The following is a 55206-nucleotide window of genomic DNA, read 5'->3' on the forward strand; positions in this document are numbered from 1 at the left end:
CTCGCTCCACGTCATAGCTACCCAATAGGGCGGCCCCCTCAATAGGGTGGCTTGTCGAACCCGCCGGGGCTGAGCGTGAAGATCTCGCAGCCGGTTTCGGTAATGCCGATCGAATGTTCGAACTGCGCCGAGAGCGAGCGATCGCGCGTGACGGCGGTCCAGCCGTCGTCGAGCAGCTTCACGTCGGCGCGGCCGGTGTTGATCATCGGCTCGATCGTGAAGATCATGCCGGGCTTCAACTCGGGCCCGGTGCCGGGCTTGCCGACATGGACGACCTCGGGCGCGTCGTGGAACAGCTGCCCCAGGCCATGCCCGCAGAAATCGCGGACGATGCCGTAGCGGTGCTTCTCGGCATGGCGCTGGATCGCGTGGCCGATGTCGCCGAGATGGTTGCCGGGTTTCGCCTGCTCGATGCCGAGCATCAGGCATTCGTAGGTCACCTCGACGAGCCGCTTCGCCTTGATCGGCACGTCGCCGATCAGATACATCCGGCTGCTGTCGCCGTGCCAGCCGCCGAGGATCGGCGTTACGTCGACATTGACGATGTCGCCGCTTTTCAGCGTCTTCTCGCTCGGGATGCCGTGGCACACGACATGGTTGAGCGAGATGCAGCTCGAATGCGTATAGCCGCGATAGCCGAGCGTCGCGGGAATCCCGCCGCGCTCGACGATGAAGCGGCGGACCATGTCGTCGATCTCGGCGGTCGAGGTGCCGGGCACCATGTGCGGCACGATCATGTCGAGCGTTTCGGCGGCGAGCTTGCCCGCGGCGTGCATTCCGTCGAACGCATCGCGGCCATAGAGCTTGATCGCGCCGGTGCGGCCGGTGGGGGCGTCGGCGGTTACGGTTACATAATCGGTCATGCCCGACGATATAGCGAAATCGCTTTCGCTTTGCGAGGGGGCGGTGGCGGGGCTATGGCTGTTGGCATGACCACACGCATCTGGACGGCCGCGCTCGCGGTGATCGGCGACGAAATCCTGTCGGGCCGAACGCAGGACAAGAATGTCGCGCAGATCGCGACCTGGCTTAACGTCCAGGGGATCCGCCTCGCCGAGGTGCGGATCGTCGCGGACAAGCCCGAGGCGATCGTCGAGGCGGTCAATATCTTGCGGGAACGCAACGATTATCTGTTCACGACCGGCGGGATCGGGCCGACGCATGACGACATCACCGTCGATGCGATCGCCGAGGCGCTCGGCGTGCCGGTGGTGTTCCATCCGCAGGCCGTCGCTGTGCTCGACGCGTATTACGCGAGCCGCGGCGGGCTGACCGAGACGCGCAAGCGGATGGCGCGCGTGCCCGAGGGCGCCGATTTGATCGAGAACCGCATGTCGGGCGCGCCGGGGATACGCATCGGCAATATCTTCATCATGGCGGGGGTACCGCACATCACCGCCGGGATGCTCGATGCGTTGACCGGTACGCTCGAGGGCGGGCTGCCGGTGCTGTCGCGCACGATCGGCTGCTGGGTTGCCGAGAGCGAGGTCGCCGACGTGTTGCGCCAGGCCGAGAAGAGCCATGAAGGCGTCGCGATCGGCAGTTACCCCTTCTTTCGCGACGGGCGCACCGGCGCCAACTTCGTCGTGCGCGCGACCGATGCGGCACTCGCCGATCGCTGCATCGCCGATCTGACGCAGGCGTTGGAGGCGACCGGCCGCAGCGTCGTCGCCGGCGGGATTTGAAAGTTGGGAGCGAACCGATGAAGCGCATCTATCTCGCGGCACTGCTCGCGGTGAGCTTGGCGGCGTGCGATGGCAGCCCGACGGGCAGCAGCGCGCCCGCGGCCGTCGCGACGCATGATCCGATGGAGGCCAAGATCGACGCCCTCTCGCCGTCGCTCCAGCAAACGACGATGTTCCGCGCGATTCGGGACGGCGGCTATACCTGCCAGAAGATCGTGCGGATGGAGAAGCACGCGCCGATCGAGGGCAAGGCGGTGTGGATCGCCGAGTGCGACGACAAGGGGCAATATGTCATCACGCTCCAGCCCGGTGGGATCTTCTGGGTGAGCGGCGTGCCGCAGCCGAAGAAGCCGCGCTGACGCGCACCAAGCTCAGCGTCTGCCAGCGCAAGCGACGGTTTGCGGACGAGGCGGCGGCGGTGGAGGCGATCGCGGCGTCGCGGCTCGTGTTGCGGAGCTATCGGTGCGATCGGTGCCGGCAGTTTCATCTGACCAGCCGGACCAAGGGCAAGCGCGTGGTGGGGATCGGTACCGTCCGCGGCTCTCCCCATCCCTCCGTCATCCCCGCAAAGGCGGGGATCCCGCAGTCTGGGCCGGGCCGGGAAGAAGAAGCGCGACCCTCGCTTTCGCGAGGGTGACGGGGTGGGGGCGAGGGTGCCGAGTAGGGCGCGCGAAGGCAGGCGGCTCGCATCGATACCGGATCAAGTCCGGTATGACGGGCGTTCGAATGGCGGAGCGGGCCTTGTCCCGCCTCACATCGCCGTTGCAGCAACGCGCAGCGAAGCCCACATAGCCGCTTCCGCCAATCACCCGATCAGCCGATCAAGCGCTGGCATTGGAGCGCCCATCCATCCGGTTCAGCCACCCCGCGGCGGTGCTGATCCAAAACCTTCGGACATCCCATGAGAGTGCGCCGCCGGGGCCTCGCCTCGATCAACAGCGAAATCCGCGACGGCATTTTGCCCGCCGCAGGCGACATCGCGCAGGTCGCGCGCGAGGACAACGCGGTCGATCATACGCCCAAGAATTACCGGCTGGTCGCGCTGATCATCGCCTGCGCGCTGTTCATGGAGCAGATGGACGCGACGATCCTCGCCACCGCACTGCCGACGATGGCGCGCGATTTCCACGTTCCCGCGACCAATATGAGCTCGGCGCTGACCTCCTATTTGCTCGCGCTCGCGATCTTCATCCCGGCGAGCGGGCGGCTGGCGGATCGTTTCGGGTCGCGCACCGTGTTCCGCGCGGCGATCCTGATCTTCGTCGCGGGATCGGCCTTGTGCGGGGTCGCGCCGAGCCTGCCGTTCATCATGGGCGCGCGCTTCCTGCAGGGGCTGGGGGGCGCGATGATGATCCCGATCGGGCGGCTCGTCCTGCTGCGCAGCGTCGCCAAGGAGGACATGGTCTCGGCGATGTCGTGGCTGATCATGCCCGCGCTGATCGGGCCGATCTTGGGACCCCCGGTCGGGGGTGCGATCGTCACCTATCTCGACTGGCGCTGGATCTTCTATCTCAATTTGCCGATCGGGCTGCTCGGCGTGTTCCTGGTGACGCGCTATATCGGCGAGGTGCGCGCCGAGACGCCGGTGCGGGCGGACCCGTGGGGGTTCGTGCTGTCGGGCGTGGCGCTCGGCTGCCTGCTGTTCGGGTTCGAGATGACGAGTCGGACGGGCGAACTGCCGCTCGCGCTCGGCCTGGTCGGGATCGGCTGTGTCGCGGGCGCGCTCTACATCCGCCATGCGCGGCACCGCGCCGATCCGATCCTCGACCTGTCGCTGATGCGCGTGCCGACCTTCCGCCTGTCGCTGATCGGCGGATCGCTGACGCGCATCACCCAAGGCGCGCAGCCCTTCCTGTTGCCGATGATGCTGCAATTGGGCTTCGGCATGACTGCGGCGGCGAGCGGGGCGATTACCGTCGCGGGGGCGATCGGGTCGCTCGCGATGAAGGGGCTCGCGCCGCGCATCCTGCGGCGGTGGGGGTTCCGGCGGAGTCTGATCATCGGCGGGCTCGGCGCGAGCGCGGGCTATGCGGTGTGCGGGTTGTTCCGGCCTGATTGGCCGGTGCCGCTGATCTTCGGGGTGCTGATGGTGTCGGGCTTCTTCATGTCGTTCCAATTCTCGGCGTACAACACGATCGCCTATGACGAGATCCCGAGCGACCGGATGAGCTCGGCGACGAGCTTCTACGCGACCTTCCAGCAATTGATGCTGTCGCTCGGGATCTGCGTCGGGGCTGCATCGCTGCATGTCGGGATGCTGGGGGGCGGGCATACGCTGCCGCGGCTGGGGGATTTCACGCTGGCGTTTTGGGTGGTGACCGCGGTCTCGGCGAGCGCGACGATCTGGAACGCGCGGTTTGCTGCCGATGCGGGGGCGGGGATGAGCGGGCATCGGGGGTGAGGGGGGGTGGGGCGTGAGGGTGGATGGCGGGTTTCGCCTAGTTGCGGTTTTTGTGTTTCAGATGCATTCTGAGCTCGTGACAAACAGAAATCGCACCCCGCAAGAAAAAAAGACGCTGAGCCTTAAGAAGGATCGGCGGCAATCCTATTTTGCGAGCGGTCAGAAGGGTGCGCGCAAAGCAATACCGTTGCGCAAAAGGTTAGAGAACCGGCGTAACCGTCACAAAAACGATCAAGCGATTGCGATTGCCGTTGAAGGCGACGAATTGGCACTCGATTTGGCAGAGAGTTCGGCTCGCAACGATGTGCATCGTGCTGGGGGATGGAAAAAGGGCGCGGACCGACCGTTAGGCGAAGCCATTGCGCTACAGCAGGCCAAGCGTGGATATCGGATCGGTCGCAAAGAGCGCTCCCGGACAGATCATTATTAGGTCAGCTCACCACTAGAGGCGGACATAGCCACTCCAGTCGCCCCGGCGGAGGCCGCGGACTTTCGATGGCTTGGCGGGCGGCCGGAGGCAAATGGGGAGGCCCCGGCCTCCGCCGGGGCGACGGTCGTAGGTGTGGGCCGCACTCCGCCAAATCCTGAAGTGCGGACCTTCAGACTTCGGGGTTTTGGCCGCCCTCATGGGAACGAGTGACCTAGGCTCGTAGTTCGCTTCAGCCCGCAAAGGCGCTCTCGAAGACGTAGTGTGAGGGGTGCGAGTTCGAGTCTTCCACGAGACGAAGAGTCCTGCGTTGGGCGAAGCGGCGCGTGAACGAGACCACACGGCGGGGACCAACCCATCCGTCATCCCCGCGAAAGCGGGGATCGCGCTGCCTGGCCCGCAGTCTCAAGCAGAAGCGGGACCCTCGCTTTCGCGAGGGTGACGGGTCTACAAAATGTCGGGGATTAGTTGCCCGTCAGCCGACGAACGCGCGCTCGATCACATATTGGCCGGGCTGCGAGTTCGAGCCCTCGACGAAGCCCATCGTCTCGAGCTTGGCGGCGAGGTCCTTGATCATCGCCATGCTGCCGCACAGCATGATCCGGTCGGTCTCCGGGTCGAGATGCTTCTCGCCGGGCATGTCGGCGAACAGCGTGCCGTCGTCGATCAGCTTGTCGATCCGCCCGCTGGTGTGGAACGGCTCGCGCGTCACGGTCGGCACGTAGGAGAATTGCGTCGCCGCCTGCTCGTCGACCAGCGGATCGTCCGCCAGCTTCGCCTCGAGCGGCTCGCGATAGGCGAGGTCGGTCACGCGGCGGACGCTGTGGACGATCTGGATCTGGTCGAAGCGATCGTAAATCTCGGGATCGCGCGCGACGCTGAGGAACGGCGCGAGGCCGGTGCCGGTCGACAGCATGAACAGCCGCTTGCCCGGCAGCAGCGCGTCGGCGACGAGCGTGCCGGTCGGCTTGCGGCCGAGATAGACCTGATCGCCCGGCTGGATCTGCGACAGGCGCGAAGTGAGCGGGCCATCGGGCACGCGGATCGAGAGGAATTCCAATTCCTCGGCATAGGCCGGGCTGGCGATCGAGTAAGCGCGCAGCAGCGGGCGCTGCTCGCCGGCCAGGCCGAGCATCACGAACTCGCCCGAGCGGAAGCGGAAGCTCGCGGGGCGCGTGATCGTGAAGCTGAACAGATGCTCGTTCCACATCCGCACGCTGAGCACGGTCTCGACGCTCAGCGCCGAAGTCGGTTCGAGCGAGGTTGGTTCGCTACTGGGCATGCTCGTCACCACATCACTCATCGATAGATCGTCCTTCAATGCAAGTTCGCCGCCACGCCATGCCACCGGGTATGCTCCCGATCTTGGCGCGGCTGCCCATCGCACCTCTTCCTGCAGAATGAACGCCTGACCGCGCGAGTCGGTGCCGTTGCGGGCCCGACCAGCACGACATGGGGCCGCATACAGCACGGCGCCCGGGCGATCGACATAATCGCGCACCCGTTACTCCGGTCGGGCGGCATAATTCAACGTGTAACTTTATCGCGATCGCGCGGGCGGGTCAGTCGGGCAGCTTCTCGACCAGGGCGGCGATGCTGTTCCCGGTAAAGGTGGTCAGCGACACGCCGTCGAGCTGGATCGCGCGCTCGAGCGTCAGGGTCGCTGCGGATTGGTGCGCGGGGTCGAGCGCGCGCCACGCGCGCACCGCGCCTTCGAGGCTGGTGACTTCGGCCACGTCCTCCGCGCCGCGCGGCACGTCTTCGAGCGACGCGCTCATCCGCCATTCGATGGGGGGCGTCTTGGTGTCTTTGCCCCAGGTCGCTTCAACCATGATCGTTCGCCTTTTCGCTAGGAATGCCCGCAGGCTCGAGACGTACAGCGTCGGGAGGCCCCGGTATGTTCCCCCGCACGCGCCCGCGCGACCGCAAATCGCGGTGCACGCGCAGGCGCAAGATACCGCATAGCGGCGGATATTCCGTGAAAATTCGATCGCGTTCGGCGTGCAGCCGTGCGCAACGCGCCGGGGGGTCGCGTTAGCGGTTGGCGATTCGCGCCGGACACGGCAAAGGTCGGGGATGCCTGTGACCACGACCGTGACGACCCTGGCCGAACTTGCCGAACTGGCGGGCGTTTCCGTCGCCACGGTTTCGCGATCGCTCGCGGGGAACCCCGTGATCGCCAAGGCGACGCGCGATCGGATCGTCGGCTTGGCGAGCGAGCATGGCTTCAAGGTCAACCAGGCCGCGCGCAACCTCCGCCTCGGGCGAACGGGGGCGATCGGCGTGGTGCTGCCGCTCGGCCACGAAGCCGAGCAGCATCTGTCGGATCCGTTCTTCATGAGCTTGCTCGGGCCGCTGGCAGACGCGATCGCCGATCGCGGGCACGATTTGCTGCTGTCGCGGGTGATCCCGGCGAACGATCGCTGGCTCGACGCGATCGTCGATGCCGGGCGCGTCGACGGCGTCGTCGTCGTCGGCCAGTCGAACCAGATCGACGCGATCGAGCGCGTCGCCGCGCGCTACCGCCCGATTGTCGTGTGGGGCGCGGACGTGCCCGACAAGACGCAGACCACCGTCGGGACCGACAATGTCGCGGGCGGGCGACTCGCCGCCGAGCATTTGCTCGCGCAAGGGCGCCGGCGGCTGGCGTTCTTCGGCAATATCGAAGTGCCCGAATTCGCCGCGCGCTATGTCGGGTTCCAGCAAGCGCTCGCCGCGTCGGGGAGCGGGCAGGCGACGCTGCTGCCGATGCATTTGACGAGCGAGGCGTCGTACGCCGCGATCGAAGCCTATCTCGCGGGGCATTCGTCGCCCGACGGCATCGTCGCCGCGTCGGACGTCATCGCGATGAGCGCGCTGCGGGCACTCGCGGCGCACGGCAAGCGCGTGCCGCAGGACGTCAGCGTGGTCGGCTATGACGACGTCGTGATCGCGATGCACACGACGCCGCCGCTCACCACGGTGCGGCAGGATGTCGCGCGCGGGGCGGGGGTGCTCGTCGATCTGCTGTTCCGCCGGATCGAGGGCGCCGACGTCGAGTCGGTGACGATGGCGCCCGAACTGATCCTGCGCGGCTCGGCCTGATCAGGCGCCCGCGGGGCGGGCCGGCGTGCGGATCCGCCACGTCGCCACGGCGGCTGCAAGCATCATCGCGCCGCCCAGCATGAGCACGTGGCGCGGATCGCCGCCGAGCAGCGGGCGGTAGGCGAGCCACACGAACAGGATCTCGACCATCATCGGGATGACGATGAACATGTTGAAGATGCCCATATAGACCCCGGTCCGCTCGGGCGGGATCGCGTTGGCGAGCATCAGATAGGGGTTGCCCATCAAGCTGCCCCAGCCGATGCCGATGCCGACCATCGCGACGATCAGCAGCGGGATCGACCCGGTCGACGCGATCGTCAGCATGGCCGCGCCCGATGCCACCATCGCGACCGCATGGATCGGCTTGGCGCCGAAGCGCCGCGCGAACGGCACCATCGCAAAGGCCGAGACGCACGCGACGAAATTGTAGAACGCGCCGAGCTGCCCGTTGAGCAGCCCCGCATCGCGGAAGCCGACGCTCGCCGGGTCGCTGGTGTGGAACACCCCGCGGGCAAGCGCGAGCACGATATATTGCCAGTAGCAGAACATCCCGAACCACTGGAACAGCATCGCCACCGCAAGCTGGCGCATCGTCGGCGGCATGTCGCGGATCGCGTCGACCAGCCCGGTGATCGTCGAGCGGACCGACAGCGGATCGGCGGTGATCGCGGCGTCCTCCTCCGGCGTCAGCGGCAATTCGGGGACGCGCCATACCGACCACAGGATCGTCGTGATCGACAGGATCGCCCCGATCAGGAAGCTGATTCGCGTGATTTCGGGAATGCCGTTGCTGTCGAGCGCATCCTTGTTGATCCCCCACCACACCAGCAACGAGGGCGCGAGATACGACAGCGTCTGTGCGAGCCCGGTGAAGGCGCTCTGCGTCAGGAAGCCGAGCGGGCGCTGCTGCTCGACGAGCCGGTCGCTGACATAGGCGCGGTACGGCTCCATCGTCACGTTGTTGGCCGCGTCGAGCACCCATAACAGGCTCGCCGCCATCCACAGCGTCCGGCTGTACGGCATCGCGAACAGCGACAGGCTGCACAGGATCGCGCCGATCAGGAAATACGGGGTGCGGCGCCCGAGCCGGGTGCGGGTGCGGTCGCTCATCGATCCGATCAGCGGCTGGATGATGAGCCCGGTCATCGGGCCCGCCAGCCACAGCAGCGGCATGCTGCCCTCGTCGGCGCCGAGATAGCTGTAGATCGGCCCCATATTGCTTTGTTGCAGGCCGAAGCTGAATTGCAGCCCGAGGAACCCGAGGTTCATCTGCAGGATGCGCGCGAACGACAAATGCACCTTGCCGACCGATCCTCTCGTCACATTCTCTCTCCCCGTGGGCGGACTGTTGCCGCCCTGCAACGCGCTGTAGCCGTTCGCGCAATCGTTTGCAATTTCCGCTTGCAATCGTTTGCGCGAAAAGTTTAGGGCCGTTGCGAGCCGAATAAACGGCCTTACCGTTTCAGGAGAGTGATATGTTGAAAGGGCGCACCCTTTTTCTCGCCACCACCGCAATGATGATCGGCACCCCGGCATTCGCGCAGCAGGCGGCGCCAGCGGCTGATGCACCGGCCCCCGTCCAGAGCGACGCCGAAGCGTCGAACAAGGACGACATCATCGTCACCGCCGTGGCGCGCGGGCAGAATCGCCTCAACAGCTCGGTCTCGGTCAGCTCGCTCAATGCCGACGCGATCGCCAACGCCGCACCGCGCTCCGCCGCCGAACTGTTCCGCAGCCTGCCGGGCATCCGCTCGGAATCGTCGGGCGGCGAGGGCAATGCCAACATCGCCGTGCGCGGCCTGCCCGTCGCATCGGGCGGCGCCAAGTTCCTGCAGCTGCAGGAAGACGGCCTGCCGATCCTCGAATATGGCGACATCGCCTTTGCCAACACCGACATCTTCCTGCGCACCGACTTCAACGTCGCGCGCGTCGAGGCGGTTCGCGGCGGTTCGGCCTCGACCTTCGCGTCGAACTCGCCCGGCGGCGTCATCAACCTCATCTCCAAGACCGGCGAGCAGGAGGGCGGCTCGATCCAGGGCACCGTCGGGCTCGATTACGGCGAATATCGCCTCGATGCCGATTACGGCGGCAAGCTGAGCGACACGCTGCGCTTCAACGTCGGCGGCTTCTACCGCGTTGGTGAAGGCCCGCGTCGCGCCGGCTATGACGGCAACAAGGGCGGGCAGATCCGCGGCAACATCACCAAGACCTTCGATCGCGGCTTCTTCCGCCTCAACGTCAAATATCTCGACGACCGCGCGATCGCCTATCTGCCGAGCCCGGTCCGCGTGAGCGGCACCAACAGCGACCCGAAATATAGCTCGCTGCCCGGTCTCAGCGCCAACAATGACACGATCCACAGCATCTATTTCACGCGTGCGGTGACGCTCGACGGTGCCAACAATCGCGAGGTCGACGACATTCGCGATGGCATGCATCCGGTGGTCAAGGCGATCGGGTTCGAAACCGAGTTCGAAATCGCCGACGGCTGGAAGGTCAGCGACAAGTTCCGCTATTCGGACATTTCGGGGCGCTTCATCTCGCCGTTCCCGGCAACCGTCGACACGGCGCAGAACCTCGCCAACGCGATCGGTGGCCCAGGGGCGATCGTGAGCTATGCCAATGGCCCGAATGCCGGCCAGCTCTATGCCAACCCGACAACGTCGAACGCGATCGGCGTGGTGCTGTTCAACACCAAGCTCAACAGCCTCAACAACATCACCAACGATCTGCGCGTCAATCGTCGCTTCAACACGGGTGATGGGACGATCGATTTCTCGGCCGGCTTCTACAAGTCGCGCCAGACGATCAATGTCGACTGGACCTGGTCGTCGTACCTGCTCGACGCGAAGGGCGATAACGCCGCGCTGCTCAACGTCCGCACGGCGGCGGGCGCATCGCGCACCGACAACGGCCTCGTCGCCTATGGCGCATCGTACTTCGGCAATTGCTGCCGCCGCAGCTACAATGTCGATTACGACACCAACGCGCCGTTCGCCTCGATGGGCTATACCGGTGGCGGCTTGAACGTCGATGCGAGCATTCGCTACGACAGCGGCAGCGCACGCGGCTTCGTCCTCGGCGATGGCCCGACGACGAGCTTCGACGTCGACGGCAACGGGACGATTTCCTATCCCGAGACGCAGACCACGGTGATCCCGGTCAACCGTCCGCAGCCGGTCAACTACAACTTCCACTATGCGTCCTATTCGTTCGGCGCGAACTACCGGCTGGCGAGCGATCTCTCGATCTTCGCGCGCTACAGCCGCGGCGGCCGCGCCAATGCGGATCGCTTCTTGTTCAATTCGAACAACGTCAGCCCGACCTCGGGTCTGCTCCAACCAGGCGCACGGCCGGTCGACTTCGTCCGCCAGGCCGAAGCTGGGGTGAAGTACAGCAATGGCGGGTTGAACCTGTACGGCACGGCGTTCTGGGCCAAGACCGCCGAGCAGAATTTCGAAGCGACCAGCCAGAAGTTCTTCGACCGTACCTACCGCGCCTATGGCCTCGAGCTCGAGGGCAATTATCGCGTCGGCGGGTTCAGCCTCGCGGCGAACGGGACCTTCACCAAGGCGAAGATCATCAGCGACAACGTGACGCCCGCGGTCATCGGCAACCGTCCGCGCCGCCAGGCCGAGTTCGTCTACAAGATCACCCCGCAATACACGACCGAGCTGTTCACGCTCGGCGCGAGCGCGATCGGGACGACGTCGAGCTATGCGCAGGACACCAACCAGCTGAAGCTGCCGGGCTTCACGCAAGTCAACGCGTTCCTCAGCGTGCGTCCGATCGCGCGCGTGCAGGTCTCGATCAACGCCAACAATGTGTTCAACACCAAGGGCTTCACCGAGGCCGAAGAAGCCGCGATCCCCGCGAACGGGATCGTCCGGGCACGTTCGATCAACGGCCGTACGATCTCGGCTGCGGTCAAGCTCGACTTCTGAACCGACCGCCCCGGGCGCGCGACATGCGCCCGGGGCGTTTTCTGAGTGACCTGATGGGTAGCCCTGTATGACAACGATCTGGTCTCGCGATGCCGTGGCGGCGATCGCGCACCGCCCGATTCCCGAAGTCCCGCACATCGCGGCGCAGAGCATGGCACCGGTGCTCCCGGGCCATGACCTGTGGGATTACTGGCCGGTGCAGGAGCGCGACGGGCGGACGGCCGAGATTGCCGGCGGTGCGCTGCAGATGCTGCTGTCCGCACCCGTTCTGCCCGACCCCGAATCGCGCCACGGGCTCGCCCGCATCCGGTTGATGCACGAAACGCCGCACGGCTGGCGCGATCTCGGCGATCTGCTGCCCGACGGCTTTGCGCCGGGCAGTCGCGAATGGTCGGGCTCGGCGATCGTCACGCCGCAGCATGACCGCGTGACCCTCTATTTCACCGCCGCCGGGCATCGCGGCGAGGCCGAGCCGAGCTTCGACCAGCGTTTGTTCGAGACCAGCGCGACGCTGTCGATTGCGGACGGCGTGCCACGGCTGGCGGACTGGTCGGTTCCGGTCGAATCGGTCGCGGCCGACGGGCAGATCTATTCGCGCGACATGACCGGCGGCGGCGCGATCGGCACGATCAAGGCGTTCCGCGATCCGGCGTGGTTTTGCGATCCGGCCGATGGTGCCGAATATCTCGTCTTCGCCGCCTCGCTCGCGCAGTCTTCCTCCCCATGGAACGGCGCGATCGGGGTGGCGCGGGGCGGGGGCGGACAGTGGACGCTCGAGCCCCCGCTGATCACCGCCGACGGAGTGAATAACGAGCTCGAACGGCCGCACCTCGTCCACTCCGACCAGCGCTATTATTGCTTCTGGTCGACGCAGCGTAAGGTGTTCGCGGATGGCGGCCCATCGGGTCCGACCGGGCTGTACGGCATGGTCGCCGAGCACCTTGCCGGGCCGTGGACGCCACTCAACGGAACGGGGCTGGTCTGCGGCAATCCGCCCGATGCGCCGATCCAGGCGTATAGCTGGCTCGTGCTGGGCGACCTCAGCGTGATCAGCTTCGTCGATCGGCCGGGGCTGACGGGCGACCCGGTCGATGTGGCGGAAGCGCGCCGCGCCTTCGGCGGAACGCCCGCAGCTCCGTTCCGCATCGTGCTCGACGGCAATCGCGCGTCGCTTGCGTGAGCGGGTGACAGCGCTGCGGGTAGAGCCGGGCAGCGGCGACACGGCGGCCAGGATTCCTTCCAAAAACGGTGGCATTGCCGACGTGTGACCAAGGTTTCCGGACTCGCGGCCCGCCCCGATCGCGTCGCCGCATCACTTCGTCGGACGCCAGCGCTGGCGGCGAGGATCGTTCCGTTGACGAGCGGGTTCGTAATGTGGCAGGGACGCGTCCATCGACGGACTTGCTTCAGGACCACGTGCAACGGCACGTCGGGTTCGTTAGCAACGGTGTTGCATTGCGGGTGTAGCTCAATGGTAGAGCAGAAGCTTCCCAAGCTTACGACGAGGGTTCGATTCCCTTCACCCGCTCCACGCATTCCCTGACAGTCTCTGGCGGCAGCGGCTCGGCTTTCCATCGTGGGTCGATCGCGGCTATGTCCCCTCGCGCGGTCGGTACGACCGTTTTGCAGCACATACGGGATGGTCGAAATGCCCCTCGAGACGGTATCCGAAACACGCGCGCATGGTGGGACGCAGGGCGTCTATCGCCACGATTCGACGCAGACCGGGACGCCGATGACGTTCAGCGTGTTCGTCCCCGATCACGCACCGGGCGATCGGTTTGCGGTCTTGTGGTATCTCTCGGGGCTGACCTGCACCCAGGCGAACGTCACCGAAAAGGGTGAGTATCGTGCGGCGTGTCGCGAGGCGGGGATCGTCTTCGTCGCGCCCGATACCTCGCCGCGCGGGGAGGGCGTTCCCGATGATGCCGAGGGGGCGTACGATTTCGGGCTCGGCGCGGGCTTCTATGTCGACGCGACGCAGGCGCCGTTCGCGCAGCATTACCGCATGGCGAGCTATGTTACCGACGAGCTGCCAGCGCTTGTCGCCGCCAATTTCCCGGTCGACCTCGATCGGCAGTCGATCACCGGGCATTCGATGGGCGGGCATGGCGCGCTGACGCTCGCGCTGGCGCGGCCGGCGCAGTATCGCTCGGTCTCGGCGTTCGCGCCGATCGTCGCGCCGAGCCAGGTGCCGTGGGGGCAGAAGGCGCTGGCGGGGTATCTTGGCGACGATCGCGCCGCGTGGCGCAAGCATGACGCGGTGGCGTTGATCGAGGATGGCGCGCGCGTGGCGGCGCTGCTCGTCGATCAGGGCGATGCGGATGCGTTTCTTGAGAACCAGCTGCGGCCCGAATTGCTCGAGGCGGCGTGCGCCGCCGCCGAGATCCCGCTCGAGCTGCGGATGCAGCCGGGGTATGACCACAGTTACTACTTCATCTCGACCTTCCTTGCCGAGCATGTCGCCTGGCACGCGCGCCACTTGGCGCGCTGACGCCTAGGACAGCCGCTTCAGCAGCCCGCCATTGGTCTTGACGAGGTCGATCACCGAATCCCCGCTTTCGCCATGTCGAGCGTGAAGTCCGTCATCGTACAGGCCGCTGATGGGGAGCCTGTAGCGTAGGCCGCAAACCCCGGCGCAGGCTGCGATATCGCCGCGGCCGCGCAGGGCGAGGTGAGTCCGTGGAGGCTATCCCCCGACGACGCCGTAGATCCGCTCGCCGCCGGCGAGTTCGAGCGTTTTGGCGAAAAGATCTGCGAGCGTCGTCTTGGACTTGGTCGGTCTGCGCAAGCCGGGCAGGGGTCAGCGGCGCGCGGGCTGCCAGACATAGCCGGTGCCGCGCTTCACGATCTGCCCGACGCCGGGGAAGGGGAAGTGCGGCGAGAACACGCGCTCATGGCTTGCGGCAAGCTGCGCGAGCGTCGCTTCGCGGCGGATCACGCCCTGCTTGGCGTCGGTGTCGTACGCGATCACCCATTCGGGCTTGGCGAGCGAGACGATCGCGCTGTGCGCGCTGTCGCCGATGTCGAGCAGGCGCTCCTTGCCCGAGACGATCTCATAGCCCGAATGGCCGGGGGTGTGGCCGGGCAGCGGGATCGCGCGGATGCCGGGAACGACCGCCGCGCCGGGGGTGAAGGTCTGCACCTTAGGCGTGATCGCGGCAGCCAGCGCGGCATTGTCGGGCTTGCTCTTGAGGAACGCCCATTCGGCCGCGGCCATGCGGATCGTCGCATTGGGGAAGGCAAGGCCGCCGTCTGCGGTGAGGAGGCCGCCGACATGGTCGCCGTGCGAATGCGTGATCAGCACGTCGGTGACCTTGGCGGGATCGACGCCTGCCGCGGCAAAGCTCCTGGGCAGCGCTCCGCCGACCTTGGGTCCGAGCCCGGTGTCGATCAGCACGGTGTGCCCCGGCAGCTCGACGAGCAGCGCGTCGACACCGAGCGGCAGCGTATCGGTGGGGGCGCCCGCCTGGCGCAGCACCGCCGAGACGGCGGGGACGCCGACTTGCGGGCCGAACACGCTCGCATCGTTGGGCACGGCGTTGATCATGTCGCGCAGCGCGACGACTCGGATGCTGCCGACCTTGAACGCGGTGGCGGCGGGGCCGATCGGGACTGGGCCGGCGAGGGCGGAGCTGGCGCCGAGCAGGGCGAGCGCGGCAGCGAAAATCGATTTTACGGGCATTTGAGAGTCCTCGTGACAGAAGAGCAACGATCCTGGATCGGCGCGGGTCTAACCCGTGGCGGGTTTTGCTGGTTCCGCTTGGTAGGGGGCAATCGGCATCGATTGGACAATCGCGCAGCTACCGCTTTGCAACGAGCCACGCTATGCGCGGTGGTAACACGAGAAACTAAGAGAGGTCGATCATGAACCAGATGGATTTCGCACTGGGCGAGACGGCGGACATGATCCGCGACACGACACAGCGCTTCGCGACCGACCGGATCGCGCCGATCGCGGCAAAGGTCGATGCTGAGGACTGGTTTCCGCGGAGCTTGTGGCCCGAAATGGGTGCGCTCGGGTTGCACGGCGTGACGGTTGCCGAAGAGGATGGCGGGCTCGGGCTTGGCTATCTCGAGCATGTCATCGCGTGCGAGGAAGTGTCGCGCGCGTCGGCGTCGGTCGGCCTGAGCTATGGCGCGCATTCGAACCTGTGCGTCAACCAGATCGCGCGCTGGGCGTCGCCTGAGCAGAAAGCGAAATATCTCCCCAAGCTGATCTCGGGCGAGCATGTCGGCAGCCTTGCCATGTCCGAGGCGGGCGCCGGATCGGACGTCGTCGGGATGAAGCTCAAGGCCGACAAGGTGCAGGGCGGCTATGTGCTCAACGGCACCAAGTTCTGGATCACCAACGCGGCCTATGCCGACACGCTCGTCGTCTATGCCAAGACGGGCGAGGGCTCGCGCGGGATCACGACGTTCCTGATCGAGAAGGACATGCCGGGTTTCGCGATCGGGCAGAAGATCGACAAGATGGGGATGCGCGGTTCGCCGACTGCTGAGCTCGTCTTCACCGATTGCGAGGTTCCGGAAGAAAATATCATGGGCCCGGAGAATGGCGGCGTCGGGGTGCTGATGTCGGGGCTCGATTACGAGCGCACCGTGCTTGCGGGAATCCAGCTCGGAATCATGCAGGCGTGCCTCGACGTCGTCGTGCCGTACGTCCGCGAGCGGCGGCAGTTCGGCAAGGCGATCGGCAGCTTCCAGCTGATGCAGGCGAAGGTCGCCGACATGTACGTCGCGCTCAATTCGGCGCGCGCCTATGTCTATGCGGTGGCGCGCAGCTGCGACGACGGGCGGACGACGCGCTTCGATGCGGCAGGCGCGATCCTGCTCGCGAGCGAGAATGCCGTGAAGGTCGCCAACGAGGCGGTGCAGGCGCTGGGCGGGGCGGGCTATACCAAGGACTGGCCGGTCGAGCGCTATTATCGCGACGCCAAGCTGCTCGATATCGGCGCGGGGACCAACGAGATCCGCCGGATGCTGATCGGCCGCGAGCTGATCGGCAACGACGCGCCCGCCGCGCAGTAACCCACAACCGTCATCCCGGCCTTGTGCCGGGATCCACCGTGGCGTTGGCGTTACAATCGCCAGCTATGCGGCACGGTGGATGCCGGGACGAGCCCGGCATGACGGGGTGGAGGGGGAGAAGCCCCCCCCTTTTACCAGACGTGAACCCGCGCACCCGGCGCGAGGTACAGCTTGTCGCTCGGCTGCACCTTGTACGCCGGGTACCAGGCGTCGAGGTTGCGCACCGTCAGCACGCGGAACATCGCCGGTGCATGGACGTCGGTCGCGATCCGCGCGCGCAGCGCCTTGTCGCGCATCTTGGTCCGCCAGCTCTGCGCGAACGCCAGGAAGAAGCGCTGGTCGCCGGTCATCCCGTCGATAACCGGCGGCTCCTTGCCGCCGTATGACGCGCGATACGCTTCGTACGCTGCGGTGAGGCCGGCGGTGTCGGCGATGTTCTCGCCGAGCTCCTGCTTGCCCTTGAGCTTGAGCCCGGGCAGCGCCTCATAGCCATCGTATTGCGCCGCGAGCGCCGAGCCGGCCTGTTCGAAGCGCGCGAGATCGGCCGGGGTCCACCAGTTGCGATACTTGCCGGTCGAATCGAAATCGGCGCCGAGATTGTCGAAGCTGTGGCTGATCTCGTGCCCGATCACCGCGCCGATCGCGCCGTAATTGGCCGCGGCATCGTATTTCGCGTCGAAATACGGCGCCTGCAGGATCGCGGCGGGGAAGTTGAGCGCGTTCTGCAGCGGCAGATTGACCGCGTTCACCGTCTGCGGGGTCATCCACCATTCGGTGCGGTCGGGCGCCTTGCCGAGCTTGCCGATCTGGTAGCGATAGATCGCGAGATCGGCGCGCTCCAGATTGCCGATCGGGTCCTTCGCGTCGACCGCGAACTTGGGGAAGGCGCGCCAATGGTCGGGATAGCCGACGCCGACATAGAGCACCGACAGCTTGCGCCGCGCCTCGGCCTTGGTCCCCGGGGTCATCCAGTCGAGCTTCTGGATGCGCTGGTCGAACGCGCCGACGATGTTCTTGACCATCGTCTGGATCTCGGCCTTCGACTGCGCCGAGAAATAGCGCGCGGCGTAGAGCCGGCCGACCTCGTCGCCGAGTGCCGCATTGACCGCCGCGATGCTGCGCTTGTCGCGCGTCTGCTGCGCGGGGGTGCCGTTGAGCTGCTTGCCGTAGAAGGCGAAGCGCGCATCGTCGAACGCCTTGGGGAGCACCGAGGCTGTCGCGGTGATGCGGTGCGCGGTCAGCCAGTCCTGCCAGTCGGCGAGCGGCTCGCTTGCGACGAGGCCCGAAAGCTTGGTGATCGCGTCGGGCTGCCAGGCGATGAAGTCCTGCTGGCCCGCCGGGATGCCCGCCGCCGCCCAATACGCCGTCCAGTCGAGCCCCGGGGCTTTCCGCGCGAAGTCGGCGCGGGTCCACGGATTGTCACCCTTGCTCGCGTCCTGGCTTGCCTCGATGTCGGTCTGTGCGGCGGCGATCTTCATTTCGAGCGCGAAGACGCGCGCGGCGCGGGCCGCCGGATCGCTCAGGCCCGCGAGGCCGAAGATCTGCGTCAGATAGGCTTTGTAGCCCTCGCGCAGCTCGGCCATTTGCGGGGTCTGCGACAGATAATAGTCGCGGTCGGCGAGGCCAAGGCCGCCCTGCATCAGATACGGCGTGTTGCGCTTGGGCTGGTTGAGATCCTGCGAGACGAACAGGCCGAACAGATTGGTCGTGCTGGCGTAATTGTTGTTGTTGAACGGGTCGGTATCGGCGCGCATCTGCGCGCCCATCACTTTCGCCAGCGCGGCCTTGTCGCGCAGCGCGTAATACGGCGCGATCTGCGCCTTGAGCGGCGCGATGCCGCGCGCCTCGATCGCGGCGGTGTCGTTATACGCGGCGTAATAGTCGGCGATCAGGCGCTGGCTGCTGCCGGGTGCGGCGTTCGCCTTGGCGGCGTCCTGGATGATCGTCGCGTTGCGCGCCTCGGCGACCTTGGAGACCTCGACGCCGACGCCGGTCGACGAGCGGGCTGGCTCGATCTCGGCGGTCTTGCGCCACGTGCCATTGGCGTAATCGTCGAAATTGTCGCCCGGCTTGACGCTCTTGTCGATCAGCGCTGGGTCGACGCCCGATTGCGTGCCGATCATCTGCGCCGCGACGCCGGTGGCGATCGCCGAGCTGGCGAGCAATGCGATCGAAAGGACGGAGAAGCGTTTCATCAGGATGTTTCCTCTGCAACTATCGGCTTTGCGTCGCGGTATACGCGCTCCGTCGCGTCTGCCAATCGGCTTTCCTTCGTCGGCGCGGATCGCTAGGCAGTTTCATATGCAACGGATACCGCAAGCAGGAAGCCCGCTTTGAGCGCCCCCGTCCTCGACACCAAGCTCAGCGCCGATGGCGAGACCTTCCGCGCCAATGCGGCGCACAATCGCGCCTTGGTCGAGCGGCTGCGCGCCGATGTCGCGCAGGCGGCTCGTGGCGGCACCGAGAAGAGCCGTGAGCGCCATACCGCACGCGGCAAGCTGCTCCCGCGCGAGCGTGTCGAGCGGTTGCTCGATCCGGGTTCGCCCTTCCTCGAGATCGGCCAGCTCGTCGCGAACGGGCTGTACGACGACGAGGTCCCGGGTGCTGGCGTGATCGCCGGGATCGGGCGCGTCTCGGGTCGGCAGTGCATGATCGTGTGCAACGATGCGACGGTGAAGGGCGGGACCTACTACCCGCTGACCGTCAAGAAGCACCTCCGCGCGCAGGAGATCGCGGAGGCGAACATGCTGCCGTGCATCTACCTCGTCGATTCGGGCGGAGCGAACCTGCCGCACCAGGCCGAGGTCTTCCCCGACCGCGACCATTTCGGTCGGATCTTCTTCAACCAGGCGAACATGAGCGCCAAGGGCATCCCTCAGATCGCCTGCGTGATGGGATCGTGCACCGCGGGCGGCGCCTATGTTCCCGCCATGTCCGACGAGACGATCATCGTGCGCGGGCAGGGGACGATCTTCCTGGCGGGCCCGCCGCTGGTGAAGGCGGCGACGGGCGAGGTGATCTCGGCCGAGGAACTGGGCGGCGCGGATACGCATGGGCGGCGCTCGGGCGTGGTCGATCATGTCGCCGAGAATGACGAGCATGCGCTGACGATCGTCCGCGACATCGTCTCGACGCTGCAGCCGCAGCGCGGGGGCGACGTCAATCTCAAGGAGCCGCGCCCGCCGAAGTTCGATGCGGAGGAACTGTACGGCATCGTGCCGAGCGACGTGCGCGCGCCGTACGACGTGCACGAGATTATTGCACGGCTGGTCGATGGGTCGGAGTTTCACGAGTTCAAGGCGTTATACGGCACTTCGTTGGTCTGCGGCTTCGCGCATATCTGGGGGATGCCGGTCGCGATCCTCGCCAATAACGGCGTGCTGTTCTCGGAGAGCGCGCAGAAGGGCGCGCATTTCATCGAGCTCGCGTGCCAGCGGCGGATCCCGTTGCTGTTCCTCCAGAACATCTCGGGCTTCATGGTCGGCGGCAAATATGAGGCCGAGGGGATCGCCAAGCATGGCGCCAAGCTCGTCACCGCGGTGGCGACCGCGACGGTGCCCAAGATCACGGTGCTGATCGGTGGGAGCTTCGGCGCGGGCAATTATGGCATGTGCGGGCGCGCCTATTCGCCGCGTTTCCTGTTTTCTTGGCCCAACAGCCGCATCTCGGTGATGGGCGGTGAGCAGGCGGCTTCGGTGTTGGCGACCGTCCACCGTGATGCCGATGGCTGGTCGGACGAGCAGGCCGAGGCGTTCAAGGCCCCGATCCGCCAGAAATACGAGGACGAGGGCAATCCCTGGTATGCCACCGCACGGCTGTGGGACGACGGCATCATCGACCCGGCGCAGACGCGTGACGTGCTCGGCCTCGCCTTCGCCGCGACGCTCAACGCGCCGATCCCCGAGCGCCCGGCGTTTGGTGTGTTCCGGATGTGATGGCCGATCCGACCCTCATCCTTCCCCATTTCGCGAGACCTTAAGGAACCTTTATGTCCCTGATCTTCGCTCTCCTGCTCGCCGCCCAGATGGGGTCGCAGACGACCCCCGTTCAGCCGATCGTCAAGGGCACCGGCCTGCCGCCCCCCGGAACCGAGGAGGCGCAGGTGATGGCGCCGGTCAATGCGCTGCTCGCCGGGATCGCCGCGCGCGACGCGGCGGCGATCGGCCAGGCGCTGCGCAGCGATGCCACCGCCACCGCGGTCGCCGAGCAGGCCGACGGCACGCGCAAGATTACGCACTCGACACGCGAGCAGTTGCTGGCGCGCTTCGCCCCCGGGCCCGAGCGCTATGACGAGCGGCTCGGCACGCCCGCGGTCGAGATCGACGGCGATATCGCGATGGTGTGGAGCCCCTACACCTTCCGCATCGACGGCAAGCTCCACCATTGCGGCTATGACCATTTCGACCTGGTGCGCGAGGGCGGTAGCTGGAAGGTGCAGAATCTGACCTGGTCGTCGCGCACGACGGGCTGCGAGGGATGACCTACCTCCGTCGCTCCGGCGCAGGCCGAAGCCGCTGTGCGTGGGCGCGCGGCGGTTCTCTCATCGTAACGGCCCCGGCCTGCGCCGGGGCGACGGATAGACACGCATGATCCAGTCTCTGCTGATCGCCAATCGCGGCGAGATCGCCTGCCGCATCATCCGCACCGCGCGCGCGATGGGGGTGCGGACGATTGCGGTCTATTCGGACGCCGACGCGAAGGCGCTCCACGTCCGGCAGGCCGATGAGGCGGTGCATATCGGGGCGTCGCCGGCGCGCGAAAGCTATCTGGTGGGCGAGAAGATCATCGCCGCGGCCAAGGCGAGTGGCGCGGAGGCGATCCATCCGGGCTACGGCTTCCTCTCGGAAAATGCCGACTTCGCGCAAGCCGTGATCGATGCCGGGATCGTGTGGGTCGGACCCAACCCCGACAGTATCCGCGCGATGGGGCTCAAGGACGCCGCCAAGGAGCGGATGATCGCGGCGGGCGTGCCGGTGACGCCGGGCTATCTCGGCGCCGACCAGTCGCCCGAGCGGCTGGCGGCGGAAGCGGCCGCGGTCGGCTATCCGGTGCTGATCAAGGCGGTCGCGGGCGGTGGCGGCAAGGGGATGCGGCGCGTCGATGATCCCGCCGACTTCGCCGATGCGCTCGTCTCGTGCCAGCGCGAGGCGGCGTCGTCGTTCGGCAATACCGACGTGCTGATCGAGAAATACATCCTCTCGCCGCGGCACATCGAGGTGCAGGTGTTCGGCGACACCCACGGCACCGTCGTCCATCTGTTCGAGCGCGACTGCTCGCTTCAGCGCCGCCACCAGAAGGTGATCGAGGAAGCCCCCGCGCCGGGGATGGACGCGGTCACGCGCGAGGCGATCTGCGCCGCGGCGGTCAAGGCGGCCAAGGCGGTCGATTATGTCGGGGCCGGCACGATCGAGTTCATCGCCGACGCGAGCGAGGGCCTGCGCGCCGACCGCATCTGGTTCATGGAAATGAACACGCGGCTCCAGGTCGAGCATCCGGTGACCGAGGAGATTACCGGGGTCGATCTGGTCGAATGGCAGCTGCGCGTGGCGAGCGGGGAGGCGTTGCCGAAGCGGCAGGACGAGCTTTCGATCAATGGCTGGGCGATGGAAGCGCGGTTGTATGCGGAGAACCCGGCGACCGGGTTTCTGCCGTCGACTGGACGGCTAGATCATCTGTCGTTGCCAGATGGCGAGCGCATTGAAACAGGCGTTGCCGAGCGAGACGTGATTTCGCCCTATTACGATCCGATGATCGCAAAAATTGTGAGTTGGGGCGAAACGCGCGATGCCGCGCGCAGAGATCTTGCCGTCGCCTGCGCCGCAGTCGAGTGCGAGCCAGTGCGGACCAATGCCTGGTTTCTTTCGCGGCTTCTCTATCAGGCCGAATTTGCTGCCGGAAATGTCACGACGGGTTTTATCGCGGATCGGATCGACACGCTTTGCGAAGCGCCGCGACCCTCCGACGCGCTGTTGCAGTACGCTGGCGATGATGTCGCCTTCGACATCGCGGTTTTGCCCGTACGCTGGGACAGCCCCATCTTTGAATTGACCAAAGCGCGTTTCGGCTTTCGCTTGAATGCAAAGCCGCAACGACAAGTCCGGTTGAACGTCGATGGCGCAATGACGACTGTCGACGTCCAGGACCGGGCGATATGGTACGACCACGCTAGGACAGTCATCCAGAACGGCTCTGCGCGAACCTATTTCGAGAATGGCGCCGCGTTTGTCATCGCGCCGGAGCGGGCGTCGGGTAGTGCCGCAAGCACCGCCGCCGACGGTTCGATCCTCTCGCCGATGCCCGGCCGCATCATCGCGGTCGATGTCGCGGCGGGGGACAGCGTTACCAAGGGCCAGAAGCTCGTCACGCTCGAGGCGATGAAGATGGAGCACAGCCTGACCGCACCGTTCGACGGGGTCGTCGCCGAACTCACCGTCGAAATCGGCGGCCAGACGCAGGAAGGCGTCGTGCTCGCGCGGCTGACGCGTGCCGATGCCGCCTGAGACCACAGCCCCGGGCGGCGCGCTCGCCGGGGTCAAGGTGCTCGATCTGTCGCGCGTGCTCGCCGGGCCGTGGGCGACGCAGATGCTGGGCGATCTCGGGGCCGAGGTGCTCAAGATCGAGCAGCCCGGGCAAGGCGACGATACGCGCCGCTGGGGGCCGCCGGCACTCGGCGATGATTCGGGCGATTCGGCCTATTATCTCTGCGCCAATCGCAACAAGCGCTCGCTCGCGATCGACCTCGCGAAAGCCGAGGGCGCCGAGCTGATCCGCCGGCTCGCGGCGCAGAGCGACGTGCTGGTCGAGAATTTCCGCGTTGGCGGGCTCGCCAAATACAGGCTCGATTATGCGAGCCTCGCCGCGATCAACCCGCGGCTCGTCTATTGTTCGATCACCGGCTTCGGGCAGGACGGGCCGTACAAGGACAAAGGCGGCTACGACTTCCTGATCCAGGCGATGGGCGGGCTGATGAGCGTCACCGGCGAGGCCGACGGTCCGCCGATGAAGGTCGGCGTGCCGATCGTCGATCTGTTCACCGGCACTTATGCGACCGTCGCGATCCTTGCCGCGCTGCGCCACCGCGATGCGACTGGGCACGGCCAGCATGTCGATTGTGCGCTGCTCGACACGCAGCTGGCGATGCTGTCGAACCAGGCGTCGAACTGGCTCAACGGCGGGACTGTGCCGGTGCGGCGCGGCAACGATCACCCCAACATCGTGCCGTATCGCGATTACGAAACCGCCGATGGCGCGATCGTCGTCGCGCTGGGGAACGACCGGCAGTTCCGCGATTTCCTGCGCGTGCTGGGGTTGAGCGATCTGGGCGACGATCCGCGCTTCGCCAGCGTGGCGTTGCGCAGCGAGCATCGCGACGCGCTACACGCGCATCTCGCGCCGGCGGTTGCGCAGTGGTGCTCGGACGAGCTCGTCGCGGCGATGGAGGCGGCAAAGCTTCCCGCGGGCAAGGTCGCGGGGCTGCCCGAGATCTTCGCCGATCCGCAGGTCGCGCATCGTGACACCGTCCAGGCGATGGCGCGGCCCGATGGCACGCCGCTACAGGTCGTCGGCTTCCCGGCAAAGCTGTCGGAGACCCCCGCCAGCTATGATCGCGCGCCGCCGCGCGCCGGGGCGGATACGCGCGAAGCGCTGGCGGAGGCATTGGGGCTGTCCGAGGACGCGCTCGACGCGTTGGCGGCAGCTGGCGTTATCGCATAACCGACGCCGCACCCCGGCGAAAGCCGGGGCCCAGAAGGGCAGGTCGGAAGTGTCGCGCGCAGCACTTCGGTATCGGCGCCTCGCTCCTGGGCCCCGGCCTTCGCCGGGGTGGTGGGAACGAGGGGTGTCGGTCAGCGCTTAGCGGCCCTTGAACAACCCGCCGAGCACGCCGCGCACCAAGCTGCCAACGATTCCGCCCGCGGCACCGTGCGAGGAGCCGAACACCGCCTTCGACACTTCGTTGGCGACCTGACGCCCGACCGCCGAGCTCGCCGAGCGCGTCGCCGAGGTGATCGCGCGGTTCCACGGTGAGTTGGCGGCGGCTTTCGCCTCGGCTGCGGCCTGTTGCGTGGCCAATTTGGCCTGACGATCCGCCTCGCGCTGATCGGCGACGCGCTGACGCTCGGCCTCCTTGGCGGCGACCGCGTCGGCCTTGGCCTGTGCTGCAGCCGCCTTGTCGGCTTCGGTCTTCGCCTTGGCTTCGGCGGCCGCCGCGGCAGCCTCCTGCGTCTTGGCGCCGAGCATTTCCTCGGCCGACTGGCGATCGACCAGCGTGTCGTATTTGCTGCCGACCGGGTCGGTCGACACCATCACGCCGCGCTCGACCGGGGTGACCGGCCCGACGCGCGAGGCGGGTGGGGCGATCAGCGTGCGCTGGACGGGGGAGGGGGATCCGTCGGGGAGCAGCAGCGAGACGAGCGCCTCGCCGACCTTCAATTCGGTGATCGCGGTCTCGACATCGACGCCGGGGTTGGCGCGGAAGGTCGTCGCCGCCGAGCGCACCGCCGCCTGGTCGCGTGGGGTGAAGGCGCGCAGCGCGTGCTGGACGCGGTTGCCGAGCTGCCCCGCGACGGTATCGGGAATGTCGATCGGGTTCTGCGTGATGAAATAGATGCCGACGCCCTTCGACCGGATCAGCCGAACGACTTGCTCGATCTTCTCGAGCAGCGCCTTGGGGGCAGCATCGAACAGGAGGTGCGCTTCGTCGAAGAAGAAGCAGAGCTTGGGCTTGTCGGGATCGCCGACCTCGGGGAGATGCTCGAACAATTCGCTCATCAGCCACAGCAGGAAGGTCGAATAGAGTTTCGGGCTCGCCATCAATTTGTCGGCGGCGAGCACGTTGACGATGCCGCGGCCCTTCTCGTCGACCCCGATGAAATCGTCGAGGTCGAGCGCGGGCTCGCCGAAGAAATGCTCGCCGCCCTGGCTGCGCAGCTGGAGCAAGGCGCGCTGGATCGTGCCGATCGATTGCTTCGAGACGTTGCCATAGGTCGTGGTGAGCTCGTCGGCGCGGCCGGCGCAATCGACCAGCATTGCCTGGAGATCGTCCAAGTCGATCAGCAGCAACCCGTCCTTGTCGGCGACGTGGAAGGCGATCGTCAGCACGCCTTCCTGGACTTCGTTGAGGTCCATCAGGCGCGACAGCAGCAGCGGGCCCATCTCGGAGATGGTGGTGCGGATCGGGTGGCCCTGTTCGCCGTACAGGTCCCAGAACTGCACTGGTGTGTCGGCATAGGCCCAGGCGTCGTCGCCGATCTCCTTGGCGCGCGCGGCGAAAATGTCGTGGTTCTTGGCAGTGGGGGAGCCGGCCATCGCGAGGCCCGACAGGTCGCCCTTCACGTCGGCAACGAAGCACGGGACACCGGCGCGCGAAAAGCCTTCGATGATGCCCTGGACGGTGACGGTCTTGCCGGTACCGGTCGCGCCCGCGATCAGGCCGTGGCGGTTGGCGCGCTTGAGTTCGAGCTGCTGCGGGTTCGCGCCGCCGGGGCCTGCGCCGATGAAAATGCTGGTGGTGTCGGTCATGCGGCCTCGCGGAGTTTCGGCGCGAACTATCGCGCGAAATTCAGCACTGCGGAAGCCACTTTAGTCCCTCCCCTTCAGGGGAGGGGTTGGGGTGGGGACGTAAGGGGCACCCGCTCTCTGCGAGGCCTCCCCCACCCCCTACCCCTCCCCTGAAGGGGAGGGGCTTAATCTTTGACCTTACTTCTTGAGCTTCACGCCGATGAAGAATGCCGGCTGACGCCCGCGCACCACATAGAGCGCCACCTGCGAGCGGCCCGCGGCCTTGGCCTGCATCACGATCGACCCCAGCGCCGCCGGAGTCGCGACGGGCACGCCGTTGGCCGAGACGATCACGTCGCCGCGCTTGAGGCCCTTGGCGCCGGCATCGCTTGCCGGATCGACCATGCCGATCACCACGCCCGACACCGACGAATCGATGCCGAAGGTCCGCGCGATCTGCGGGGTCAGCGTCGCCACCGTCACGCCGAGCGGGTTCGACGCCGCCTGGCCAGCGGTCGGGGTGTCGCTGTCGTCCGACATGTCGCTATCGGCATCGGCATTCGCCTTGGCGAGCAGCGCATCCTCGGACGGACGCGTACCGATCGTCGCGATGATCGTCTGCGGGCGACCCTGACGCACGATGTCGAGCGGGACGCGCGTGCCCGGCGTCACGTTGGCGACGAGATAGCTGAGCGACTGGTCGGGGTTCACGTCCTTGCCGCCGACGCGCAGCACGATGTCGCCGACCTTGAGGCCCGCCTTGTCGGCCGGCTGGCCCGGCTCGATGCTGCGCAGCAGTTCGCCCTTGTTCTTGGCAAGGCCGAACGACGACGCGAGATCGTCGTCGATCGGCTGCGGACCGACGCCGAGATAGCCGCGCGCGATCTTGGTGCCCTTCATCAGTTTTTCGATGACGGGCTTGGCGTCGGTCGCGGGGATCGCGAAGCCGATGCCGATATTGCCGCCGCCGGTGCTGCCGAGGATCTGCGAGTTGATGCCGATCACGTTGCCGTTGAGATCGAACATCGGGCCGCCCGAATTGCCTTGGTTGATCGCCGCATCGGTCTGGATGAAGCGGTCATAGGCGCCCGCGCCGGTCACGCGGTGGAGCGACGAGACGATCCCCGCGGTCACCGTGCCGCCGAGGCCGAACGGGTTGCCGATCGCGACGATCCAGTCTCCGACGCGGGCCGCATCCGAATCGCCGAACTTGACGAACGGGAGGTTCTTCGCATCGATCTTGAGCAGTGCGAGATCCGAAGTCGGATCACGGCCGATCAGCTTGGCGACATATTCCTTGCGGTCGGTCATCGTGACGGTGATCGAGTCGACCGTCGCGCCCTTCGCGCCTGCAGCGACGACGTGGTTGTTGGTGACGACATAGCCGTCGGGCGAGATGATGAAGCCCGAACCGAGCGAAGTCGCCTCGCGGGTCGTGGGAGCAGCGCCGCCCTGGCCCTGCTGCTGGCCGAACAGACCCTCGAACGGGGTGCCGGCGAACGGATTGGCGGGCTGCGCCTGGGTGATGTGCTGGCTCGTCGAGATGTTGACGACCGCGGGCTGGAGCTTGGCCACGAGATCGGCGAAGCTCATCGGCGCGCCGGGGCGAGGCGCGGCGGCGGCCATCACGGCGGGTTCGTTCTGGGCGGTCTGCGCGCCCCCGGCGGATGGCAACGCGATGGCAGTGGCGGTCCCGCTGAGCAGCAGGGCGGCGGTGATGGCGTAGGCGTAGCGCACTAGGGTCGTTTCCTCTCGTCTACCAATTGGCAGCAACGCGATAGCTGTTAGCCATGGTTGCTGAACGGCGATTGAATATCAACGGCTGGCGGGCCGTTACGGGACCGTCGAATCACCGGCGACCCTGGAATTCCTTCAAATAGGCATTGTCGGGCGACAGGACCAAGCTCGTCGAGCCCTTGCCGTCCTGCGCGAAGGTGTAGCGATACGACTGCATCGCACGGTAGAAGTCGTAGAACTCGGCATCCTTGTTGAACGCCGCCGCATAGATCTGCGCCGCCTGCGCATCAGCCTGCGCCGAGATGATCTGCGCGGTCTGCGCGCCCTGTGCCTGGATCGTCAGCGCCTGCTGGTGACGCGCGGTACGCATCCGGTTGAGCGCGCTGTCGAACGGCGTTCCGGTCGGCAGATCGGCATGCTTGATGCGGACGTCGACGATCTGCACGCCATATTGCGACGCGAGCCGCTGCAGCCCGGCGCGGATGTTGCCCATCACCTGCGTGCGCTCGGGGCTGAGCAGCGCGGCGAAGGGCCGGCGGCCGAGCTCGTTGCGCAGCGAGGAGCTGAACAGCGGCTGGAGCTGATCCTTGATGCGCTGCTCGGTGACCGAGGTGCTGCCGGTCGAGATCACCGCCTTGAGCGGATCGACGATGCGGAAGCGCGCATAGGCATCGACCTCGAGCCGGGTCTGGTCGGTCGACAGCACGGGCTGGTTGTCGAGCTCGACGTCGAGCACGCGCTTGTCGACCCAGACGAGCCGGTCGATGAACGGCACGCGGAAGTTGATCCCCGCGCCGGTGCGACCGAACACCTCGTTCGGGCGGTATTCGTTGATCGTCGCGACCGGCTGCTGGAAGCGCAGGATCACCGCCTGGCGCGTCTCGGGAACGATCGCGACCGAGCTGGCGGCGACGATCAGCAGCAGCAGCGCAACGATGCCGAGCGTGATCGGATTGCGGAGCAAAGTGCGGCTCACTGGGCTGCTCCCTGGGCTGGCGCGGCGGGCACGGCGTCGGGCAGGCGCTTGGCGATCCCGGGCAGCGGCAGATACGGCACGACGCCGGGGGCCTGGATGATCGTCTTATCGGATTTGGACAGAACCTGCTCCATCGTGTCGTAATACATGCGCTTGCGCGTCACGTCGGGGGCGAGCTTGTACTGGGCGTAGATCACGTCGAACGCCGCGGCCTCGCCCTGCGCCTTGGCGAGCACCTGCTGAGCATAGCCACGCGCCTTGCTGATATCGCTCTGCGCCTGCTGCTGGGCGGCGGAGACTTCCTTGAACGCGTCGGAGACCTGTGCCGGTGCCTGCGCACCGCGGATCGCGACGCCCTGGATGCGGATGCCGGCGTTATAGCCGTCGAGGATCTCCTGCATCGATTGCTGGACCTTGACCTCGATCGCGTTGCGCCCGCTGCCGATCGCGTCGTCGAGCGTCGCGGTGGCAACCGCCGCCCGCATCGCACTCATCGCGGTCGCGCGCAGCGTGCCGCGCGGATCGGCGATCTGGAAGGCGAAGTCCTGCGGGTTCGAAATCTGCCAGCGCACCGAATAATCGAGATCGACGATGTTCTGGTCGCTCGTCAGCATCAATTTGTCGCTTTCGGAGCCGCCATCGCCTTCATCGGGGAAGGTCTCGGTGTTGATCGCCGCGACATCGACCTTGGCGACATCGACGAACGGCGCGGGGAGCGTCATGCGGATGCCGGGGTCGAGCGTCTCGGAATAGCGGCCGAGGAAGGTCACCACGCCGCGCTGTTGCGGCCCGATCGAATGGAAGCTGGTAAGGATGATCCAGGCGACGACGATCACGCCGACCGCGATCAGCCACAGATTGGTCGCGCTCGGCGCGCCAGGGATGCGCGGACGCCCGCCACCGCCGAAGCCGCCGGGTCCGTTGCCGCCGCCACGCGCACGCTTGAGGAATTCATCGAGCGCGCTTGGCGCAGCCGTGTTGCCGCGCGGTTTGCCGCCGGGGGGCTGCGCCCAGGGATTGCGCGGGCCGCCGCTCTTGTCGTCATCGCCGCCACCAGCGCCGCCGCTGCCCCACGGGCCCTTGCCATCGGCGGATTGGAGGGAGGGGCGTGAAAACCAGCGCGATAGGATCGTCATGCAACCTTTATAGGGGCGGCTCGCGACGAAAAACAGTGGCAAGCGTGTCCATGACGCCTATCTGGCGCGGATGACCGATCCGATTTCGCGCGATGCCGCGCTCAACGCCGCCCTTTCGCTCGTCGCGGGCACCCGCGCGACCGGCCGAATCGAGGACGCCCGCGCGAGCGTGATCGTCGATGTGAGCGGACTCGATGCCGCCGATCACGGCCCGCTCGAAGACGCGGTGCGCCGCGCGGCGGGCTTGGTGGTGGGGGTCGAAACGGTCCGCGTCGCGCTGACCAGCCAGCGCCAGCAGCGCGTGACGATCGCGGTCGGCAGCGGCAAGGGCGGGGTCGGGAAGTCGACCGTGTCGGCCAACCTCGCGATCGCCTTGCAGCAGGCGGGGCGGCGCGTCGGGCTGGTCGATGCCGACATCTACGGGCCCTCGCAGCCACGGTTGATGGGCGTCGCCGATCTCAAGCCGACCGCGCACAACAAGGTGCTCAACCCCGTCCAGACGCCGTTCGGCGTGCCGATGCTGTCGATGGGGATGCTCGTCACCGCCGATCAGGCGATCGCGTGGCGCGGGCCGATGGCGGCGGGTGCGCTGACGCAGATGATGGACGCCAATTGGGGGGCGGCCGACACGCTGGTGATGGATTTGCCGCCCGGCACCGGCGACGTCCAGCTGACGATGATCCAGAAATACCGGCCGACCGGTGCGGTGATCGTCTCGACCCCGCAGGACCTCGCGCTGATCGACGCGCGGCGGGCGATCGACCTGTTCGTCAAGGCGGGCGTGCCGATCATCGGCCTGATCGAGAATATGGCGGGCTATGTCTGCCCGTCTTGCGGCGAAGTCTCCGATCCGTTCGGCACTGGCGGCGCGGAAGCGGCGGCGAAGGAATTGGGGCTGCCCTTCCTGGGGCGCATCCCGCTCGACATCCGCGTGCGCGTCGCCTCCGACGCCGGCCAGCCGCCGGTCACCGGGAACGGCCCCGAGGCGGTGGCGTTCAAGCAGATTGCCGGCCACGTCGCCGGCTGGATTGCCAACGCCCAAGGGGGACATGCTTGATGCCGATCACCAGCGATAGCGAGCTTCGCACCCTGCTCGAAGAAACCCGCACGATCGCGCTGGTCGGCGCGTCGGACCGGCCCGATCGCCCGTCCTACCGCGTGATGCGCACGCTGCAGGAGCACGGCTATCGCGTGATCCCGGTCAACCCGCAGATCACCGGCGAGCATCTCCACGGCGAGTTCGTGTTTCGCGACCTGTCGCAGATCGGCGATCCGATCGATCTGGTCGACATCTTCCGCAATTCCGCCGCCGCGGGCGATGCGGTCGACGAAGCGATTGCGGCGGGGGCCAAGGCGGTGTGGATGCAATTGGGCGTGGTCAACGAAGCCGCCGCGGCGCGGGCCGAGGCGGCCGGGCTCAAGGTCGTGATGGACCGCTGCCCCGCGATCGAGCTGCCGCGCTTGGGTGTCGCCAAGATCGCCTGAAATTCGCCATGATTGCAGCGGAGTATCGGGTTCATGATGCTGCTGCTCCTCGCCGCGCAAGCCGCGACCCCCGCCGTGCCCGCCCCGGCGGCGCCGACGGCGTTCTCGATTCTGCAGCCCGTTGCGAGCGAGCCGTGCACGCGGCGCGGCAAGGCGGTCGATCCCAACGACATCGTCGTGTGTGGCAAGCCGCTGCCGTCGCAGACGTTGCCCTATCCCAAAGAAGTCGTGCTCAACCGGCCCAAGCCGTCGAATCCCGACATGACCGGGATCGGCGCGATGGCGGTCGAGGACAGTTCGCCGTGCGCGACGATGCAGCGTGGCTGTGCCGGCGGCGTGCAGTTCTTCGAGGGCGGGACGCAAATCGTGCGGCTGATCCAGAAGGTCGTCGCGCCCGACAGTTGCTGCGAGCGACCGGGCGAGGCGAAGGATTTCATGATGCTCGCCGGCGACGTCGCGCACGGGGTCGGGCGGGTGTTCAAGAAGAAGCCCGACAAATCGGGCCGCGTCGCGATCGCGCTCGATGACACGCCGCATAAGTCGGTGATCCTGCCCTGAGGGCAGTGGCCCCCACCACCGTCGTCACCCCGGGCTTGTCCCGGGGTCCACCGGGCCGCACGGACGACGAGAACAGCATTGGCGTCACGGTGGACCCCGGGACAAGCCAGGGGTGACGGTCTCTTGCTCAGGGACCGGAGGAATTTTACCCCAGGATATGCATCCACAATGGCTGCCCGACCAGGCTCTGCGATCCGCGCAGCCGCTCAAGCGCTTGCGCCACGCTGCGCTCTGGCCCCTCGTGCGTGACGATCGCGACCAGCACCGAACCATCGGCATGCGCGCCGCGCTGCATCAAGCTCTCGATCGAAACGCCCGCGTCGCGCATCGCCGCAGCGATCTCGGCGAGCACGCCGACGCGATCAGCGACGGTGAAGCGGACATAGGCGCGCCCGCGCCGCTCGCCGGCATCGGCCGGGCCCTGTGCGGTCAAGGCATCGGCGGGCATCGCGAAGGCGGGGCCGAATTCGCCACGCGCGATGTCGATCAGATCGGCGACGACGGCGCTTGCGGTCGGCCCATCGCCTGCGCCCGCACCCTGGAACAGCAGCCGCCCGACGAAATTGCCCTCGGCGACCACTGCATTGGTCGCGCCGGTAACATGCGCGAGCGGATGGCTGACGGGCACGAGATGCGGATGGACGCGCTGGAACAGCCCGGCCGGCCCCGCCTCGGCGAGCCCGAGCAAGCGTACGCGGTAGCCGAGCGCTGCCGCCTCGGCGATGTCGGCGGCGAGCACGTGGCGGATGCCGGTCGCCGCGACGTCGCCGAACGCCGGCTGCGTGCCGAAGGCGAGGCTGGCGAGCAGCGAGAGTTTGTGCGCGGCGTCGACGCCGTCGATGTCGAAGCTCGGATCGGATTCGGCAAAGCCGAGCGCCTGCGCCTCGGCGAGCACGTCGGCGAAGTCGCGGCCTTCCGCCTCCATCTTCGACAGGATGAAATTGCACGTGCCGTTGAGGATGCCGTAGACGCGCTCGATCTCGTTGGCGGCGGCACCTTCGCGCAAGCCCTTGATCACCGGAACGCCGCCCGCGACCGCCGCCTCGAACTTGAGCGCCACGCCCGCCGTTTCGGCAGCGCGCGCGAGCTCGAGCCCGTGATGCGCGAGCATCGCCTTGTTGGCGGTGACGAAGCTCTTGCCCGCGCCAAGCGTGGTGCGCGCGAGCGTGAGCGCGGGGCCGTCCGACCCGCCGACGAGCTCGACCACGACGTCGACGTCGGCATGCGCGAGCGCCGTCGTGTCGTCGATCCATGCGAAGCGGCTCATATCGACGCCGCGATCCTTGCTGCGATCGCGTGCCGAAACCGCGACGATCTCGATCGGCCGCCCGGCGCGGCGCGCGATCAACGCGCCGTTGGTGTCGAGCAAGCGGATCACGCCGCCGCCGACGGTGCCGAGCCCGGCGAGCGCGATGCGGAGCGGTTTGGTCATAGCAGTCACACCTTCGTCTCCCCAGACTCGTTCCGGGATCCCCCGATCAGCGCGCGCCGATCGCCGATTGCGCTAGCGGAGGAGTGGGCCCCGGAACAAGTCCGGGGTGACGTACTATTTCTTGACCAGGCCGATCTCGACCAGCCGCTCGTGCAGATAGTCATGCGCGGAGATCGGCGTGGGATAGCGGTCGGGCCGTGCCGCGGTGATCGTCGACGGCAGCGTCTCGATCAGGAAATCGGGCGCGGGGTGGAGGAAGAACGGCATCGAATAGCGCGAATGCCCGCGCCGCTCGGGCGCCGGGTTGACGACACGGTGCGTGGTCGAGGGCAGGACGTGGTTGGTGAGGCGCTGGAGCATGTCGCCGACATTGACCACCATCGCGCCTTCGGGCGGCTTGATCGGCAGCCATTCGCCTTCCTTGGTCAGCAATTGCAGCCCGGCTTCCTCGGCGCCGAGCAGCAGCGTGATCAAGTTGATGTCCTCATGCGCGCCAGCACGGACTTCGGCCGCATCGGCGGGGACGGGCGGATAATGCAGCAGGCGGAGCACCGAATTGCCGTCCTTGACCGCATGGTCGAACCAGTCGGGCGCGAGCCCGAGATGCCGCGCGATCGCCGACAGCAGCCGGTCGCCCGCGACGTCGAGCGCGGCGAACAGTTCGATGAAGGTCTCGCGGAAGCCCTCGGGCTGGTCGGGCCAGACGTTCGGCGCCATCTGCGCCGCGAAGCGGTGGCCTTTTGCCAGTTCGCGGCCGACATGCCAGAATTCCTTGAGGTCGACATGCGTCGCGCCCTTGGCGATCTCGGTCTTGAACGGCGTATAACCGCGCGCGCCGCCGCCGCCCGCGCTGAAATAGCTGCGCTTGGTGTCCTCGGGCAGCGCGAAGAACGCCTCGGTCATCGCCCAGGCACGCGCGATCAGATCGGCGGGGACGCCGTGGTCCGACACGACCGCAAAGCCGAACCGCTCGAACGAATCGCCGAGCGCCGCGGCAAAGGCAGCAGGATCGGCGGCTTCGTCGGCGAGCGACAGCGGAGGGACTTCGGCGGTGGGGGTGTCGAGCATGAGACGCGTCCGTGATACTGGCAAAGCGCGAAGATAGCGCCGATTTGACGGCGCGTCAGCCCCGCGGGGATCAGCGGGCCGCTCCTGCGTGCCGTAAAACCCGGAGCGGCCCTACCGAATCGGCTCGCAGGCGATGCCATCGGAGTCGCCGTCCATCTCCGGACGGTAGCCCGGCTCGCCCTCATAGATCGGCGCGGTGCCGGCAGCGCGCGCATCGTTGCAACCGCCCCACGCGTCGCCCGGCTGCGGCGCGCGGGCACGCATGAGGCCGGCCTGTACCGCGACGGGTTTTACCGCTCCGACGATTCTGCCGCGCCCATCGTCGCTAAAGGCGAGCGAGCCCGCGCCGACAATTCCGCCAAGCGCTGCCGCAACGCCCAACATCGGGAGTGCCCCGCCGCGTTGCGTATCCCGGTCGGGTGTCTTCGCCGGTGTGAATCGCGTGCGAACGGGTTTGTGTAAGCGCATCAGAGCTTTGTGGTGACGAAGAGTGAAGGAGCGGTTTCGATGGACACGGGAATGGTGTCGAAGCGCATTGCATCAAAGTCGCAACGCAAACGTCGCTGATCCCTGGAAGTCGATCGCAGCGGATCGCGGGTGTCACAAAGGAAACCCCGCGATCCGCCACAGTTTCGCCAGATCAGGCGTCTTACGATGCAAGGTTCTCCATCACCTTCTTGTGCAGCCAGACGTTCATCGTGGCGCTGTCATTGATGTCGCCGGTATAGCCGAGCTCATGCGCGAGCGAGACGCGGTTTTCGCGGCTCGGGTCGAGATCGAGCACCTTCATCAGATCGACGATCGAGGTCTGCCAGTTGAGCGGCTGGCCCTTCTCGGCGGCCTTCTGCGTCAGGACGGCGTTGACGTCGATCTTTGCAGCAGGCGCTGCGGGCGCGGGAGCCGCAGCCGGGGCAGCCGCGGGGGCGGGGGCAGGCGCAGCTGCAGCCGGTGCCGGGGTGGGGGCTGCTTCGACCGGGGCCGGCTTGTGGCCCCAGATCGCGTCCTTGATCATACCGAAAATGCTCATTGCCTTGCTCCTCTCAGGTGGAGACTGGAGAATGCCTCGCTTCGATGTCCGTTCCGCGACGGTTGCAACGACGTGCGGACCAGCTGCACGCTTTGCGGGGTGACCAGCGCGGCCGACTCGGGCATTGCGCGCGGCATGTCTGTTTCCCCGCAACGCCCGATGATGGACTCGCCCCCGCTGCGGCTGGTCGAGTTCGTCCCCCTGATCGCGTCGCTGATCGCGCTCGCGTCGCTCGGTATCGACACGATGCTGCCCGCCCAGCCCGATATCGCCCGCCGGCTCGGCGTCGATGCGATCGTCGATGCGCCGCTGATCATCACGGTGTTCGTGATCGGGCTCGGGATCGGTCAGCTGATCCACGGTCCGCTGACCGATCGCTATGGCCGGCGCCCGGTGCTGATCGTCGGGCTGATTCTCTTCATCATCGGCAATCTGTGTGCCGGGCTGGCGAACAGCTTCCCGCTGCTGCTGATCGTGCGCTTCCTCAGCGGGCTCGCGATTGCCGCGAGCCGCGTGGTGACGATCGCGCTGATCCGCGATTGCTTTTCGGGGCGCGCAATGGCGCAGGTGACGAGCCTTGCCTTCATGGTGTTCATGGCGGTGCCGATCGTCGCGCCGAGCATCGGGCAGGGGATCCTGCTGATCGGATCGTGGCGGCTGATCTTCGAGGTGATCGCAGGCGGCGCATTGCTGTGCCTGATCTGGTTCGTCTTGCGCATGCCCGAGACGCTGCGCCCCGAAAACAGATCGCCGCTGTCGATCAAGACGACGCTGGCGGGCTGGCGGCAGACGCTGTCGGACCGCTATTCGGTCGGCTACACGATCGCCGCGCTGATCGCGCAGGGCGCGATCTTCGGCTATCTCGGGTCGATCCAGCCGATCATGGAGCGCGTCTTCCACCGCCCCGAATGGCTCGGCGGCGTGTTCGCGGCCTCGGCGGGAACGATGGCGGTCGCCAATCTGCTCAACTCGCGGATCGTGATGACGCTCGGGATGCGCCGCATTTCGCAGACCGCATTGGTGGTGATGATCCTGTCGTCGGGCACCGGCGCGGTGGTCGGCTGGTTCGGCGACGAACCGCTGCTCGTCTTCGTGCTGCTGCAAGCGATCACGATGGCATGCTTTGGCCTCGCCACCTCGAACATGTCGGCGATGGCGATGGAGAATATGAGGTCGATCGCCGGTGTCGCGTCGAGCGTGCAGGGGTTCTTCGGCATCACGATGGGCGCGATCGTCGGCTGGGCGATCGGCCGCAGCTTCGACGGGACGACGGTGCCGCTCCATCTGGGGTTTCTGGTGGCGGGCGTATCGGGTATCGTGATCGCAGCGATCGTAGAGCGCGGGCGGTTATTTCGCCCCAGTTGACGCAGTTTAATCGGCAAAGCCGGAACCGTTGCCCGCTTGCACGGTTCGCTGATGAAACGATCCCGCATCCTGCGGGAGCGTCGGGAGAGCGAAGATGAGCATCGGTGGACATCAGGTACCCGGCGAGGGCACGGGCGACGACGGTTTCGACGAAGAAGGCTATGACGAGAGCCAGCGCGCGGAAATTCTGGAAGTAACCCGCGACGGGCCGAGCGACGGCACGCTGCTGACCGATATCGCCCCCGATATCGGGACGCGCGACGACGATGACGACGATCTCGAAATGGAAGACGATGAAGTCGGCGAGGAAGACCCCGATGCCGATGAGAGCGACGACGATGAGGACGAAGACGACGTCCAGGACGAGCTCGACGGCAACACCGCCGACGATGACGACGAGTTGAGCGATCGAGACGACGCCGCCTTGCGGCCGTGACGGGGTGCCGCGGACGGGCCGATCGGCGGCCCCGTCCGCGGCCTCTTGAGGCTGTATCCCGGGTGGGTCTGATGCCCGGTGTCTGGCACGCTTCGCCGTTTTGCGACGGGGCGGGAGGAACGGGCAACCGGGTGCGCCGTTTATCGGGCCCGACCCTCTTGTGTTTGACGAGTACCAGTGATGAAGCGTTTGCTGACCGTATCTCTGCCGCTCGTGTTCGTCGCGGCGTGTTCCGGGACATCCCCCAGCCAGACCAATAGCATCGACGTCAACGCGGCGGCGGTCCGCGCGCAGCAAAGCGTCGATGCCTATAACGCGGACGCGCCGGTCGAGATCGCCGAACCCGACGCGGTAACCGAAAACGATGTGACAGCCGCCACCGGGAGCAACAGCGCCGAACGCACGCCGCTCGATCCGCCGGCGCCGGGAACGCCGGGCGGACTGCCCGACGACCGGACGCCGGTTTCCGAAGCCCCCTTCACCCCGGACAGCGCGCAAGGTGCGGCCAACGTCGTGCAGACCTATTACGCGTTCCTCGGCGAACGGAAGTACGCGCAGGCGCTCGCGCTGCGCGAGCCGAAGGCAGACGCGGCCGCTTTTGCGGAAGGTTTTAACGGCTACAGTGAATATCACGCCAATGTCGGTGCGCCCGGCGCGATCGATGCGGGGGCCGGTCAACGCTATGTCACGGTGCCGGTCCAGATCTATGCGCGGCTGAAGCGCGGTGGAACCCCGGTGTACGAGATCGGCTCGGCCACGTTGCATCGCAGCGGCGATATCGATGGCGCAACCACGGCGCAGCGCACGTGGCGCATCCAGTCGATCGATTTGAAGCCGGCGCCGAAGCGCTAACGGCGGCAAGGTCTGGGCGCGCTCAGGACTTCATGGCGTTGGCCAGTGTGGCCAGATCGTCCGCGTTCACCGCCACGCCCGCCGCATCGGTATCGTCCGACGCGTTCGCCATCGTCGCCGCCCGGTTTGCCGGAGGACCGAACCCGACCGTATCGATCGCGGTCCACAGGATACCCGCCGCCCACAACAAGGCGCTCCATCGACTCAGGAAGATTTTGCGGAACGGCATCGCCGAACGTGTACGCCAGTCGGGTTAACGCGCCGCAAAACCCCGGCGCGCGGCTATGGCGTTTCGGCGGCGGGGTCGCGTTCGGCGGTCTCGGCCGCCTTGGCGAGCTTTCTGGCCGATCGGCGCGCGGCGGTGGGGGTTAGCGACGCTGCGAGCCCGTCGGGGCCATCGAGGATCACTTCGCCATGCTCGGCGGCGGCCTCGATCGGATCGTCATACGGTAATCGGGCCACATCGCGTCTCCATGACTGGACAAAACGCAAACATCCAGCGCATGTTCCCGCGCCGCGGAGGGGGCCATGTATACCGATCTGTTTCTGAAAACCCATCGTGTTCCAACGATTACCGCCGAAGAGCGCGCCGCGCTCGAGCAGGCGGTCGTGCGGACCGCGACCTATAGCCCCAAGCAGATCATCGTGCGCCAGCAGACCCCGCTGACGCAATGCACGCTGCTGCTCGAAGGCTTTGTCGAACGCTACAAGGACACGCCCGAGGGGCGGCGACAGATCCTGGCGATCCACATTCCGGGCGATTTCGTCGACTTGCATTCGTATCCGCTCAAGCGGCTCGAGCATTCGGTCGCAGCCCTCACCGATGTGCGCGTCGCGCTGTTCCCGCATGCCGACGTCCGCGCGCTGACCACGGAATCGGCGTCGCTCACCGAATTGCTGTGGCGCTCGACGCTGATCGACGCGGCGATCAACCGCGAATGGATCGTCTCGATCGGCGCGCGCAGCGCGGCGATCCGGCTCGCGCACCTGTTCTGCGAGATGTATACGCGGCTCAAGCGGATCGGGCAGGCCGAGACGACGACGTTCCCGCTCCCGCTGACGCAAGTCGATCTGGCCGATGCGACCGGTCTGACCGCGGTCCATGCCAACCGGATGCTGCGGCAGTTGCGCGAACGCGGGATGGTCGCGTTCCGACAGGGCGAGGTCGAGATCCTCGACTGGGACGCGTTGCGGCACTTCGCGAAGTTCGATCCGGCGTATCTGTTCTTCGATTAAATCGGGCGTCGCAGCGGCACGGTAGCGATCAGGATCGGAGACGTGGCCGCCCGTGCTCTAGGGGGACGCCGCGCGGCCACGCCCTGTTGCAAAAGCTATCTCTACTGATCCGATCGGCAATGGGCTTGCGCCGAAACGACAGCGGCCTGCGATGGACCGGATCGGGCACATCGGGTGGTGGCGATCACGCGTCTCCGGCGCGCTCCGACTCGGATGCCCCTTGCGGTCGGCGGCGACTTCGCGTTGGAAGCGGGAATGCCCAAGCTTCGTGCAGACCAACTCCTCGTCGATCGCGGCCTCGCCGAGAGCAAGACCCGCGCGCAGGCGCTGATCATGGCCGGCCTGGTCTTTGCCGGCGAGCGCAAGATCGACAAGCCGGGGCAAGCGCTTGCCGATGATGTGCTGCTCGACGTGCGCGGGCGCGATCATCCCTGGGTCTCGCGCGGCGGGATCAAGCTCGCGCATGGCCTCGATACCGTCGGTTGGGATGTCACGGGGGCGGTGGCGATCGATGTCGGCTCGTCGACGGGTGGCTTTACCGACGTCTTGCTGCAACGCGGTGCGATGCGGGTCTACGCGGTCGACAGCGGCACCAACCAGCTCGCCTGGAAATTGCGGCAGGACCCACGCGTCGTGGCGCACGAACAGACCAGCGCGCGGATTTTGACCGAGGTGCACATCCCCGAGGCGGTCGACCTGATCGTCTGCGACGCGAGCTTTATCGGCCTTGCCAAGGTGCTGGAAACGCCGTTGCGTTTCGCCAAGCCCGCGGCAAAGCTCCTTGCGCTGATCAAACCGCAATTCGAGGCCGGGCGTGGCGAGGTCGGCAAGGGCGGGGTGGTCCGCGACCCCGCGATCCATGTGCGCGTCTGCGATGAAGTGGCGGCGTGGGTCGTCACGCAGGGGTGGTCGGTCGCAACGATCGTCGAGAGCCCGATCACGGGCCCCGAGGGTAATGTCGAATTCCTGATTGCTGCAACGCGGGACATTCCGCCCGCAATGCCCTGAAATTAGCAGCTACATGCGGCAGAATCTCGTATATGGCCGGATTGGCCGTCACGTCGGGGATCGGTGCGGCGCAATCGAGGCGGGAAGGGCGTAGGGCTTGAGAGAGATCGCATCGAAGCAACAATTGCGGCTGGCGTTCCTGCGCTGGGCAGTGGTGACGGTGCCGCTCGTCCTGCTGCTTGGCTTCACCGCCGCGCGACTGGCGCCAGGCGGATCGCAGAACGCCTGGTATGGTGCGTTGGTGAAGCCGCGGCTGACCCCGCCCGACTGGGCCTTTCCGGTCGCCTGGACGCTGATCTACATCCTGCTCGGGCTCGCGCTGGCGATGATCCTGTATGCGCGCGGCGCGCGGCTGCGTACGCTCGCCATCCTGCTGTTCGTGGTGCAACTGGCGGTCAACCTCACTTGGTCGCCGATTTTCTTCGGGATGCATCAAGTGACCGTCGCGCTCGGCATCGTCGTCGCGATGTTCGCATTGACGCTCGCAATGGCGTTCGTCTTCGCGCGGATCCGCCCGCTCGCGGCGGTCCTGCTGGTGCCCTATCTTGCGTGGCTGGTTGTTGCCTTCTACCTCAATTACGGGATCATGGACTTGAACCCTGGCGCGGAAACCCTTGCGCCGTCGTCGTCCACCACCCAAATCATCAAGATCTAACGCGACTGGATTTTCGTCTCATGCAATCCGACAACAAGATTTTCGACGACTTCGCCAAGCTCCTCAACGGCGCAGCCGGGACGCTGGCAGGCGTGGGGCGTGAAGCCGAAGCCGGCGCACGCGCGCGCGCCAAGGAGTGGATCGGCGGGCTCGATTTCGTCTCGCGCGACGAGTTCGACGCGGTCAAGGCGATGGCGGCGGCAGCCCGCGACGATGCCGATGCCTTGCGCGCCCGGCTCGATGCGCTCGAGGCCAAGCTCGCTACGGCGCCAAAGGCGGAAGGCTGATCTGATCTTTTCCACAGATTTCTCGGCGCTTGGGCCCTCGGGCCAGTGCGTTGCCTGTTGCGGGGCCCCTACATCCTGTAATGCGGGTGCGGGAGACGTGTTGTGATGCTCGATGAAGCCGATTTCGACCGCGACGATGCCGCACCGATCGACATGCTCGAAAGCTATTTTGCAGCGCACGGCTGGGAGCATGAGCGGCAGGACGACGAAGTCATCGCCAAGGTCAAGGGCAGCTGGACGCAGTACGAGCTTCGCGCGCTGTGGCGCGAGGAAGACAGCGTCATCCAGTTCCTCGCTTTCCCCGACATTCGCGTCGCGGATGACCGGCGCAGTGCGATCTACGAGGCGATCGGGCTGATCAACGAACAGCTCTGGGTCGGGCATTTCGAATTGTGGTCGTCGAGCGGGATCCTGCTTTATCGCCACGCTGCAATGATCGAGGGCGAGGGCGGCACGATGTCGCTCGGCGCCGCCGAGTTGCTCGTCGAAAGCGCGATCGACGAGTGCGAACGCTTCTATCCGGTGTTCCAGTTCGTCCTGTGGGGCGGCAAGACCCCCAAGGAAGCGCTCGCCGCGGCAATGACCGAGACGCAAGGCGAAGCGTGACGCTCGGTCGCGTCTGGATGATCGGGTGCGGCAATATGGGCGGCGCGATGCTGCGCCGCTGGATTGCGAGCGGCGTGCTCGCCGGCGACCAGATTGATGTCGTCAACCGCGCTGACCGCCTATTGCCGGATGGCGTGCGGCAGGCGCGCGACCTTCCTGGTGGCGATTTGCCCGACGCTGTCATTCTCGCGATGAAGCCGCAGCAGATCGATGATGTTGCGAGCCTTTACGCGGAGCGTCTTGCTGGCGTGCCGGTGCTCGTGTCGATCCTAGCGGGGGTCGAGGAATCGGCGCTGGCGGCGCGGTTCAAGGCTCAGACCATCGTCCGCGCGATGCCCAATCTCCCTGTCGCGATCGGCAAGGGCGTGGTCGCGCTCGAGTCGTCGAGCCGCGACGATGCCGTGCGAGCAGACGTGTTCGCGCTGATGGCGCCGCTCGGGCTGGTCGAATGGGTCGATCCGGCGCAGTTCGACGCGGTGACCGCGCTTGCCGGCAGCGGGCCGGCGTTTCTCTACCGCTTTATCGATGCGCTTGCGGCGGCTGGCGTCGCCAATGGTTTGCCTGCGGCGCAGGCCGAGCGCCTCGCGCTCGCGACCGTCGAGGGGTCGGCGCTGCTCGCCGCAGCGGCCGAGATCGCGCCGGGAGCGCTTGCCGAGCACGTCGCAAGTCCGGGCGGCTCGACTCGTCGCGGGCTCGACGTGCTCGATGAGCGCGACGCGCTGAAGGCATTGCTTACGGAAACGATCGCGGCATCGACACGACGTAACGCCGAAATGGCGGCCGCGGCGCGCGGATAAGCGACGCCGCGTCGGGGGTGCTTAGCCGCGCAGTCCGGAGAGGCGCGACAGGTCGTCCTCGCCGATCATGCCCTCGAGCACCGACCAGAACCCCGACACCGATTGCTGCCCGGCGCGCGCATAGGCCGAGGCCCAATGTTGGCGTACCGTCTCGAACAGTTCGGTCTCGAGTGCGGCGCCTTCGGGGGTGAGCCGCAACAGCCGTTGGCGGCGGTCACGTTCGCCGACGCGCGTCTCGACCATCGCGCGGTCGACCAGTTCGTTGAGCACGCGGCCGAGCGATTGCTTGGTGATCCCGAGCAGCCCGAGCAGCGCACTGACGGTGAGATCGGGATGCCGTGCGATGAAATAGATCGCGCGATGATGCGCCCGCCCGAGGCCGATCGCCGCAAGGCGGGTTTCGGTCGTGCGCGCAAGCGTGCTCTGTGCGAAATACATCAGCTCGATCCCGCGCCGGATTTCGGGTTCGCGCAGGAATAGCGGTGAGGCGGAGGCGATTGCGGTGGCCATTGTTGACCGCCTTTGGCGCACCCCGTACACGCCTTCAATCCCCAAATTGTAACAGAATGTCGCATTCCATGCAGCAAAATCGTCTCGACGCGCACAGCCTTCCTTCGGACGCAACCTCGGCCCCCGTCTTCGCGATCGAACCGCATGCAACGCCGATCCCGCTCGACGAGCGCAGTGCGATGTTGGTCGATCCCGGCTTCGGCCGTGTCTTTACCGATCACATGGTCACTATCCGCTACAATGAGCGCGACGGCTGGCACGATGCCAAGATCGTCGCGCGCGCGCCGTTCCAGATGGATAGCGCATCGGCGGTGCTGCACTATGCGCAGGAGATTTTCGAGGGGATGAAGGCGTATCGCTTGCCTGACGGTGGCGCAGCGCTGTTCCGCCCGTTCGAGAACGCCGCTCGCTTTCGCCGCTCGGCCGAGCGGATGGCGATGATCCCGTTGCCCGAGGCGCTGTTCGTCGAATCGGTCCGCGCGCTGGTCCGCCAGGAAGCTGGCTGGATCCCCGAGATCGACGGCGGCGCGCTATACCTGCGGCCGTTCATGATCGCGAGCGAGGTGTTCCTCGGCGTGAAGCCATCGACCGAATATCTCTACGCCGTGATCGCTTCGTCGGTCGGTGCCTATTTCAAGGGCGGCGCGCCGGCGGTCACGCTGTGGGTGACGCAGGACTATACGCGCGCTGCACCCGGCGGAACTGGCGCGGCGAAGTGCGGCGGCAATTATGCGTCGAGCCTGATCGCACAGGCCGAGGCGACGCGGCACGGCTGCGACCAAGTGCTGTTCCTCGACGCGATCGAGCGGCGCTGGATCGAGGAACTGGGGGGGATGAACATCTTCTTCGTGTTCGACGACGGCAGCATCGCGACGCCGCCGCTGACCGGTACGATCCTACCCGGCATCACGCGCGATTCGCTGATGATCCTTGCGCGCGATATGGGGCTGGACGTGCGCGAGGCGCCGTATGCGATCGAGCAGTGCCGCGCGGATGCCGGGAGTGGACGGCTGGTCGAGGCGTTTGCTTGCGGTACCGCGGCGGTCGTTACGCCGATCGGCACGATGAAAATGCGCGACGGCGATTTCCGGATCGGCAGCGGTGGCCCGGGCCAAACCACGGTGCGTTTGCGTCAGGCGCTGATCGATCTGCAGCGCGGCACCGCGCCCGATCCGCACAATTGGCTCGAGCGCGTGCTGTGACGTGCGAATCCGGGCTTTCCAAGCTCGGATTCACCGCCTAAAGCACCGCCCTCCCGGATTGGGGCGTCGCCAAGTGGTAAGGCAGCGGCTTTTGATGCCGCCATTCGCAGGTTCGAACCCTGCCGCCCCAGCCAATTACCTGTTACAGATACGGGGAACGGCAGAAAACCGTGGTTCCAGTCAGCAAAACGCTCGGCTGGGCCGGCACTGCACCAAGACGCTGTATCAGGGAACCGTTGCAGAGCCCCTATGCCGTTGCCAACCAACGCCTAGCGTCGCCGTGCCGACCCTTGGTGGCCTCGGACGCCAGGGTCGCGCTCCTGACGCCCAGATAACCGCTGCTGTTCCGTAGCTCGGCAGTCGGCAACGTTGCCGCCCGCTGTCTTTCGCCGCCTACCGTACGAACCGATCGTGGCGCGGCTTCGTAGGACTCTCACAGGCCAGTGCATCGACCTGGCGACCACCCGATTACACCACGCGGATCCACGCTCCTACTCGCGCCGAGACTGAACCGCATTCGCTTCGTCATGTCGCAAATGGCGCCCGTGTCATCTGGCCCCATCCGCGGTGTTTGCGGAGGTGATCCCAGCAGCCGTGAAGGCGCCACAGGTTACTGATCTGGCGATACCCGAAATTCTCGATGAACGCCGCGCCAAGCAATTGGAGCGAAGCGGAGCGGTCGCTGAAGCGCCGAATTTCGACCTCCTCGAGCGCAATTGCCGCCGCGCTCAGCAGGAAACCAAACGCGGATACGACGGCGAACAGCGCGAAGAAGATGCTCCAGGAAATCGCCCCCAGTACCGCGAGAACAAAGGCTGCGAGATAACCGGCGACCTCCAATGCGGGGCTGAGCACGTCGATCAATGCCATCGAGCCCAGGCCGAGCCACCCAGCATTTCCGTAGCGCGGGTTTATGATCATCTGACGGTGCAGGCTGATCGTTTCCAGCGCGCCACGTTGCCACCGACGCCGTTGCGTACTCAAATCCCGAAGCCGTGTCGGCGCTTGCGTCCAGCACACCGGCTCCGGCACGAAGCGAATGAGCGCCGGCCGTTTTTCGTCTCGCCCAATCCGGTGAAGCCGGACGATGAGTTCGGCATCCTCGCCGACGGTGTCGGTGCGGTAGCCACCGGCTGCCAGCACGCGTTCGCGGTCGAACACTCCGAACGCTCCCGAAACGATCATCAGAGCACCAAGCCTGCTCCAGGCATAGCGCGCGATGAGGAAGGCGCGCAGATATTCGACCGTCTGGATCAGGGGAAGAAGCTGCCTCGGCAATTCGGCATGCAGCACGTGTCCCTTGCGCATCGGACAGCCGTTGCCGACGCGGACGGTTCCCGCCACGGCTACGGTCCGGCTGTCGTCCAGAAACGGACGGACCGCGCGTAACAGAGCGTCGGGCTCCAGCACGGAATCGACATCGATCGCACAAAATAATTTGCTGGTGGCAATAGAGATGCCAGCATTGAGCGCATCCCCTTTGCCGCCGTTTGCTTTGTCGATGACGGTAAGACCATAGACGTCGGAGACGAAGACAGCGCGGATCAGGGGGTGCGTCGGCACCTGGTCGACACGGCGATGAAGATCGAACGCGTCGAGCAACACTTCCAGCGTGGCGTCGGTCGAGCCGTCATTGACGACGATCACGTCATAATCGCGATAGTGCTGGCGCAGCAGCGCCCGGACCGAGTCAACCACGGTCTCCACCTCGTTAAAAGCCGGCGCGATGATCGACACGGTGGGCAGATCGGCATCCTGCTTGCGCGCGAGCCGAGTCGAATCGCGCTCACTGGTCCGCTCGAAAAAGCCGGTCGCTGCCACGAGCAGCAGGAAGGCGTACAGCGCGGCGTGAACCATCCCGCTGATCAAAACGGCCCAGGCGACGCACTCCGCCCAAAAGATCAGGCTTGGCTCGGTCATGATGGCGCTCCTTGGCGATCCGGGGCGTTCCGCTGCGCGTCGCCCATCCAGCGCGTGAAAATTTGTTCGAGGCGTTTGCGATCAGGTCCGTCGATAACGTCACCCAGGTCGCGCGCGGCGTTAATCCATCCCAGACGCTCCTTCTGGGACGGCCGCGGTGGAAGGGTGCCCGCGTCGGTGAGCCCACCGATCAACAAGGCTATCCGGACGGCGGCGACATCGGCGGCGTTTCGGCGTCGGGCGTCGCCAATGCGGCGGCCGATGATCGAGACCGTAACGAACACGAGGCCGAGCAGAATCAGGAAACCTGCCCAGTTCCAGAGTACCGAGCTCACGATCATGGTATCTCTCCCTATCAAAATGCTTGTGTGATGCCGATCGAGACCGTCACTCGGTCCGGACCGATTGCGCGATTTTCACCAGCGAGTGTCAGTCGGAAACTGCGGCGTCGGGCACCGGAGACGATCAGGCCGAGCGCTGCGCTCCGTACGATTTCCGTTCGGCCGCGTTCGGTTTCCGGTGCGATGCCGAGCCACGCGCGGGCGGCCAGGCGGCGGTTGAGGTCGAACCCGGCCTGGCCGCGGGCACCGAAGCGCCACCGCGCGTCGGGCGCGTCCACGGCGATCGCGTCGATCCCGATAAAGGCATTGCGCGACGCAAAATATCGCATCGCGCCGGGCATCAGCGTGATGACCGTTCCCTGCCCGTAGCGCGCGATCCCCGCGCCGAACCGTAGCAAGTCGGTGTGCGCAGCGGTACGACTGACGCGTTGTGAGAGCCCGGCATCGACCCGCCAGTCTGGCAAGAACCGGTTACCGGTGCCGATCGCAAAGCCACCATACAGGTCGAGCGCATCGTCGATCCGGTGCTCATGGCGCGCGCCGATCAGATATTCGCTCCGGCCGAAGCGGCGCGCGCGCTGAATCTGCGCCGCAGTGACAGTTTCGGGGCCGACCCGCCCGAGCGAGATCGCGAAGTCAGACCACTGAGTGTCGCGCCCGGGGAGGATCGATACGCCCGCGTCGAGATCGGCCTGCCACGACGCGGGCTCTCGCGCGGCTGCGGGGGTCGCGCCCGCGGCCATCAGGACAGCCGCGAGCAAAAGACCGTGATCAGGCTGCCGCCGCATGACGCGTGTCCAGGCTGAGGAACACTTGCCTGAGCAGGTTCTCCAAGTTCACCGGCTTGGAAAGGCAGGCAGCCAGACCTGCCCGGGCGATCCTGACTCGATCGCGGATCGCGCCCGGCTGGAACAGCATGATCTTGGGCAATTGTCCGAAGCCGCGTGTGTTGAGCGCGTCCAGCCACTCCATCGAGGTCATGTCGGCGAGCCGCGCGTCCGCGATGACCAGATCGGGGCGCGTCCATTGCAGCGCGCGCAGGCACGACTCACCGTCGGGTGTCATGACGATGGTATGCCCGTGCGCACTGAGCCGTTGGCACAGCACAGTGCTCACCAACGGGTCATTTTCAGAAATATGAATCAGGCTCATGGCAAATCCCCTCTGAAAAGCATTCCCCACACCGCGGGTTGGCGCGGTGTGGGGAACCGCATTATTTGACGTTGATGCTCACGCTGTTGCCGATTGCAGCGGCGGTGACTGCGGCCGAGGTCGTGGTGGCGAGCGAGGCACCGATCTTTGCTATCTGCCCGGCGTTGTTCCACTGGTTGGCCGAGCTGCCGACATTGCCCGCGAGCCCGCTGTTCAAGCTGTTGAGCGAGTACGAATTGCCGATCGCCGCAGCGGTCCCGGTGGAGGTGACCGCGTTGCTGACGGTGCCCGCCAGATCCGCAATGACCGTGCCGGAGTTGCGCTGTGCAGCCGCGATGACGCTGCCGCCGGGCATCTCGACCGAAAGCGAGTTGCCGAGCGCAGCGGCGGTCGACGTGGCGCTCGTTACCGCATTCGCCACGGTGACCAGCGTTGCCGTCTGCGCACCGCTATTGTTTTGGTCGATCGACAGATCCAGCACCGATGCGGGCGACGTGAAGGACGCCGAGTTGCCGATCGAGGCTGCAGTCTGGGTGGCGGTGGTCACGGTGTTCAGCGCGCTGTTCAGCGTGCTGGTGCCGGTGCCGGTATTGCCCTGGGTCACATCGGCAACGGCGCGGGCCGCTGCGTTCATCGAGTAGCTGTTGCCGATCGACGCTGCGGTGGCGGTGAGCGTCGTCGTCGTGGCGGCGAGGACGTTTGCGGTCGAGGCCTGGTTTGCCGCGTTGATCTGCCCGTTGACATAATCGACGTTGCGCGCGGTCGACCCGATCAGCGATTTGAACGAGCTCACCAGGCTGGGACCGCCGACGGTGTTCAGGGCGTCGAGGATCGACGGATTGAGCAACTGGGTATTGCCACCCGACGTCGCGCCCTTGAGCAGGTCGAGATAGACGCCGACCAGCGACGGACCACCGACATTGGCAATCGCGTTCAGCACCGACTGGTTGCCGAGCGCCTGACCGGTCGACAGGTCGACATTGACGTTCAGCAGACCCGGCGTGGGGACCGGCAGGCTCGGCGTAGGAGTTGGGGTTGGGGTCGGCAGGGTGACCTGCGCCATTGCCGGCGTCGCCGCGAGAAAGGCAAGGCAAGCCGATGCAAGCAAATTGAACTTCGTCATTTCTTCTCTCCTGTTGAAACACCTTGTTGTGGGCGAGACCCGGCGATGTACGACACCGTCGGGACGTTAGAGGGGCACTCGGGCGCATTGGCCCCGCGCTGCCCCGCGATCAGGTCGATCACCGCTTTTTCGATGATCGCCCGGATTGCTCCGTGCACCGGCTCCTGGCGGCGCCTTCCGACGCCGAGATCCAGGGTTGTGTTGCCGATAAATTTAAAAATGCCGGCGCGCAGTTCGCGGCCGCGGATCTGCTTTTGCAGGCTGATGACCTTGATCACCCGCAGGCTGCGCGCATCGATCAAGCGAAGATCGACGCCGACCGACATGACGTAGGAGCGTGCGCCACCACCGACCGGTCCGATCGAAATTTCGGCCACATCGCTCTGGATGTTGAAATCGAGCTCGGTGATCCCGCCGAGGACGATCATGTCCGCTTCGGCGATCGACCCGGAATAGATCCGGCGATAGGCGTCGGTCGGCTTGCCATCGGGCCCGAGCAACTTGCTATTGGCGTAATCGAGCTCCTGCCGCGCGATCCGCAGGTCGAGGCGCTCGGCGAGCGGGAATCCGGCCTTGGAGATGGCCGACATGACCATCAGCGCCGCACCCTGCGGGGCGACGGTGCCGTTCAGCCCGTCGAGCCGCCCGGTATAATCCGCCACCTCGCCCACGGCGATCCGCGGACGGACCGAATTGGCAGAGGTCGCGGCCAGGCACCGCAGCAGCGGCGAATAGGCGGTGTCATCATCGATGACCTGCGCGCCGCTGAGCGGGGTGACATACCGCGGGGGCGGGGGCGCCATCGTCGTGCACGCGCCAAGCGCGGAGGCGGTTGCAAGAAGGGCGACGGCCTGAAGCCGTTTGACAGCGATGTTCATGACATCATTGCCCCAGCGCAGAGGGGCTGACGCCGACGATTGCCTGCTGTCGCCCGCTATTTTGCTGTCGCGCCTGGACGACGACGGTGTTGTTGCTGCCGTAGACCGTGACGTTGATCATATTGGCGATGGCAGTCGCGCGGTCTGCGGCGGGGCCGGCGTTTCGCGCGGCCAGGTTGAACGCTTGACCGCGATCGGACGCCGAGCCCGTGATGACGACGCGGTTGAAATTGGCGTCGCGTTGGAACTCCATCGGCGTATTGGGCATGCGGTCGCTGACCACGCCCGCTGCGGCAACTTGCAAAATCAACAGACTAATCATCCCACCCTCGCATCGTTTCGATCTGCTGGGGCCATGATGCGCAAAGGCCGGGCCATGGACTATTGGCCAGGTGGTCATGATCGATGACGCAAAAGATCAGTAAGGAGTGACGTTTTGGTCAGCGATACTGACCATATGGAGAGGGTATGCTTCGATTATGAAAAAAGGAGCCAGCAGATACTGCTGGCTCCTTTCCGAGGCCTCTCTTCTGCGCGCCGGGAGGGGGGACAGTGGCGCGCTGAAACTGTATATAACACGGTCGATCGCTTCGCCTACCTGACCAGATGGCCAGATTGAATCGACCCGACGGGTAGGAGATGCTGTTCGGATGGATATATACATGATGAAGGGCGCTTTGTTCGTCCATATGGTCGAATTCGCGCAGCGCGAACTGGGCGAAACCACAGTCGAGCGAGAGATGCTCCGGCTCAACCTGGAATCTGGTGCTGCCTACACGTCGGTCGGAATGTATCCGTTCTCCGAGTTCGAACGGCTGCATCACGCGTTTGCGGAGGCGATGCAGATTACGGCCGACGATTTCAGCCGCCGGTTCGGGTGTCGAACATTACCCTTGCTCGTCGCCGGTCACGCCATCCCGCCGGATATGCATCCGTTCGATTTCCTCGAAAAAGTCCATGGCGTGATTCACCAGGACGTCCGCAAGCTCTACAAAGATTCCAATCCTCCGAGCGTGCAGGTGGTCGAACGCCAAGGCGAGCAACGGCTCGTGCTGCGCTATGAGTCGCAGCGCCCGATGGCAGCATTTTGCGGAGGGATGCTGGAAGCTACGATGGACACGTTCGGATGTGGCGATATTTACCGAATCGAGCGTATTGATGCCGAACCCCGCACGGAACGGTTCGCGGAGTTTGTCGTCGATCTCGTAACATAGGTCCGCGGTCATGTCCGACAGTGCTGATTTACTGAAGCTTCAATTGAGGCGAGAAATTGCCGCGCGTAAAATCGCAGAACATTTGCTCGAACAAAAATCGACCGAACTCGAAGCGTCGAACCACGAACTGCTTGCCCAGATCGCGCAAGTCAGCCGCCTGTCGGTAGCGATCGATACTGCCGGCGAAGGCATAGCGATGACCGATCGCAACGGCGTTTATACCTATATGAACACGGCGCACGCGCAGATGTTCGGATTCGACCGTCCGCAGGATTTGATCGGACAGTCATGGGCGTGCTTGTATGATAATGATGCCCTGGCTCACTTCGACCAGGAAGTGATGCCGCAATTCGCGCGAGATGGTCGATGGAACGGCGAGGTGACCGGTCGAAGCGTCGATGGAACGCTCGTCTTTCAGGATCTCATCCTCACGCAATTGGAGGATGGCGGCATCCTGTGTTCTACCCGAGACATCGGCCAACGCAGGATCCGTGAGAAGGAAACCGCCGATCTCCGCCGCAGGGTCATCGAAGCCGACCGCGCTGCAGCCTTGGATCAATTGGTCGAGACGGTCACCCACGACTTTTCCAATTTCTTGGGCGCGATCGATGCGGCGGCGACGCTGCTCGAGAAGCAATGCAACCAGCCCGAGCCGCATCGCTTGTTGATGTCAGTCTTCGATGCCTTGCGTCAGGCGCGATCGGTGCTCAATCAGCTGCTACCCAATTATGCCGCGCCCGCCGAAAAGGTTTGCGACGTGACCGATCTGGTGCCGCGGCTATGCGAAGTCATGACGCCGTTGCTGGATATCGCGCAGACATCGTATTGCAAGGTTCCCGAGGCGCCGCTGTTCGTTGCCGCCGACCCAACCCTCTTCGCGCGTTCGATGACCAACATTTTCAAAAATGCAATCGAGGCGATGACCGTGAGCGGATCGGTCTTGCGAATCGAGGTGCAGAGCTTGTCTGGATATGTGCCCCCGACGCTCCCGTTCGATCCCGCTGCCCGACTTATCTATGGCAGCGATATCGACGAAACGATGGCTCGCATCATCGTTCATGACGAGGGCGAAGGTATGCCACAAACCGTGCTCGATCACGCGCTCGAACGGTTCGTGTCGACCAAATGTGGCGGGCGACGGCGCGGGATCGGGCTGACGTCGGTCAAAGACCTGGTCGAGACGACTGGCGGCCGCGTGGCGATCTTCAGTGCGGCGGGTGTCGGTAGCGTCTTTGTCCTGGATCTGCCCGCGCACGGTGTCGAACATGGTCGGGCGGATGGTGACGAGGCGACACGCCTGGCTGAGGACACGGTTGGCAATGTTCTGCTGGTCGATGACGATCCGATCGCACTCGGCCGCCTAGAGGTCTTGTTTCAAGCGCGGGGGTGGGGAGTCGTCAGCTTTTCCAGCCCGGGCGAGGCGTTGGACTTTCTGGTAAGAGTACCGAATTTTGTGCAGCTGCTCGTTACTGACCGATCGATGCCGACCATGAGCGGCGACCAACTTGCTCAACGGGTCAAGGCAGTCTGCCCGGATCTGCCGATCGTGCTCTGTTCCAACGCGTTGGGATCGGCTATTTCGGCTGACATTGACGCAACGCTCGCCAAGCCGCCAAGTGACGGACGTTTACAAGCGATATTGGTGAGGCTTAACCTCACCCGGTAGTAGGGGAGGGCGCGATGCGATTTCTGATCGCTGACGATCATGAACTGGTGCTCGATGCCGTTGCATCGATGCTGCAGGCGCATTGGCCCGAAGCGCAGGTCGTAAGCGCGACGAACGCGCCCGACGTGAAGACGAGGCTTGTCAGCGAGAGCCCATTCGACCTGGTGTTGCTCGATCTGCACATGCCCGGGGTGAATGGCCTCGTCGATATTGGGAAGTTGATGCACGGAAACCCAAGCCGCTACGCGATCTTGTCGGGTTTCGTCGGCCAGCGTGAGGCCGTGCAATTGATGAATGATGGTGCGTCAGGCATCATTCCCAAGGCGATGCCGGCCGAATCGATGATAGCCGCTGTCCAGTTGATGCTCTCTGGCCAACGCTTCGCGCCTGCCGACATGCCCGCTTCGACGCATGCGGAAACGAATTTGACCGATCGCGAGATGGACGTCTTGCGGCGGCTGCACGAGGGTGAAGCGAATAAGGAGATCGCCAGGGCGCTCGGGATACAGGAGACAACGGTCAAACTGCATCTGCGTTCGCTCGCGCTGAAGCTCGATGCCCGAAACCGGACCGAAATCGTCATCAAATCTCTGAAGTCCGGCGTTTTGTGATCATTCGAGATCGGCCCTCTCGCGATCGCTTGCTCTCGAGCTCTGTGTAATGGCTCGCTCGAGCGCGGACTCGCAAACGTCTGTTCGGGAGCGACGGCTCGGATGAGCTGCGAAGGATGTGGCGAGGGGCGATCCTCGTCAGGCATTGCAGCATTGTCCCAGACCTTGCCGGATCGCCTCATCGAGCGGGTCATGCCGTTGTCGGCCGTCAGTCGCTGGACCTGCGCGCAGGTGTAGCAGCTGCCCGGTCGCAGTGCAGCAGCAGCGCTACGGGCTCGCCCGTTTTGCCTCATAAGCCGTTATAGGCGCGAAACCAGTCGACGAAGCGCGGGATGCCGTCCTTGATCGAGGTCGCCGGGCGAAACCCCACGTCGCGTTCGATCGCGCTGATATCGGCGAAGGTCGCCGGCACGTCGCCGGGCTGCATCGGCTGATAGTCGCGAATCGCCGCGATGCCGCAGGCCTGCTCGATCGTCGTGATCAGATCCTCGAGCCGCTCGGCCTGGCTGTTGCCGATATTGTAGCGCGCATGCGGTACGAAGCTGCCGCCGGGCTTTTCGAGGCCGTCATCGGCCGGCGGGCGATCGAGCGTGCCGACCACACCCTGGACGATGTCGTCGATGAAGGTGAAGTCGCGCATCATGTCGCCGCCGTTGAACACCTTGATCGGCTCGTGCTTGAGGATCGCGTCGGTGAACAGCCACGCCGCCATGTCGGGCCGCCCCCACGGACCATAGACGGTGAAGAAGCGAAGACCCGTCTGCGGCAGGCGGTAGAGATGGGCGTAGGTCTCGCTCATCAACTCGTCGGCGCGCTTGGTGGCGGCGTAGAGCGAGACGGGGTGATCGACGCGGTCCTCGAGGCGGAAGGGGACCGACGTGTTGGCGCCGTACACCGAGGAGGAGGAGGCGTAGACCATGTGCACGCCCGGCCGCGCGCGCGCGATCTCGAGCATGTTGAGATGCCCCGCGACATTGGCGCGGATGTATTTGCGCGGATGCGTCAGCGAATAGCGCACCCCCGCCTGCGCCGCTAGGTGGACGATCCCGGTAATCTCATGCCCGGCGAGCGCCGCTTCGAGCGCGTCTTCGTCGGCGATGTCGACGTCGTGAAACGCGAAGCGCGCGTCGCCCTCTGCCTCGCGCACCCAGGCGAGACGATCGTGCTTGAGATCGACGCTGTAATAGGGCTCGAAATTGTCGATCCCGATCACGTCGCGGCCATCCTGCAACAGCCGCCGTGCGACGTGCGCGCCGATAAAGCCGGCCGCGCCGGTCACCACTACCGTCATCCCGATCCCCTTATCCCGCCAAGCGGCTCCGCCCTACACGGCGCGACACACCGCGGATATCCCCGCACGCAGCCGCTGGCATATCGCCGTTGCGCGCGGGCGTCTCCCGCGGCACTCTGGCGTGCCTGAATTTCAACGAAGGCACGCTTCATGACGACGGTGTACGGCATCCCTAATTGCGACACGGTAAAGAAGGCGCGCATTTGGCTCACCGAGCAGGGCGTCGCCTACGATTTCCACGATTATAAGAAGGCCGGCGTCCCCGAGGCCGAGCTGCGGGGGTGGGTCGATCGGCTCGGCTGGGAAACACTGCTCAACCGGGCGGGGACGACCTTTCGCAAGCTGCCCGACGCCGACAAGACCGATCTCGACGCTAAAAAGGCGATCGCGCTGATGCTTGCCAACCCCTCGACGATCAAACGCCCGGTGCTCGTGCAGGGCGAGACGCTGCTGGCAGGCTTCAAGCCCGATACCTATCTATCGGCTGTAACCGCCTAGGAGAGACCGCCATGCCGACTGCACGCTGGAACGACACCGTCATCGCCCAGTCCGACGATACCGTCG

The 55206-nt window shown here is 65.9% G+C and carries 57 protein-coding genes and 2 tRNA genes (2 of these 59 running past the window's edge); 34 read left to right on the forward strand and 25 right to left on the reverse strand.

Annotated features, from left to right (window positions below; translation table 11 throughout):
* Positions 1-28, forward strand: the 3' portion of a protein-coding gene (locus tag IE187_RS13900; protein ID WP_189676745.1) for a TA system VapC family ribonuclease toxin. It extends 410 nt beyond the left edge of the window; the window shows 28 of its 438 coding nt (coding positions 411-438); its start codon lies beyond the left edge, outside the window; its stop codon occupies positions 26-28.
* Positions 29-38: 10 nt separating this feature from the next.
* On the opposite strand, the gene map is transcribed toward IE187_RS13900, so the two are convergent.
* A complete protein-coding gene (gene map / locus IE187_RS13905) occupies positions 39-863 on the reverse strand; it encodes a type I methionyl aminopeptidase (RefSeq protein ID WP_133187041.1) in 825 nt (274 codons plus the stop codon).
* Between the two features lie 66 nt (positions 864-929).
* On the opposite strand from map, the gene IE187_RS13910 reads away from it, so the two are divergent.
* The 4 genes from IE187_RS13910 to IE187_RS13925 all read left to right on the forward strand — a co-directional run bounded on the left by IE187_RS13910 (position 930) and on the right by IE187_RS13925 (position 4516).
* Positions 930-1685 (forward strand): competence/damage-inducible protein A, encoded by a 756-nt coding sequence (locus IE187_RS13910; RefSeq protein ID WP_189676746.1) that lies wholly within the window; start codon positions 930-932, stop codon positions 1683-1685.
* 17 nt (positions 1686-1702) lie between these two features.
* The gene (locus IE187_RS13915; RefSeq protein WP_189676747.1) at positions 1703-2044 is read left to right on the forward strand and encodes a hypothetical protein; all 342 of its coding nucleotides are present in this window, start codon (positions 1703-1705) and stop codon (positions 2042-2044) included.
* 542 nt (positions 2045-2586) lie between these two features.
* Positions 2587-4086, forward strand: a complete 1500-nt coding sequence (locus IE187_RS13920; RefSeq protein WP_189676748.1) for an MFS transporter — start codon at positions 2587-2589, stop codon at positions 4084-4086.
* Positions 4087-4105: 19 nt separating this feature from the next.
* Positions 4106-4516 carry a hypothetical protein gene (locus tag IE187_RS13925; protein WP_189676749.1) on the forward strand — a complete coding sequence of 137 codons (411 nt, stop codon included), beginning with the start codon at positions 4106-4108 and terminating at the stop codon, positions 4514-4516.
* A gap of 472 nt (positions 4517-4988) precedes the next feature.
* Here the strand turns inward: IE187_RS13925 and IE187_RS13930 are convergent, their stop codons facing one another.
* A complete protein-coding gene (locus IE187_RS13930; RefSeq protein ID WP_308435280.1) occupies positions 4989-5816 on the reverse strand; it encodes a ferredoxin--NADP reductase in 828 nt (275 codons plus the stop codon).
* A 259-nt stretch (positions 5817-6075) separates the two neighbouring features.
* Positions 6076-6345, reverse strand: coding sequence for a hypothetical protein (locus IE187_RS13935; RefSeq protein WP_133187055.1), 270 nt, complete (start codon positions 6343-6345; stop codon positions 6076-6078).
* Between the two features lie 244 nt (positions 6346-6589).
* Here IE187_RS13935 and IE187_RS13940 point away from each other — a divergent pair, with 244 nt between their 5' ends.
* The gene (locus IE187_RS13940) at positions 6590-7597 is read left to right on the forward strand and encodes a LacI family DNA-binding transcriptional regulator (protein ID WP_133187057.1); all 1008 of its coding nucleotides are present in this window, start codon (positions 6590-6592) and stop codon (positions 7595-7597) included.
* Here the strand turns inward: IE187_RS13940 and IE187_RS13945 are convergent, their stop codons facing one another.
* Complete coding sequence (locus tag IE187_RS13945; protein WP_189676750.1) at positions 7598-8923, reverse strand: MFS transporter; 1326 nt, start codon at positions 8921-8923, stop codon at positions 7598-7600.
* A gap of 152 nt (positions 8924-9075) precedes the next feature.
* On the opposite strand from IE187_RS13945, the gene IE187_RS13950 reads away from it, so the two are divergent.
* The 4 genes from IE187_RS13950 to fghA all read left to right on the forward strand — a co-directional run bounded on the left by IE187_RS13950 (position 9076) and on the right by fghA (position 14038).
* Entirely contained in the window at positions 9076-11544 is a 2469-nt protein-coding gene (locus IE187_RS13950; RefSeq protein WP_189676751.1) for a TonB-dependent receptor domain-containing protein, read from the forward strand.
* 67 nt (positions 11545-11611) lie between these two features.
* Positions 11612-12724: a glycoside hydrolase family 68 protein gene (locus IE187_RS13955; RefSeq protein ID WP_189676752.1), complete on the forward strand. Its 1113-nt coding sequence runs from the start codon at positions 11612-11614 to the stop codon at positions 12722-12724.
* A 277-nt stretch (positions 12725-13001) separates the two neighbouring features.
* Positions 13002-13075 (forward strand) — tRNA-Gly (locus tag IE187_RS13960).
* 117 nt (positions 13076-13192) lie between these two features.
* Positions 13193-14038 carry an S-formylglutathione hydrolase gene (fghA, locus tag IE187_RS13965; RefSeq protein WP_189676753.1) on the forward strand — a complete coding sequence of 282 codons (846 nt, stop codon included), beginning with the start codon at positions 13193-13195 and terminating at the stop codon, positions 14036-14038.
* Positions 14039-14347: 309 nt separating this feature from the next.
* Here fghA and IE187_RS13970 read toward each other — a convergent pair whose 3' ends face one another.
* Complete coding sequence (locus tag IE187_RS13970; protein WP_189676754.1) at positions 14348-15229, reverse strand: MBL fold metallo-hydrolase; 882 nt, start codon at positions 15227-15229, stop codon at positions 14348-14350.
* A gap of 182 nt (positions 15230-15411) precedes the next feature.
* Here IE187_RS13970 and IE187_RS13975 point away from each other — a divergent pair, with 182 nt between their 5' ends.
* Complete coding sequence (locus IE187_RS13975; RefSeq protein WP_189676755.1) at positions 15412-16575, forward strand: isovaleryl-CoA dehydrogenase; 1164 nt, start codon at positions 15412-15414, stop codon at positions 16573-16575.
* 131 nt (positions 16576-16706) lie between these two features.
* Here the strand turns inward: IE187_RS13975 and IE187_RS13980 are convergent, their stop codons facing one another.
* Entirely contained in the window at positions 16707-18770 is a 2064-nt protein-coding gene (locus IE187_RS13980) for a M13 family metallopeptidase (RefSeq protein WP_189676756.1), read from the reverse strand.
* Between the two features lie 138 nt (positions 18771-18908).
* Here IE187_RS13980 and IE187_RS13985 point away from each other — a divergent pair, with 138 nt between their 5' ends.
* The 4 genes from IE187_RS13985 (at position 18909) to IE187_RS14000 (ending at position 24288) form a co-directional block, all read left to right on the forward strand.
* Entirely contained in the window at positions 18909-20510 is a 1602-nt protein-coding gene (locus IE187_RS13985; protein ID WP_189676757.1) for a carboxyl transferase domain-containing protein, read from the forward strand.
* A 53-nt stretch (positions 20511-20563) separates the two neighbouring features.
* Positions 20564-21055 carry a nuclear transport factor 2 family protein gene (locus IE187_RS13990; RefSeq protein ID WP_133187075.1) on the forward strand — a complete coding sequence of 164 codons (492 nt, stop codon included), beginning with the start codon at positions 20564-20566 and terminating at the stop codon, positions 21053-21055.
* Between the two features lie 106 nt (positions 21056-21161).
* On the forward strand, positions 21162-23075 hold the full coding sequence (locus IE187_RS13995; RefSeq protein ID WP_189676758.1) for an acetyl/propionyl/methylcrotonyl-CoA carboxylase subunit alpha: 1914 nt from the start codon (positions 21162-21164) through the stop codon (positions 23073-23075).
* Complete coding sequence (locus IE187_RS14000) at positions 23065-24288, forward strand: CaiB/BaiF CoA transferase family protein (RefSeq protein ID WP_189676759.1); 1224 nt, start codon at positions 23065-23067, stop codon at positions 24286-24288. The genes IE187_RS13995 and IE187_RS14000 overlap by 11 nt, the downstream gene beginning before the upstream one ends.
* A gap of 138 nt (positions 24289-24426) precedes the next feature.
* Here the strand turns inward: IE187_RS14000 and IE187_RS14005 are convergent, their stop codons facing one another.
* From IE187_RS14005 to hflK, 4 genes are all read right to left on the reverse strand, one after another.
* Complete coding sequence (locus IE187_RS14005) at positions 24427-26094, reverse strand: helicase HerA-like domain-containing protein (RefSeq protein WP_189676760.1); 1668 nt, start codon at positions 26092-26094, stop codon at positions 24427-24429.
* A 177-nt stretch (positions 26095-26271) separates the two neighbouring features.
* Positions 26272-27810 carry a Do family serine endopeptidase gene (locus tag IE187_RS14010; protein ID WP_133187083.1) on the reverse strand — a complete coding sequence of 513 codons (1539 nt, stop codon included), beginning with the start codon at positions 27808-27810 and terminating at the stop codon, positions 26272-26274.
* Between the two features lie 112 nt (positions 27811-27922).
* Entirely contained in the window at positions 27923-28786 is an 864-nt protein-coding gene (gene hflC / locus IE187_RS14015; protein WP_133187085.1) for a protease modulator HflC, read from the reverse strand.
* Positions 28783-29922, reverse strand: a complete 1140-nt coding sequence (gene hflK, locus IE187_RS14020) for a protease modulator HflK (RefSeq protein ID WP_189676761.1) — start codon at positions 29920-29922, stop codon at positions 28783-28785. The genes hflC and hflK overlap by 4 nt, the downstream gene beginning before the upstream one ends.
* A 70-nt stretch (positions 29923-29992) precedes the next feature.
* On the opposite strand from hflK, the gene IE187_RS14025 reads away from it, so the two are divergent.
* The 3 genes from IE187_RS14025 to IE187_RS14035 are packed head-to-tail and all read left to right on the forward strand — an operon-like array spanning position 29993 to position 31965.
* Positions 29993-30979 (forward strand): Mrp/NBP35 family ATP-binding protein, encoded by a 987-nt coding sequence (locus IE187_RS14025; protein WP_189676762.1) that lies wholly within the window; start codon positions 29993-29995, stop codon positions 30977-30979.
* The gene (locus IE187_RS14030; protein ID WP_133187091.1) at positions 30979-31407 is read left to right on the forward strand and encodes a CoA-binding protein; all 429 of its coding nucleotides are present in this window, start codon (positions 30979-30981) and stop codon (positions 31405-31407) included. The genes IE187_RS14025 and IE187_RS14030 overlap by 1 nt, the downstream gene beginning before the upstream one ends.
* Positions 31408-31440: 33 nt before the next feature.
* Complete coding sequence (locus IE187_RS14035; RefSeq protein WP_189676763.1) at positions 31441-31965, forward strand: hypothetical protein; 525 nt, start codon at positions 31441-31443, stop codon at positions 31963-31965.
* A gap of 145 nt (positions 31966-32110) precedes the next feature.
* On the opposite strand, the gene IE187_RS14040 is transcribed toward IE187_RS14035, so the two are convergent.
* The 4 genes from IE187_RS14040 to IE187_RS14055 form a co-directional block, all read right to left on the reverse strand.
* Positions 32111-33397 carry a homoserine dehydrogenase gene (locus tag IE187_RS14040; protein ID WP_189676764.1) on the reverse strand — a complete coding sequence of 429 codons (1287 nt, stop codon included), beginning with the start codon at positions 33395-33397 and terminating at the stop codon, positions 32111-32113.
* Positions 33398-33511: 114 nt separating this feature from the next.
* On the reverse strand, positions 33512-34465 hold the full coding sequence (locus IE187_RS14045; RefSeq protein WP_189676765.1) for an isopenicillin N synthase family dioxygenase: 954 nt from the start codon (positions 34463-34465) through the stop codon (positions 33512-33514).
* Positions 34466-34576: 111 nt separating this feature from the next.
* The gene (locus IE187_RS21390) at positions 34577-34849 is read right to left on the reverse strand and encodes an excalibur calcium-binding domain-containing protein (protein WP_229839415.1); all 273 of its coding nucleotides are present in this window, start codon (positions 34847-34849) and stop codon (positions 34577-34579) included.
* Between the two features lie 265 nt (positions 34850-35114).
* Positions 35115-35492, reverse strand: a complete 378-nt coding sequence (locus IE187_RS14055) for a DUF3597 domain-containing protein (protein ID WP_189676766.1) — start codon at positions 35490-35492, stop codon at positions 35115-35117.
* Between the two features lie 135 nt (positions 35493-35627).
* Between IE187_RS14055 and IE187_RS14060 the strand changes: the two genes are divergently transcribed.
* The 3 genes from IE187_RS14060 to IE187_RS14070 all read left to right on the forward strand — a co-directional run bounded on the left by IE187_RS14060 (position 35628) and on the right by IE187_RS14070 (position 38145).
* Positions 35628-36857 (forward strand): multidrug effflux MFS transporter, encoded by a 1230-nt coding sequence (locus IE187_RS14060; RefSeq protein ID WP_189676767.1) that lies wholly within the window; start codon positions 35628-35630, stop codon positions 36855-36857.
* A gap of 94 nt (positions 36858-36951) precedes the next feature.
* On the forward strand, positions 36952-37293 hold the full coding sequence (locus tag IE187_RS14065) for a DNA primase (protein WP_133187105.1): 342 nt from the start codon (positions 36952-36954) through the stop codon (positions 37291-37293).
* Between the two features lie 213 nt (positions 37294-37506).
* Positions 37507-38145 (forward strand): hypothetical protein, encoded by a 639-nt coding sequence (locus IE187_RS14070; protein ID WP_229839416.1) that lies wholly within the window; start codon positions 37507-37509, stop codon positions 38143-38145.
* A 22-nt stretch (positions 38146-38167) separates the two neighbouring features.
* On the opposite strand, the gene IE187_RS14075 is transcribed toward IE187_RS14070, so the two are convergent.
* Positions 38168-38374, reverse strand: coding sequence for a hypothetical protein (locus IE187_RS14075; protein WP_133187109.1), 207 nt, complete (start codon positions 38372-38374; stop codon positions 38168-38170).
* 53 nt (positions 38375-38427) lie between these two features.
* Positions 38428-38607, reverse strand: coding sequence for a hypothetical protein (locus tag IE187_RS14080; RefSeq protein ID WP_133187111.1), 180 nt, complete (start codon positions 38605-38607; stop codon positions 38428-38430).
* A 66-nt stretch (positions 38608-38673) separates the two neighbouring features.
* Here IE187_RS14080 and IE187_RS14085 point away from each other — a divergent pair, with 66 nt between their 5' ends.
* From IE187_RS14085 to proC, 6 genes are all read left to right on the forward strand, one after another.
* Entirely contained in the window at positions 38674-39381 is a 708-nt protein-coding gene (locus IE187_RS14085; protein WP_189676769.1) for a Crp/Fnr family transcriptional regulator, read from the forward strand.
* Between the two features lie 255 nt (positions 39382-39636).
* The gene (locus IE187_RS14090; RefSeq protein ID WP_189676770.1) at positions 39637-40389 is read left to right on the forward strand and encodes a TlyA family RNA methyltransferase; all 753 of its coding nucleotides are present in this window, start codon (positions 39637-39639) and stop codon (positions 40387-40389) included.
* Between the two features lie 97 nt (positions 40390-40486).
* Complete coding sequence (locus tag IE187_RS14095; RefSeq protein WP_189676771.1) at positions 40487-41044, forward strand: TspO/MBR family protein; 558 nt, start codon at positions 40487-40489, stop codon at positions 41042-41044.
* Between the two features lie 20 nt (positions 41045-41064).
* A complete protein-coding gene (locus IE187_RS14100) occupies positions 41065-41331 on the forward strand; it encodes an accessory factor UbiK family protein (protein ID WP_133187119.1) in 267 nt (88 codons plus the stop codon).
* Positions 41332-41436: 105 nt separating this feature from the next.
* Complete coding sequence (locus tag IE187_RS14105) at positions 41437-41937, forward strand: type III secretion system chaperone family protein (RefSeq protein ID WP_133191897.1); 501 nt, start codon at positions 41437-41439, stop codon at positions 41935-41937.
* Between the two features lie 17 nt (positions 41938-41954).
* The gene (proC, locus tag IE187_RS14110; RefSeq protein WP_189676951.1) at positions 41955-42734 is read left to right on the forward strand and encodes a pyrroline-5-carboxylate reductase; all 780 of its coding nucleotides are present in this window, start codon (positions 41955-41957) and stop codon (positions 42732-42734) included.
* A 21-nt stretch (positions 42735-42755) separates the two neighbouring features.
* On the opposite strand, the gene IE187_RS14115 is transcribed toward proC, so the two are convergent.
* Positions 42756-43244 (reverse strand): MarR family winged helix-turn-helix transcriptional regulator, encoded by a 489-nt coding sequence (locus IE187_RS14115; RefSeq protein ID WP_133187121.1) that lies wholly within the window; start codon positions 43242-43244, stop codon positions 42756-42758.
* A gap of 68 nt (positions 43245-43312) precedes the next feature.
* On the opposite strand from IE187_RS14115, the gene IE187_RS14120 reads away from it, so the two are divergent.
* Together IE187_RS14120 and IE187_RS14125 are read left to right on the forward strand one after the other, a co-directional pair.
* Entirely contained in the window at positions 43313-44446 is a 1134-nt protein-coding gene (locus IE187_RS14120; RefSeq protein WP_229839417.1) for a branched-chain amino acid aminotransferase, read from the forward strand.
* Positions 44447-44505: 59 nt separating this feature from the next.
* Positions 44506-44580 (forward strand) — tRNA-Gln (locus IE187_RS14125).
* A 391-nt stretch (positions 44581-44971) separates the two neighbouring features.
* On the opposite strand, the gene IE187_RS14130 is transcribed toward IE187_RS14125, so the two are convergent.
* The 7 genes from IE187_RS14130 to IE187_RS14160 form a co-directional block, all read right to left on the reverse strand.
* Positions 44972-46366, reverse strand: coding sequence for a glycosyltransferase family 2 protein (locus IE187_RS14130; protein WP_189676772.1), 1395 nt, complete (start codon positions 46364-46366; stop codon positions 44972-44974).
* Positions 46363-46707, reverse strand: a complete 345-nt coding sequence (locus IE187_RS14135; protein ID WP_189676773.1) for a hypothetical protein — start codon at positions 46705-46707, stop codon at positions 46363-46365. Before IE187_RS14135 ends, IE187_RS14130 begins: the two co-directional genes overlap by 4 nt.
* Before the next feature lie 14 nt (positions 46708-46721).
* Positions 46722-47495 (reverse strand): YaiO family outer membrane beta-barrel protein, encoded by a 774-nt coding sequence (locus IE187_RS14140; RefSeq protein ID WP_133187159.1) that lies wholly within the window; start codon positions 47493-47495, stop codon positions 46722-46724.
* Positions 47479-47859, reverse strand: coding sequence for a response regulator (locus IE187_RS14145; RefSeq protein ID WP_189676774.1), 381 nt, complete (start codon positions 47857-47859; stop codon positions 47479-47481). The genes IE187_RS14140 and IE187_RS14145 overlap by 17 nt, the downstream gene beginning before the upstream one ends.
* A 61-nt stretch (positions 47860-47920) precedes the next feature.
* Positions 47921-48982: a hypothetical protein gene (locus tag IE187_RS14150; RefSeq protein ID WP_189676775.1), complete on the reverse strand. Its 1062-nt coding sequence runs from the start codon at positions 48980-48982 to the stop codon at positions 47921-47923.
* Positions 48979-49860 carry a CsgG/HfaB family protein gene (locus tag IE187_RS14155; protein ID WP_189676776.1) on the reverse strand — a complete coding sequence of 294 codons (882 nt, stop codon included), beginning with the start codon at positions 49858-49860 and terminating at the stop codon, positions 48979-48981. Before IE187_RS14155 ends, IE187_RS14150 begins: the two co-directional genes overlap by 4 nt.
* 4 nt (positions 49861-49864) lie before the next feature.
* Positions 49865-50182: a hypothetical protein gene (locus tag IE187_RS14160; RefSeq protein ID WP_165954445.1), complete on the reverse strand. Its 318-nt coding sequence runs from the start codon at positions 50180-50182 to the stop codon at positions 49865-49867.
* A 340-nt stretch (positions 50183-50522) separates the two neighbouring features.
* Between IE187_RS14160 and IE187_RS14165 the strand changes: the two genes are divergently transcribed.
* From IE187_RS14165 to IE187_RS14175, 3 genes are read left to right on the forward strand one after another with little or no spacing between them, the layout of a single operon-like run.
* Positions 50523-51074, forward strand: a complete 552-nt coding sequence (locus tag IE187_RS14165; protein WP_165954446.1) for a heme NO-binding domain-containing protein — start codon at positions 50523-50525, stop codon at positions 51072-51074.
* Between the two features lie 10 nt (positions 51075-51084).
* On the forward strand, positions 51085-52740 hold the full coding sequence (locus tag IE187_RS14170) for a PAS domain-containing sensor histidine kinase (protein ID WP_189676777.1): 1656 nt from the start codon (positions 51085-51087) through the stop codon (positions 52738-52740).
* A gap of 14 nt (positions 52741-52754) precedes the next feature.
* Positions 52755-53351, forward strand: coding sequence for a response regulator transcription factor (locus IE187_RS14175; RefSeq protein WP_133187173.1), 597 nt, complete (start codon positions 52755-52757; stop codon positions 53349-53351).
* A gap of 289 nt (positions 53352-53640) precedes the next feature.
* Here the strand turns inward: IE187_RS14175 and IE187_RS14180 are convergent, their stop codons facing one another.
* Entirely contained in the window at positions 53641-54642 is a 1002-nt protein-coding gene (locus IE187_RS14180; RefSeq protein ID WP_189676778.1) for a GDP-mannose 4,6-dehydratase, read from the reverse strand.
* A gap of 150 nt (positions 54643-54792) precedes the next feature.
* On the opposite strand from IE187_RS14180, the gene IE187_RS14185 reads away from it, so the two are divergent.
* Both IE187_RS14185 and IE187_RS14190 read left to right on the forward strand, forming a co-directional pair.
* Positions 54793-55140, forward strand: a complete 348-nt coding sequence (locus IE187_RS14185) for an ArsC family reductase (RefSeq protein ID WP_189676779.1) — start codon at positions 54793-54795, stop codon at positions 55138-55140.
* Positions 55141-55151: 11 nt separating this feature from the next.
* On the forward strand, positions 55152-55206 hold the 5' portion of the coding sequence (locus IE187_RS14190) for a DUF427 domain-containing protein (protein ID WP_189676780.1). 227 nt of this gene lie beyond the right edge of the window; 55 of the gene's 282 nt are visible here — the first part of the coding sequence; its start codon is at positions 55152-55154; its stop codon lies beyond the right edge, outside the window.

It is taken from the genome of Sphingomonas glacialis, assembly GCF_014653575.1.
GTDB classification, from domain to species: Bacteria; Pseudomonadota; Alphaproteobacteria; order Sphingomonadales; family Sphingomonadaceae; genus Sphingomonas; species Sphingomonas glacialis.

Bases quoted from the DNA above. Each gene is read 5' to 3' on its own strand.
- IE187_RS14105 (WP_133191897.1), top strand. From the start codon at position 41,437: ATGCTCGATGAAGCCGATTTCGACCGCGACGATGCCGCACCGATCGAC.
- IE187_RS13975 (WP_189676755.1), top strand. From the start codon at position 15,412: ATGAACCAGATGGATTTCGCACTGGGCGAGACGGCGGACATGATCCGC.
- IE187_RS14135 (WP_189676773.1), bottom strand. From the start codon at position 46,707: ATGATCGTGAGCTCGGTACTCTGGAACTGGGCAGGTTTCCTGATTCTG.
- IE187_RS14115 (WP_133187121.1), bottom strand. From the start codon at position 43,244: ATGGCCACCGCAATCGCCTCCGCCTCACCGCTATTCCTGCGCGAACCC.
- IE187_RS14025 (WP_189676762.1), top strand. From the start codon at position 29,993: ATGACCGATCCGATTTCGCGCGATGCCGCGCTCAACGCCGCCCTTTCG.
- IE187_RS14165 (WP_165954446.1), top strand. From the start codon at position 50,523: ATGATGAAGGGCGCTTTGTTCGTCCATATGGTCGAATTCGCGCAGCGC.
- IE187_RS13920 (WP_189676748.1), top strand. From the start codon at position 2,587: ATGAGAGTGCGCCGCCGGGGCCTCGCCTCGATCAACAGCGAAATCCGC.
- IE187_RS13910 (WP_189676746.1), top strand. From the start codon at position 930: ATGACCACACGCATCTGGACGGCCGCGCTCGCGGTGATCGGCGACGAA.
- IE187_RS14160 (WP_165954445.1), bottom strand. From the start codon at position 50,182: ATGATTAGTCTGTTGATTTTGCAAGTTGCCGCAGCGGGCGTGGTCAGC.
- IE187_RS14180 (WP_189676778.1), bottom strand. From the start codon at position 54,642: ATGACGGTAGTGGTGACCGGCGCGGCCGGCTTTATCGGCGCGCACGTC.
- IE187_RS13935 (WP_133187055.1), bottom strand. From the start codon at position 6,345: ATGGTTGAAGCGACCTGGGGCAAAGACACCAAGACGCCCCCCATCGAA.
- IE187_RS14150 (WP_189676775.1), bottom strand. From the start codon at position 48,982: ATGACGAAGTTCAATTTGCTTGCATCGGCTTGCCTTGCCTTTCTCGCG.
- IE187_RS13930 (WP_308435280.1), bottom strand. From the start codon at position 5,816: ATGAGTGATGTGGTGACGAGCATGCCCAGTAGCGAACCAACCTCGCTC.
- IE187_RS14175 (WP_133187173.1), top strand. From the start codon at position 52,755: ATGCGATTTCTGATCGCTGACGATCATGAACTGGTGCTCGATGCCGTT.
- IE187_RS14100 (WP_133187119.1), top strand. From the start codon at position 41,065: ATGCAATCCGACAACAAGATTTTCGACGACTTCGCCAAGCTCCTCAAC.
- IE187_RS14030 (WP_133187091.1), top strand. From the start codon at position 30,979: ATGCCGATCACCAGCGATAGCGAGCTTCGCACCCTGCTCGAAGAAACC.
- IE187_RS14170 (WP_189676777.1), top strand. From the start codon at position 51,085: ATGTCCGACAGTGCTGATTTACTGAAGCTTCAATTGAGGCGAGAAATT.
- IE187_RS14075 (WP_133187109.1), bottom strand. From the start codon at position 38,374: ATGCCGTTCCGCAAAATCTTCCTGAGTCGATGGAGCGCCTTGTTGTGG.
- IE187_RS13990 (WP_133187075.1), top strand. From the start codon at position 20,564: ATGTCCCTGATCTTCGCTCTCCTGCTCGCCGCCCAGATGGGGTCGCAG.
- IE187_RS14000 (WP_189676759.1), top strand. From the start codon at position 23,065: ATGCCGCCTGAGACCACAGCCCCGGGCGGCGCGCTCGCCGGGGTCAAG.
- IE187_RS14130 (WP_189676772.1), bottom strand. From the start codon at position 46,366: ATGACCGAGCCAAGCCTGATCTTTTGGGCGGAGTGCGTCGCCTGGGCC.
- IE187_RS14140 (WP_133187159.1), bottom strand. From the start codon at position 47,495: ATGCGGCGGCAGCCTGATCACGGTCTTTTGCTCGCGGCTGTCCTGATG.
- IE187_RS14185 (WP_189676779.1), top strand. From the start codon at position 54,793: ATGACGACGGTGTACGGCATCCCTAATTGCGACACGGTAAAGAAGGCG.
- map (WP_133187041.1), bottom strand. From the start codon at position 863: ATGACCGATTATGTAACCGTAACCGCCGACGCCCCCACCGGCCGCACC.
- IE187_RS13995 (WP_189676758.1), top strand. From the start codon at position 21,162: ATGATCCAGTCTCTGCTGATCGCCAATCGCGGCGAGATCGCCTGCCGC.
- fghA (WP_189676753.1), top strand. From the start codon at position 13,193: ATGCCCCTCGAGACGGTATCCGAAACACGCGCGCATGGTGGGACGCAG.
- IE187_RS13970 (WP_189676754.1), bottom strand. From the start codon at position 15,229: ATGCCCGTAAAATCGATTTTCGCTGCCGCGCTCGCCCTGCTCGGCGCC.
- hflK (WP_189676761.1), bottom strand. From the start codon at position 29,922: ATGACGATCCTATCGCGCTGGTTTTCACGCCCCTCCCTCCAATCCGCC.
- IE187_RS14090 (WP_189676770.1), top strand. From the start codon at position 39,637: ATGCCCAAGCTTCGTGCAGACCAACTCCTCGTCGATCGCGGCCTCGCC.
- IE187_RS14065 (WP_133187105.1), top strand. From the start codon at position 36,952: ATGAGCATCGGTGGACATCAGGTACCCGGCGAGGGCACGGGCGACGAC.
- IE187_RS21390 (WP_229839415.1), bottom strand. From the start codon at position 34,849: ATGTTGGGCGTTGCGGCAGCGCTTGGCGGAATTGTCGGCGCGGGCTCG.
- IE187_RS13915 (WP_189676747.1), top strand. From the start codon at position 1,703: ATGAAGCGCATCTATCTCGCGGCACTGCTCGCGGTGAGCTTGGCGGCG.
- IE187_RS14060 (WP_189676767.1), top strand. From the start codon at position 35,628: ATGTCTGTTTCCCCGCAACGCCCGATGATGGACTCGCCCCCGCTGCGG.
- IE187_RS14055 (WP_189676766.1), bottom strand. From the start codon at position 35,492: ATGAGCATTTTCGGTATGATCAAGGACGCGATCTGGGGCCACAAGCCG.
- IE187_RS14145 (WP_189676774.1), bottom strand. From the start codon at position 47,859: ATGAGCCTGATTCATATTTCTGAAAATGACCCGTTGGTGAGCACTGTG.
- IE187_RS14035 (WP_189676763.1), top strand. From the start codon at position 31,441: ATGATGCTGCTGCTCCTCGCCGCGCAAGCCGCGACCCCCGCCGTGCCC.
- IE187_RS14005 (WP_189676760.1), bottom strand. From the start codon at position 26,094: ATGACCGACACCACCAGCATTTTCATCGGCGCAGGCCCCGGCGGCGCG.
- IE187_RS13955 (WP_189676752.1), top strand. From the start codon at position 11,612: ATGACAACGATCTGGTCTCGCGATGCCGTGGCGGCGATCGCGCACCGC.
- IE187_RS13940 (WP_133187057.1), top strand. From the start codon at position 6,590: ATGCCTGTGACCACGACCGTGACGACCCTGGCCGAACTTGCCGAACTG.
- IE187_RS14120 (WP_229839417.1), top strand. From the start codon at position 43,313: ATGCAGCAAAATCGTCTCGACGCGCACAGCCTTCCTTCGGACGCAACC.
- IE187_RS14155 (WP_189676776.1), bottom strand. From the start codon at position 49,860: ATGAACATCGCTGTCAAACGGCTTCAGGCCGTCGCCCTTCTTGCAACC.
- IE187_RS14045 (WP_189676765.1), bottom strand. From the start codon at position 34,465: ATGCTCGACACCCCCACCGCCGAAGTCCCTCCGCTGTCGCTCGCCGAC.
- IE187_RS14085 (WP_189676769.1), top strand. From the start codon at position 38,674: ATGTATACCGATCTGTTTCTGAAAACCCATCGTGTTCCAACGATTACC.
- proC (WP_189676951.1), top strand. From the start codon at position 41,955: ATGATCGGGTGCGGCAATATGGGCGGCGCGATGCTGCGCCGCTGGATT.
- IE187_RS14040 (WP_189676764.1), bottom strand. From the start codon at position 33,397: ATGACCAAACCGCTCCGCATCGCGCTCGCCGGGCTCGGCACCGTCGGC.
- IE187_RS13950 (WP_189676751.1), top strand. From the start codon at position 9,076: ATGTTGAAAGGGCGCACCCTTTTTCTCGCCACCACCGCAATGATGATC.
- IE187_RS13980 (WP_189676756.1), bottom strand. From the start codon at position 18,770: ATGAAACGCTTCTCCGTCCTTTCGATCGCATTGCTCGCCAGCTCGGCG.